We start from the raw sequence: 57,671 nt of genomic DNA on the forward strand, positions 1-57,671 counted from the left end.
GCACGGCGCAGGCTTTGCCGTTGTTGCCCAAGAGGTGCGTAAATTGGCCGAAGAATCCACGTCATCAACAAGGGAAGTATTCAATCTCGTACGGAGCATCGAATCGGACGTGAAACATGCGACCCAGAACATTAAAATTAATGAAGAGGTCGTCAGGCAGCAAACCGAAATGATCCGTGAAGCTGAGCTGGTGTTCATGGAGATTGTAAACAGTGTGCAATATATTTCGGAACAGATCGCCGCTTTCTCCAAGGAGAGCGAATCCATGCTCGAAAGTGCGAAGAACATTTCGTCCGCGATTCAGAATATATCGGCGATTACGCAGCAATCCGCCGCAGGAACGGAGCAGGTGTCGGCATCCATGAATGAAGGCATCTCATCGATCCAGAAGATGGCCGAGGAAGCGGAATCAATGAATAATGCCGTTTTCCGGCTGCAAAAAACGATCAACATTTTCAAATTTTAAGTAAGGTACAGTCTACATAATGTATACGCGCTTTCGAAGCGGCAACGAGCCGAAATGCAAGAAATGGCTGTGCTAGGATAACATCCTGAGCACAGCCATTCTTCATTGGACACATTTTTGAATATAACGAACCGTCCGTTAAGTGGGCAAACCTTCATAGCGGCAGCCCCCTTTTAAATCATGTAGAGTACTCCAGCACTATGGCTCGTTCCATAACCGCGCGATATTCACAAGCTGACCTTCCTCAAACTCGGCTCGGTAAATATCCGGCAGCGTCGTACCCAGCCAGAAATGATAATCGAATCGTTGATCATAATGCTGCAGCATGAGTGTCATAATGTCGCCGTGGGTGCCAATCACGACACGCTTTCCGATATGCATGTTCAGAATTTCCTTTAGCGCCTGGACTGCTCGGCTTTGCGCGCTTTTGCTGGATTCCCCTCCGGGGAAGGAAGTGGTTGGATCCTGAAAAAGGATCTTCTTGGCATCGAGGAAGGAATGGCCCTGATAATCCCCGACCTCCCGTTCCCTTAAATCCTCTTGCTCCGTAATCGGCAATCCCAAAGCGTCCGCCAATGGTTGGACCGTATCCTTGGCTCGTTGATAAGAGCTCGATATGATCGCGTCAATCCCTTCACCCAGGAGCATGTCCTTGACTCGAACCGCAGCGATGGAACCCTCGGCGGACAATCCCCTCGACCTTTCCTTCCCCTCGAGAAATGGAGAGTCCGCATGCCGCACAAAATAGAATGTCGTCATCCTTCAACCTCTGCTTCTTTAGAAGTCTCACCCTTTAATACGGGATCCATCATCATCTCTACAAACGGTGTTAACGGTAACAAGCCCAATGACTCCAGGGGAATCCATTTTGCTCCTAATGAGTCCTGACCGTCTCCGTCCGTTTTAATTACGGCTTCCTCATTCAGCAGCTCGACATCATACATAATACCGATGTGATGCAGCTCTTCCATCCGATTCGCTTCATACTGGTATACGATCGTGTAGGATACAGCCGTCCGGATACTGCCCTTTATTGGAGAAAGCCCGGTTTCCTCTATAAATTCGCGCTGCAGCGTATGTTCCGGCTCTTCTCCGAACTCAATGGAGCCGCCCGGTAAATCCCACTTCCCCTTGTGCGGCCCTCTCGCTTTCTGGATCAACAGGATATGATCATATTGAATCAATACTCCATAAACGCCGAGATGCGTATGTTTCACCACAGTTAACACGCTCCTTTTCTTGCAGTGAAGGTAATCCATTGACTTCGAAAGAGTATGTCTCTCCCATCCTTCACTTCTTGAATATCCTGCTGCACCTGACGCCTCGTTAAGATCTCCCATTCCGAATACAGGTCATCGAGCATGGAAAAGGCTCTGTCTGCTGACAGATTCAACTCGATTAAACCTTCCTCCTCCAGGCCCGTTTCCTGATCGATTTCCTTCACCTCTGTGCTCATCATGATGCAGTGTATGCCCTGGTGCACGGTTCCTGCCTGCATCTGGTCGATCTTGGATACGAAGGCATCCTCGGAGCTCATATGCTCCAGGCATGAGCATGCGATGACGTAATGATAAGTATCCTCGGCAATTTCATAGTGCTCTACGTCTGCCACAATGGCCTCAAGGTTTGAGCTTACGCCATGTAGTGCCGCATACTGCCGCAGCTTCTCGACTGCCGTTGGCAGCAGATCCACGCAGACCACCTGCCCGTTCGCCGCTTGGATTCGCTGCGCAACCGCGATACCGTTACGCCCGACGCCACAGGCCAGATCCAATACCCGCATCTCATGAAACGACAATAATTCCAGATGATCGAGGACCGTCTGCACGGGCTTCGCTAACCAGCTCCCAGGCTGAAACAATACGGCTTCCTCGTACAGTGTTTCATGATACAATATTTCCTTTTGACGTGCGCGGTTGAATATGTCCATTCGATAGCCCCTTGTTCCGGCCGTTATAAGGCCTGCCTATAATTTCAACACGGACAGCCGATTTCCTTGCTCACTGCAACTCCTGCTAGGATATAGGGTATCCTTATCTAATCATCGCTTATCGTTAGCTGCGGCCACTGGTCCTTCCATTGCTTCTTCGCTACCCGTTCCATATAATAGCTCCGCTTATGAAAGTTAGGGCTTCTGCGAACCCGAAGCGCAAATAGATCCTCCAATCCGTAAGGACAGCAAAGCTCAAGCCCTCCTTCGATATTCAGCCTTGCCCCGACCGCGGTCGCCGTCTCCGGCCAACAGGTTAACGCTGCATGGGTCGAGTTATAAGGCTCATCTCCATTCTTCACATGCATTCTGGCCTGATTCTTGACTGACCATTTCGGGTTCGCCGTTGTTGTTCTAAGCAGCTCTTCCAATCGAGTGTCCCGCGCTTCAGACACATCTTCCGGGTCGAAATACACCACATCAATATCCGTATGCCGATCCGTTCCTTCTAACCCATGAAGCAGGTCCCACACATAATTTCGAATGTAGCCAGCAGCAATATAGCATTGCGGCAGTCCTAAGTCGCGAACGCTGCCAAGGTCCGTCATCAATTGCGGATGCTTGCTTATGTATTCCTTTAACCGTTCCTCTAACATCCATCCACCTCCTAACCTGCTGTTATTCCCCGCCTGCTTCTGTATCGTGTAAAAAGCATAGACCGATTCACGAGGAATACGGTCTATGCACGCTCTTTAGTAAAACTATTATATTCCAAATAATCCCTGAACAGCAAGACAGGCAGGGATTATAGGGCGCAGCGGGTGCCACCCGAGCTACATGCCGGATTAGAAACCTGAGCATGCGTTACTAACAGCTGCGACTTGAGCCAGGTTGATTTCGGTATGTTACTGTGAGGGAGCTTTATAAGCCGTATTCGAAGAGTTATGCACATGATGCTCAAGATTATCCCATCGTTCGTGCAAGCAAGGCCGCTGGTGCAACAACTATACAGCCGCGTCCACCCGCTCCTGCGAAGCGCCGTCACAGCGCTTGCACACTTTCAGGGCAGTCCCGTCCGTTTTGGTCCGGGGATACAACAGTTTAGTCCGCGTACTCTTGCACACCGGGCATGTACCGCGGGCGCGAGTTGGTAGGTTCCACAAGGATTTGCCTCTTTTTTGTTTTGCCATGAGCAGATACCCCATTTCATAGATTCATTATCATCACTCTTACATATATGAAAGGGTTCGGCAGAACATGTCGGGCAGCTGCATTTACATCTGACATGACGTCCTTCACAACCCCTGCAGGCTCATCAGATCCGGAATGAATAGCGGATCGCCGTCATTGTACGCCTATAGCGCAAATTCGCAATGCTGGGGGAAAATGACAAAAGCGAGAAGGCATCGAAGACGCACTCTCGCTTTTTGCAATGAATTATTTATTTATAAAATCCATAATCTCTTCCTTGGACGGGATAGAGGCTTGTGCGCCTGGCCGAGTTACCGTCAGTGCAGCCGCTGCAGTTGCAAACTGAAGGGCCTCTTCCGTTTTCAGTCCCTCCGTGCAAGCCGCCGCATAAGCACCGATGAAGGTATCTCCTGCCGCCGTGGTATCCACGGGTGTGACACGAAAAGCCGGAACGGTGAAACGCGCACCTCTGTCATTCCCATAGAAGCAGCCCTGCTCGCCAAGGGTGATGATCACGTTGGAGGTGCCTCTGCCGATAATCGACGCTGCAGCTGCATCGGCTGTAGCAGCGTCCTTCACGTTCAGGCCGCTTACCACTTCCGCTTCGGTCTCGTTCACAATTAATGTATCGATCAGCGGCAGAACGTCATGAGGGACCTCTCGCGCAGGCGCCGGATTCAGCCAGACGCGAACGCCTGCCTTGTTGGCCGATTGGATAACGTAGTGCGTCGTCTGCCACGGAATTTCATTTTGCAGCAGCACAGCATATACACCATCCCATTTCACCTCTGTCGCTACGTCTTCTTCAGTCAACCGCCCATTGGCTCCTTCCGACAGCACAATATAATTCTCGCCTGCCTCGTTAACCGTGATGATCGCCATCCCCGAGGTGCCTGTCTTGGAGAGGACGGAAGTAACGCCAACGCCGCGTTCCTCCAAAGAAGCAACCAGGGTATTCCCAAATGGATCAAGACCAACCGCGCCGACCATGGCACAATCCGCACCTGCCGAGGCTGCCGCCACAGCCTGATTCGCCCCTTTCCCCCCAGGAAAAAAAGATGTGCCCCTGCTATGCATCGTTTCCCCCGGCCGGGGGAATTGCTCTACATTACTCACAACATCCATATTAATGCTGCCAATGACAACCAGCTTGCGCAAAGATAATCCGCTCCTTTCTCTTATACCGGCTTCGGCTCTGATGTACGAACGCGAACATCCTTGATCTCATTCTCGCCGTCATCCAAGCAGCCAAAGCCGAACATGCCATGACCATAGGCGGTTTCCTTGCATTCTAGCACATTCTCACCATTAATATACAAGATGAACCGATCCTTCTCGGACACCAGCTTCAGGCGGTATTCTTGACCCAATGCCCAATCGTACCTTGCCGTAATCAGTCGCTTGATCCCGAAATCCTGTCTGATAAACGATACGGAATTGGAGCCGTCGAACCCGGCCAGATAATGACGCATGACGCCCTGCGCTCTTGTAATCAGACAATGGCTGGTGCCGGATATCGGTTTGATGGTCGCTTCAATCTCCATATCTTCGGCATAGTAATTGCCTGAATAGGACGAGGTATCCCCTACCGAAGTACAATGCAGCGCTCCGTCACGCAGCTCCCATGTTCCTCGATGATGCGAAAATGGCGTGATCGAAGCGAATTCTTTGGCTTGCTTGGCAAAATCGATCGTATAATCCGCAGCTCCCGTAATGCGGAATTGCCCGACGAACAAACTTCCGATGGCACGATTCAATAGCGGCGACGGACTCTCGAGTATCCAACCGATCTCATCAATCATGGCACCTTCCGTATCCGGAATGACGAATTGAACAGCGTTCCACTCTCCGCACATAGGAGTAAACGGAGTCATACGCACGTCCTCCTGCGTATAGGTATTGCGTACATACGGAGTCAAGGTAACCGGTTCGCCTTCCCACTGATCCACATAAATGCAGGCGGATACGGTCTGCCCGCTGTAGGCCAGAGGGGCAAAGGTCGGCTTATATTTCTCATCGTTAAACTCCGCCCGGCGATAGAACGGTTTATAGTAAATCTTGCTGCTGTCCCCTTCCACCAGTCTGTCAAAAACCACTTCAAGCGATCCTCTGCTGTCATAAACATGTTTCGTCGAATGGCGAACGACCGGCGTTTTGAAGGCATGGCTCGTCCGAAAGCCATGCGTAGATCCCGGCAGGTCGAAATCGAAATACACCTCGCCCTGCTTCACCCGACGAGCCAGCTCTTCAGGTGCTTTCTCTCCGTTAAGACGATAGCCAAGCAGCGCAAGCTCTTTGGCGAATGTCGGAAAATCCACCAGATTCAAATAGCCGGACACGCTGGAAGCCACGATGAAGTCATTGATCGGCTTGCGGTAATGATCCGGCATTCCTGACAAGCCGCCGTAAACGCCGAGGATCGTTCCCACGTTGCCTGCGTTGCAATCGGTGTCCCAGCCGCACATCGATGCGATTTCGACCGTACGCGCAAAATCTCCCTCGCCATACAGAAGGGCAAGCACGCACACGCCCGCATTCGGGATAATGTGGCATACGCCCGTATATTTATCGTATCCCCAATGGTCCTCCAAGTACTGGCGGCAAGCGCGGAAATCCGAGGGCTCCTCCAGGTGGAAGTCCATGACGGCGTGGACCACGCGCGCATAGGTGGAATCATCCGGAATCATGCGCAGGCCTTCCGCAATAATCTCATCCATGGACGAAGCATCAAAGGCTTTGGCGATGCAAGCAGCCATGAAGCGGGCACCATAAAGCCCGTTGCCGTCGTGGGAGACGCTGGCCGCTTTTTCCGCGTAATCCGCCGCTTTCTCCGCCTGACCCGGGAACAGCAGGCCCCAGGAATCGATGAAGATCTGGCCGCCGATCTGCTCCGCCATCTCCGTGCCGTTGACCTCGATCGAGCCCGAACGAGGGGCAGGAATGCCTTTGCGCAGATTCACATAGGCGCGGTGCTCGGTGCTGATATCCTCACCGCCCCACCAGAACATGCCGATTCCTTCCCTTGCGTAATTAAGCCATGCTTTGCCCACATCCTCCGGCTCAAGCTCACGGTCTGTCGCATCGTCATACAGCGCGCGGATAAAGAAAACCGGACCGTTGGCGTCATCGTCAGCGGCAAAGGTTGTATACGGCTTCACGTAATCCCGTATATCGCCGTAGACGTCCCGAATGCGTTCATACGTCCAAGCCACCGGTTCGATGGGAGCACCGAGCCTTATGCCAATGTTCATGCCGATGAATCCCGCATATACCGTCTCTACATAATGTTTAGGTATCATTTGCTCTCCCTCCTATTTAATGCATTTTCTCTATCCGTTTGTGGTTCTTATTCTGTAAAAAGCTAACGACTCACTATGGCCTTCCGAGACTCATTGATGCGAATATCCTCCTCAATGATCTTCGAGGCTATGCCGCTGAACCGGTCGGCGATAGCGCACAGGTCCAAGCGGTTCACCTTATTCAGCTGCTTAATATCTTCCTTGAGGATAACCTCGCTGCCATACATGGCGCCCAGGATCACCCCGGCCATGACGCCGATCGAGTCGGTGTCACGGCCGGAGTTAACCCCGTCCAGAATCGAACGATAGTAATCACCGTCATTGAGAACGATAAACGCCAGTGCCATCGGCAGCTCTTCAATTGACCATAGGCGGCTGGGCGTATAATGGTTGCTCGGGATGCCAACCTTGTCGATGCGGCGGCTCACGTCATCGCCCATCGGCGAATATTTAAGCATGATCGCTTGAAACACTTCGATCACTTTGTCCATGTCATCCCGCTCCTGCCGCAGTTCGCGGGCAGCTTGCGTCATCTCTTGAATGGCAGCTTTCGTGCCGTCTTTTGCCAGGCTGATGGCGGTGCGGACGATATCGTCCACACTCACTCCCGGCTCAAACGCCTTCGCCACGCAAGCGGCCAGAACGCCCGCGGCTTCCAGGCCGTAACTGCTCTGGTGACCCATCGCAAACAGGATGGCTTCATCATAAGCCGCCTTTGGATTGCCCGCATTGACGATCCCGATCGGGGCGATGTACATCGCCGCCCCGCAGTTCACCATATTCCCGATGCCGCCTTCTCTCGGATCGCAGTTGGCCAGCACATGGCGCATGAAGATATATTTTTCCGGATAGAACAACCGGTCAATGATCAACGTTTCCTCATTCAGCTCAGGAACAAACGTCTTGCGGAACGCGATCTCCTTCACGAACTCGTTGCCCATATCATAGGCATCCAGATGCCTGCCCTCGGTAAGATACACGTTCATGAGCGCAATGGTCATCAGCGTATCGTCCGTGACAATGCCATCGCCTCTTACACGGCCAAGCCTGACGTCGGGGGGCAGATCCATCTTATGCCATCTTGTCATGAGGGATTCCACGCGTCCGTACTTGGACTTGATCTCCCCGTACGTCAATTTCTCGATTGGAGCTCCCATTGCGTCTCCGAGCGCGGTGGATATCACCACGCCCCTTACCCGGTCACGAAACGTAGTCATAGTGATAGGCTCCTTACTTGATGTTTTCGTTGGCGTATTTCGTTATCTCTGCTCCGCCTGCAGCATTCCAGGCTTCAACGAATTGGTCGAATTGGGACAAGTCCTTCTTGCCTGTAATAAAATCCGTCGAATATTCCTTGTACAGATTGTTCATCGCATCCCAGTTCGCAATGAATTGTTCAGGGATGATGAAATTATTGTCTTCCGTGTAGAAATCGCCAGCCATTTTCAACGATTCGGTTCCAGGCTCACCCAATAGCGGCGTTTTCAAAGGCGTTTCGGATTGGATCTCGGTCGGTTCCCAGAAACGCGCATACCATTCGCTGTAGTATTTCTCGTTCAGCTCAATCTCCCCGTCGACCACCTTGTAATGTTCATCTTCGAAGCCCAGCCGATCCAGCATTTGCCCCTTCGGACTAGCGAGATAATCGAAGACCTTGAACGCTACGTCTTTATGCGGCGACTGCGAAGAGATCGCAAGACCTCTGGATTCCTTCGTAACATCGGTTGCCCCGAAGCCCTGAGCTTCACCCTTGGCGGGAGGCAGCACAATCAGATTAGCGTTATCTCCGCCCAGTTCCTGCATTCTTCCGTCGTACAGATCAATGATTTTGCCGGCTGTGCCCGTAATAACGGCAGCTTCTCCTTTATAGAAGGCATCTTCCTTCGTATCCCATTGCTTCGTAATGAATTGCGGGTCCAGCAGTCCTTCCTTGTAGAGCTTGTTGTAGAACGTCAGCTTTTCTTTTTCCTTCTGAGAAATCTTGGAGTACTCATACGTTCCGTCTTCCTTCTTAAGCCAAGTCGTATCCAAACCGAAAGCCGTATTGAAAATGAAGTTGATCTCAGCGATATCGCCTGCTGCCGTCAGCGCATAACTCGGCTTGCCTTCACCCGGCTTCTTCTCCACCAGTTCCTTGAAGAAGGCATAATAATTGTCGACGGTCGGGTTTTCCATCAAGGCCTTGGAACTCTCCACGGCATTAAACCAATCCGCCCGGATGACCGGCGTTTTCGGTGCAAGCGGTTTGATCCACAGCAGATACGGATAGCTTGCCATCCGCGTTTGGTTATGCGGTTCGATGATATCTTTAATGTAAGTGGATTTTTCAATGTAAGGCGTCAGATCCTCCAGCAGGCCTTGATCGGCAATTTGCTGGTCGCCGCCCTGGAAATAGATGATATCCGGAATGGTTCCGCCTAACAGCAAGAGATTCAGGTTCTCGGCATAACTGCCCTGTGCCAGGTCAACAAGCTCGAATTTCACATTCAATCCTTCGTCTTCGGCCAGGGATTTCTCCAAGGTCTCGAAAAATTTAACCGAAACCGGATTCGCCGTCCCTTCATCCTTATACACGATCTTCAATGTAACGGGATCACCGCTTCCATCCGGCTGGGTAGTCCCGGGTTCGGTTTGGCCCGCTCCCGGCGTGTTTGATTTCGATGTGCATGCCGACATGACCATAACCAGCATGGCAACGATGAGTAAAAGGCTTAATTTTTTCATGTTCATCTTTCTCCCCTTTTTATGAATTTGAACATTCATGCCTTATAAATAAGCTGACTTCGCCTTCCCTCTTAATCCTTCACTCCGCCCTCCAGTTCGCCTTTGGCGTAATATTTCAAAATGAACGGATATAGGAATAACAGCGGCACTATCGCAATCATGATCGTACCCGCCTGCAGGGAAGCAAAATCAAAGTTGATCGAGCTGTCGAACATGTTCTGGTTGCCGATCAGGGACGTATTGTCCTTGCGGACGACGAATTGTCTAAGCACGACCTGCAGCGGCCATTTGGTCGGGTCCGAAATGTAGAGCGTCGCCCGGAAATATTCATTCCAGTGGTACACCCCGTAAAACAAGCCCAAGGTCGCCAGCCCCGGCTTGGACAACGGCAGTATGATTCGGCTGTACAAGCGGAAATGGCCTGCCCCGTCGATTCGGGATGCCTCCAGAATCTCCTCCGGGATGTCCTGAATGAACCGCATGAGAATAAAGAGATAGTACACGTTGACCGCTTTGTACAGAATCAATGATGTTAGCGTATTCATCAGTCCGAGATCCTTCACCAGCAGATACTCGGGAATCATGCCCGGCTCAAACACCATAATGACGATCAGAAAGAACAACACGACCTTTTTACCGATAAATTCGGTTCTGGCCAGCACGTACGCCGCCATGGAGGTCAACAGCAGATTCAGGAAAGTACCCCCTACGGTAATCCATACGGAATTCAGAATACTGCCTGTAATCAAGGGATTGGACAATAACAGTTGGTAATTAATTGTCGAGAATCCCTTCGGAAAGATGTCCAGTCCGCCCATCAGATGGGCTTTGCCGGGATCGGTTAAGGACAGCGCCAGCAGATTCAGGAGAGGAACCAATACCATGAGCGTAAACACAAACAACATGAGATAAATGACGATTTTGGATATTTCCAGCCGTCTCACCCTTAAATCCCTCCTTTACCAGACGCCCTTGCCCGAGAAGCGCTTCGATATGAAATGCGTGCCCAGGATGAGGATGATACCGATCACGCCCTTGAACAGACTCGCTGCAGTTGCGTAAGCAAACTGTCCGTTCCCGATACCGATTCGGTACACATATGTGTCCAGAATATCCACCACACTGATGATGGAATCGTTCATAAAGTTAAACACCTGATCAAAACCAGCATTCATGAAGAAACCCAGATTCAAAATGAAGACGGTTACAACTGTGCTGTATAAATGAGGAAGCGTAATGAACCTCATCTGCTGCAGCCGGGTCGCCCCGTCCATCTTGGCTGCTTCATACAATCCTGGGCTGATCTTCATGATGGCTGCCAGATAAATGATCGAATCCCAGCCGGCACTTCTCCAGATTTCGGAGAATACAAGCACCCAACGGATATGCTCCTTGCTGGTCATGTAATCCACGGATGGCAGTTGAAAGAAATTCGCTATCAGATTGACTCCGCCTTCGGCAGGGTTCAAGAGACTAATCCAGATTCCGGCAATCACGACCCAGGACAGAAAATGTGGCAGATAGACCACGGATTGCACATATTTGCGGTATTTCGTGCTCCGAACTTCATTAATCAGAAGCGACAGCATGATCGGAATCGGGAACACGAATACGATTTTCATCAAGCTGATGATGATGGTATTCTGCAATACGCTTGTGAAGGCGGGCGAGCTGAACAGCGTTTTGAAGTGCTTCCACCCGACCCATTCATGATCCCCGAGAATCCGGTAATCCTGGAAGGCGAGTTTCATGCCGTACAGCGGAATGATGTGAAAGATAAAAAAGTAGAGCAGAGGCAGCGACAGCATCGCGTACAGTACCCAATCCTGCCTCAATCGCCTTAACACCTTCATGGCTTACCCCTCCTCGAAATGTTTGATGGATAGTTTCATGAGGGGAGCATGCTGCTGGGCACCGTATACGTCGCGGTCGCCGACACTGCCCGACGATATGTCCCGCGACATCGTGATTTTGAAACCCAGCGCCTGGTCGAAAAACACCAAATGATGAATCTGCTCCTCCCGTATCTGATACAGCTCGCATATCGTCCGTTTCGTAATGATGCCGGACTGTTTCACTCTGTCATACTGCTCCTTGGAATCAAACAACACGTCTAATGTAATTTCGAAGGGGCCCGAGTTTTTGCTTCGCAGTACCTTCGCTAAATCGCCGAGTTCAGTCATGGTTTGATCCTCCTTATCGATGCTCTATACGAAAAGCATTATTTTTTATTTCCATCAGGTGATAGACGGAGAACTCATAAACAGGACCGAACTCGATATCGCTTGGCGCGAATGGAAATGCCAGATTGCCTGCCGTTGATTTCCGGCCTTCATAGCCATAATGCAGGAAGGTAGAGCGCACCGTCGCGCAGATGCTGTTCGCCAATTCCTGCGTCTTGGCCACCACTTCAAACATGACGCCGACCTCATGTCCGGCGAACGACTCAGGCTCCTTGCTTCCGAGAACGCCATTCTTGCCGTAGTTGTAAAATTGGATCCGATAATCCGACTCCGGAATTTCCCGGTAATATTCCCGCGCCTGGTTGCGAACATATTCCTCAACCTCTTCCAGCTTCCCGATCAGGAGCGGATCCCGGATCCCGGCCACCACGAAGGTACGATAAGCGACGCGCCTAGCGCCTTCCAGCTTAATGAAGTATTTCTCCGCTGGAATGAACCGGCTGCCGGTTACGCGAACGATGCCTTTCTCCTCCTCCTCGAAGCGGCAGTTCTCCAAATCGAGCGTAAAGCCGGGACCGTGCAGAATATACGGATGTTCCTTCTCATAAAAGGTATGTGCCGCAACGCTCGTCGGGCTGCATGTCCGGTTCGGGTTAAGCGACTGAACGGTAAACGAATGGTCGCTGATCGTGCCAAGAATGCTGTCTTTGGTGGTTCCCGGTTCCGCGCACAATGCACCGCATTCCAATATTTTGCCCAGATGATAGGATAGCCCCGGGTCCTTGCCGTGATAGATCCCGATCGCCGCGAAAGGCGAAGGATCATACGCCCGGCCGCAGACGATGATGTCCACACCTTGTTGAAGCGCTTCCACAATAGGCTCGTGTCCCATCTGGGCAACGATGCTGTTGGTGGAGTCAATCAACTCACTGGTGAGTGGCGGAATATTCGGACTTAGTGCCTTAATCCGCCCTTCTTCCTTCGCCTGACGGATTTCCTCCCGGGTGAAGTCGGCCCATATGACGGACACCTTGGCCTGAAGCCCCCGCTCATCCAAAATCTCATCAATGATATCCAGCGTCCAGTTCACATGGGTCCGTGCCCCCGAGCCCCCGGCCGAGCCGATGATGATCGGAATTTTCCGAGGCAAACCGTTTGTAAGCATAATGTCCAGATCCTTCTTGACCGCCCGCTTGCTGACGATCGATACGCCGGCGCCCAGCTTGTGCGGTCCCCCATCCGTTGAGCCCGCATCAACGACGATGCCGTGCAGCTTAAACTCCAGCCCGTTCATAAAGGATTGTTCAGGAAAGCCATATCCCAGCATGCCGCAGGGTGATAGAATTCGAATGTCTGTATTCATCTGCAGTCCCTCTCTACCAACATATTCACCCATGACCATTGGATAATTGGATTATCCAATTTGTGCTAAAAGGGGGCGCGTTTCTCCCCTTCTAAACATGAATGTAGTTTTTCTGTATGTTCTCTTTAACCCTTCTGAGATGGTTCAGCAAAGCCAGCTTCGCTTTTACCGGGTCACGTTCCTTAATGGCTTGCAAAATAAGTAAATGTTCTTCGTAGACCTCGCTCTTGCGACCCGGAATCTGAGCGGTTTTGCTCAGTGTCCGCTGCAGCAAATCCATATGCAATTCAATCATATTGACGAGGACAACGTTATGCGTGGCTTTGGCAATCGACAAGTGGAATGCTTGATCCGGCTTCGATCGATCCTCCGCATTCTGATCGATCTCCCCCCAAGTCGCGAAGGCTGCCTCAATCTCGGCGATATCCTCATCGGTTGCGCGCTTTGCCGCCAGCTCCACAATTCCGGTCTCAAACAATTCGCGCGCCTCTAACAACTCAATGATGGTCGCGCGTTCGATATTATCCAGGATGCGGCTGCGATCCTCGGCAACATCCAGTGCCTTGCTCAAGAAACGCCCGCCTCCGGGTCTGGCTTCGATCAGTCCTTCGCGCTCCAGAATGCGGAAAGCTTCCCGCAATGTCCCGCGGCTAATGCCAAACGATTGGGCCAGCTCCCGCTCTGTGGGAAGAACATCGCCCGGGGTCAGATTTCCTTCCAGAATCAAATTCTTGATCTGTTCGATGACATCCTCGTACACCCGATGATATTTAATCTTCTTAATGGTCATATGACTACCCTCTCTATCCCTACTTGCGCAAACGATAATTGGGTGACCCAATTAACCGCATGTTTAGCATAAACGCATCCGAAAAGGCTGTCAAGCATAAAAATAGCGCTTACAAATCCGTTTAATGGCTTATAAGCACCAAATTTACAGGTGTACCGGGTTATTGGGTGATCCAATTATTTCGGCACTGTCCTCTTTCCAGACAAATAACCCTGGCTTGGACAGGCATCCATGACAGGGTTCTATGCTCACTAGAAAATTCAATGTTAGGATTGCGGTCTTCGTTTTGCCAACAACCATCTAACACTTCCATATATGCAGCCTAATACAAAAAAGCCTCCAATTGCAGCCACGGTGAACCATTCGCTATTCCGCTCAAACATTCCAAATACTGCCTGAGCCGGCAGGGATTCCGTCAGTTCATATTGCCTGCTCAGATCCAGATCCCGCACATATCTCTGTGTTAGCACCATGCCTTGCAGTATCATAAAAACAAAATAGCCTATGTATATCGCTGCCGCGAACAGCACGGATTCCATCACTACACGTTTACGCGTCATTACGATTCTCCCTCTCTCCTTCTGGGGTTCAAGCAACAATCACAGTCCTTATATCCACTTCACAATCTCGCTGATCACATAAGCGGCCGGAATGATCACGAGCTGTGCCAGCATGGTCCCAAAAAACCTTGAAACCATCAGCATCGTATATACTTTGCCAAGCTGATCCCTCGCCTCCTCGTTCCGAGTCGCCTTATCGGTAATCAGTCCAAGCTGGGGATCAATAAATATCGTTAAAATAATGGTCGCGATTCCGTTGATTAACCCGGATGCCTGAGATGCTGTGGTGCTGTACTGGGGAATGAGATGAGCTGCGTACAGGGATGACAGGACACCTACGGTGTAAAAAGCGGTGACCACAATATTTAGGATAATAAACCGCTTAGGTACTCCTAAATAACGAAACTGACTCCATTTCAAGTTAGGCTTTCTTATGTAATGCCTTGTGTTCTTAAGCTGTCCAATGGTCACACTGGATACCAGCTTCGGAATCGATCCGGCGACCTCCAGCTTGCTGATGACTCTGCTGAACAGATTAACAAAGGTGGGAAACCATGCGATTGCGACAATCGTTCCGATCGAGGCGGCTAACAGAATCGCCCTGAAATAGGAGAGCACATCAAATGAAGGATCCACCTTTGCATAATCAACAAACTTGGCTGTCAGCGGAGCTTGAACTAAGTTGGACGTTCGGGAAACCAGCACAATAATCCCCGTCAACGATAATGCAACAGCGATTTTGTTTAGCCTCACCCCGGCATATCTTGCGGAGTACGACAAGGTTTCCGCCGTATGAATCACCATCGTTAGCACAAACACAACAATCAAGCTCTCTAGCATAAAGGGTTCCTCCCCACCTGATAGTTCAGGTCAAACACCGTACCTTATATTGTGGTAATTGGGTATGCATGCTCTGACCACTCTTTATATCTATCCGGTTTTCTACCGGATTAGTACGTGCCCACCCTGCTCTTCCAGCAACAAAGCCGTCCGGCTATAAATCTGGTGCAGCTGCTGTCGGGTTATGAGACTGGCTTTATGTTCAAACGTTACATGAAACTGTGAATTCCGGTCTGCAAGATATCGCAAATAGGCGTAGGCATCTCCGTAATTCACATTATGATCATGCTCCGGCAGGACAGGCAGGTGATGCGTGAACTTGTCCTCATCATAAAGTACGTTACTGTAATGGACCAAATATACCCGGGATGCCATCCGATCCAGAAAATGATACGGGTCAAACCCGTGAAAGGCCCTGCGGGTAATATCAAGTCTGGCCGTATCCAGCACAAACCCGATGTCAGGATAATCGTGAAAGCTATCCATAAACACATCCTCGTAATCACCAAAAAAATCATGTTCCAGCACAATGCGCTGCCCGGAGCGGAGCTGCAGCTCACAAAGAAACTCAAATAACGTTTTGGAAATATCCCGGAATTTTGTTTTGCTCATTTGGTTGTAGCTATAACGATGTCCGGAATCGGGTAGTCTCGGATACGGAGTAAAGGGCTCCTGAAAGACCGGATAGAATGGATAATGGAACAGCATATAATCTGCGCCTACACTGGAGGCTAACTGAACTTCAGTCGAGATTTGTTCAAGTGCTTCCTGGAAAATCCCGGTCTCCGGTGCATTAACTAGAGGCAATCGATAACCAGCGTCGCCCAGTATCGGAGCATGCACACCGAAAGCGATCCGCTGGCTGCAGCAAAATTCGCTGACCTGTAATAAGGCCTCCCGATTCGAAAAGCTGCATATTTCCATCCCGCTGATAAACTTGTCTGCAAGATCATCCCATCGATCTTCGGTAAAATAATCCCACATTCCGATCTGTAAGCGCCTCGGATTCATGCCTCCCCCTCCTTTAACTTTCCTGATGGCCATTTCGAAGCATGGATCCATAAAATGGGAGCATGAACGGTACCGCCAAATCCGGTCCCTATGATTCCTACCGACAATATTTTCATCTTATGGAACCTCCTAACGTACGAGCTACCTGCCTGACGTTATTTTAACATTATTTCCCTCTCGCGTATCCAGTGTCTTTAGTCAAGCCAAACTTTCCAATGGCCTCAGTTCCACTCCTGCATAGTCGTCGATGTAATAAGTTTAAACGGTTGTTGCTTAGATAATAATGGCATTATAGAGACTTACGCTTAAATGGCGCTAATGCTGGCTAACAGGGGGATTAACATGTGGAGAATGGTGCTTTCCTACCTTCCGGATTGGAAGGTCTTTATGCAGGGTTTCCTTGCATTTATGGTTCCATATCTTATCTCAAGATTCTTTAAATGGGTTCATAACTCAAAGGAAAACTGACGAAATGGCGGGGTTCAACAATGAAACAACATGACCATCAAAATAACAAAACATTGGATCCTGCTGAAACCTCAATAAACCGTTTTTCGGGGAACTTCGCCTTGGATCTTGAACTGGTGAGAACAGAGATCGGCCATAACTCGGATGTGCACTTTAGAGAGTTTTACATTGGAGGCACAGGCATTGGTGCTGCCCTCATTTTCGTAGATGGACTATCGGATAAAGAACTCATCGACCAACACATAATGAAATCGCTGATGGTGAACTTCTCCGAAAAAAATAATCAGACTCCATCTCTTGTTCCAGGTGTCTTCCTTAAAGAGTTTATTAAAAATCAAATTCTTACCATAAGTGAAGTAACAGAGGTACTTCATGTTAATGACATGGTCTCCAAGATATTGACAGGTTCGACTGCACTGTTGGTGGATGGAATGCAGCATGTGCTCATTCTCGGTACGACCAAAGGGAAATCGCGCAGTATTGAAGAACCGACTTCAGAACCATTGGTAAGAGGTCCACGGGTAGGTTTCACAGAGTCGTTACGTGATAATACCGCACTTTTACGGCAGCATGGCGACAACAACAACTTATCCATCATGAAGTTTCAAGTAGGGCAAAGTTCGAAAAAAGAACTTGTCATCGCCTATATCAAAGATATGGCTGATCCTGCTTTGGTGGAAGAAGTCCAGAAAAGAATCCAAAAAATAAATATAGATGATGTACCGGAATCAGGCTATGTAGAACAGCTGATCGAGGATAATTACCTCAGTCCTTTTACCCAAGTACAGAATACGGAGCGTCCCGACCGCGTTTACAGTGCCTTGATGGAAGGACGAGTAGCGATCTTGTTAGATGGGACGCCTTTCGCTTTGATCGTTCCGATTTCATTTAGTATGATGCTGCACTCACCAGAGGACTATTATGATCGTTGGTTTCCTACCTTTCTCATCCGCCTGTTGCGTTATTTTGCGGCTTTTATATCGCTTTTTGGTCCCTCCTTGTATATTTCGTTCGTATCGTTTCACCAGGGATTGATCCCAACCAAACTGGCCTTGTCTATTATGGGCACGAGGGAAGGCGTACCGTTTCCCGCACTAATCGAAGCACTGATCATGGAAGTAGCGATCGAGATTTTGCGGGAAGGCGGGCTGCGTTTACCTAAACCCATTGGTCCGGCCATGGGCATCGTCGGTGGTTTGGTCATAGGAGAGGCTGCTGTACAAGCGGGGATTGTGAGTCCAATTATGGTGATCGTGGTGGCTTTAACCGCCATTTCTTCCTTTGCCATCCCTCAATACAGCGCTGGAATTACGTTTCGTATGCTCCGTTTTATAGCCATGTTTTTCGCTGCAGTGTTTGGATTATACGGGGTCGTTCTGTTTTTCCTTTTCCTTTGCAGCCATTTAGTAAGGTTGGAGAGTTTTGGTGTTCCCTTTGTCACCCCGATCGTTCCATATCGAGTAAGTGATTGGAAAGACTTTATGATTCGTATGCCACTTGTGAAGATGAAACGCCGTCGGAAGGCGATACACAGGAAAGACTCCATCCGTAAGGGATAGCTTTCTATGAAAGGAAATCAACCAACATGATAGGAAGTTCAAAGGAACAAATTACGAATTCGCAAGCAGCGGTGATCCTCGTCAACTATATTCTTGCTGCCGGGATTCTAACCCTCCCGCGAACATCTGTGGAGAAAGTGAAAACACCGGATGTATGGATCACCGTGATTTTGGGCGGGATGATCGCAATGATCGTAGGGTTGATCATCGTGAAATTAAATCAGCGATTTCCCGGAAAAACCTTTTATCAATACAACCAGGAAATTGTAGGAAAATGGATGGGCGGGTTCTTCAGTTTAATTGTAATCGGCTATTTTTTTACCATTTCTGCCTATGAAGTCAGAACAATGGCAGAAGTAACCGGCCTTTTTTTGCTGGAAGGCACCCCGACCTGGGCCATCATTCTGCCTTTCATGTGGATCGGTCTCTATCTGATCATAGGCGGAATAAACACGCTCGCCCGTCTGTTTGAAATCATATTCCCTATTACGATCATCATCTTTTTACTGGTTGCCTTCTTGAGCTTAGGCATATTTGAGATCGATAATCTCCGTCCCGTATTAGGATTGGGAATTGGCCCCATGCTAAAAGGAATAAAAACAACCGTTCTTGCATTTTTAGGTTCTGAAATTATGCTGCTCCTTGTAGCGTTTATGCAGCAGCCGGAAAAAGCCGTAAAAGTAGTTCTAATCGGTGTTTCCATCCCTTTACTCTTTTACGTCATCACCGTTGTCATGGTCATCGGTGCCCTATCGATCGATGGAGTGGTCACGAGTACATGGCCTGCACTTGAGCTTATGCGAAGTTTTGAAATCCCCGGATTGATCTTTGAACGATTTGAATCTCTGCTGCTTGTGATATGGATTATGCAAATATTCACCACATTCACCATTACCTACTATGCAGCTGCTTTAGGGATGGCGCAGCTGTTCAAAAAGAAGATTCATCCATTTATTTATGGCTTGATTCCGGTTATTTACATCATTGCCATGGTTCCAAAAAATATCAATGACCTCTTTAAACTCGGGGATATCATTGGCAATGTCGCGTTAATATTATTTGCTGTGCTGCCATTAATCTTACTAATCGTATCGAGACTGAGAGGTGGAAAAGCTTGAAGCACATCACGATACGGATCCTCTTGAGTGCGCTGTTGGTTATTATGTTTCTCCCTCTTACAGGATGTTGGAGCAAGAAAGAGATTGAAGATTTAGGCCTCATTGTAGGCACTTCAATGGATTTGGAAAAACAAGGGGAGTCTCCGGAAGAGTCAGCAGGAGAAGCAGGCGAACCCCCTCGCCGAGATCGAATTACGATAACCAATCAATTTGTCACCGCAGAGACGACAGGAAAAGAAACAAAAACCGGTTCCTCACAACAAAAAGCCTATAACAACGTTTCTGAAACAGGAGAAGCGATCCTGCCGACCTTACGCAATATGGTATTAAGAATCGAAAAGCGCGCATTTGCTGAGCATTCAAAAGTGATTATCATTGGCGAGGATCTTGCACGTACCTTGGATCTGCAAAAGATCCTGGATTTTTTTATTCGGGAACAGGAGATGAGGCCAAGCGGTCTTCTTCTCATCGCTCAGAACCGTGCGAGCAAAACGCTAGAGTCGAAAAAGCCGATGGATATTCCAGCATTTCAACTCGTTGAAATGACACACGGTCACGGAAGAACCACCATGATTTTGCCTCCGACTACACTAACCAAGATAGAGGGGAAGCTGCATTCAGGGGCCAGCTTTCTTTTGCAAAATGTCGTTTCGACGAACGGAGAGATAAAATTCGCCGGAGCTGCTGTCATTGGAGGGAACACTAAAAAACTGCGCGGTTTTTTGAATGAAAAGGAAATTGAGGGTATAACGTGGATATCGGGAAAGGGCAAAGGCGGTTTGGTTAAAAGCGTTGATAAAAAGACTGGCCAGCCAATTATTTACGAGGTGTTGTCCATGAAAAGCAAAATTAAACCTCATGTTAATGGGGACAACATCTCGTTTGTTATAAAAATCGAGTCTGAAGGAAGAATTGCTGAGCATTGGGTGGATTCGGAGAAATCCATTGAAACTGAATTTTTGAAAAGAGTGGAAAAAGCCGTAGAAGCAGAGGTGGAGCGTTTAATTGAGAACGTACTCAATAAACTTCAACATGAATACAAAACGGACGTTGCCGGCTTCGGAAACCAATTGAGAATAAAGTATCCTCGTATATGGGAAACAGCCAAAAAAGATTGGGATCAAACATTTAGTGAGGTTCCGATTAAGTCTGAGATAAAAATAACGATCAAAGATTACGGAACGTCCGATGAATGAGTTCGCTTTATATCCTTCTTCATCCCAATGGTAAATCGCTGAAAACCCAGCTTCTCATAATACGGTTCCAGCCCTTCTTCACACATCAGTTGCGGGAAGACCCGGGACTTCTCGCAATGTTCAACCAATCGATGGAGGATCTGTCGGCCTATCCCCTTGGACTGATAATCCGGATGTACGCCTAATCCGCAAATAACGCCGGTGATCACCCCATCGGAAATCAACCGCCCCATGCCCACCAGTGTTTGTCCTTCATATGCATAGATGGCATGCCAGCTCTGCAAACACATGGTTTTCAATTCGGTGACGGATAGACGAATAGAGTTCCAGCCAAGCGAAGCATACAATGCTTCCAGTTGACGAAAATCCTCAGGCGGCTCTGAGGTATATATTACATCCTGTACCATTCAATCACCCCTTAGGATCGGGTTACCGGATACGCCATGACACTCATCAAGGCATTCTCGGGCTGAGTCGAATCGAGACGGCTGTATTGAACAAATACGGGTGCACTGCTCGTAACTTCCATGGCATAAGGAATACCTGGAGGAATACCGTGCCCGCCGTCCGTTTGAAGCGTGTTCGTTCGTATATGTTTGGTTCTTCTAGCTGGCACAATGGTTTCCATTCCCAACAACGGATCACGATCCTCAAAGTAAGCATGTATCGTAACCACAACGTCCTGCTCGGATAAGTTCAAGACACAGACGGATTCATGACTGGTTAGCTCTCCGCTGCTTACAGGAGGAATATACCCATCCGGGATGATCCATTGTTTTTCACCTTTTGACATGTGTTTCACTCCTCACAACTCATAATTTAAGGAAATTGAATAGATACTAGATTCGCGATCAACGCAGAAATTTCCTTTAATCCGCGTTCCGACCCATCATGCTAGCGGAGAAACAGAGACAATGGCTGAAGTCCAAGCTCCTTCAAACCGCCAACCACCATATCGGCCAATCGGGCCGCACCGCGCTCTTGAAAATGAGTGTTATCCATGACGCCCTGCGGAAACCGAAGAAATTCCCCCGGCCTTCCCCACATAAACACGGATTTGGTCCCTTCCGGACCCAGCTGGTTAAAATACTCGAAACTCAGCGCCGCCAAATCGACCAAGGCAATATACTCCTCCTTCGCCAATTCGCGCACCGCCGTGATATAATCGCCATGCGTGTCCTCCAATAGCCCCTCACTATCAAAATAGCGACGATGAACGGGCGTTACCAGGATCGGCGTCGCCTGTTTCTCCCGGCAAACATCCACGTATTTCTTTAAAAATTCCTTGTATGTCGAAAAAGGCTCCGTATACCTCTCCTCATCCCGCTTTTGGTCGTTATGGCCAAACTGAATCAGCATATAATCATGAGGCTTCATCTTCTCACGCATCTGCTCCAATAATCCCTCCGTAATAAAACTTTTGGAGCTTCGACCGGAACGAGCATAATTGCTCACAGCCGCATCCGCTTTAATATAAGCGGGCAGCATCTGCCCCCACCCGGCATAGGGATAACCGTCCGCAGGCTGGTTCGTTACCGTTGAATCCCCTGCCAAAAACAAGTTGCAAGCATGTGGCGCAGGTACGACTTCCAGTGCATTAATCCGGGGAGCCCGGCCCGAGAAGTTCAGAATGATTCTCCCTTGGACAGCCGGCACCGTAATACTTAATCGCTCAAAGTGACCTGCCGGTATACGTTTCCCGTCCAGCAGCATCTGCCCTTCCGTTCCTCGAATCGAGGTTTCGGTATCAAACCAGGCATCGCCGATCAGCAGATGCAGGGTGTACAGGCCATCGATCACATCGACCTGAAACGCAGCATCCAGTGGGATAACAAAATCTCCCGTTAAGGCCTCTTCCCCTGCCCGATTCAAAGCGGAGACGTTGGATAAGGAATGGAATCCGTAGCCAAGGTCAGGATTATATAAGGTTTCAGCGTTTATTTTGATATGCTCTTGGACCGGCGCTCCCGTTCCAAAATCAAACTTATACATACATTGCAACGTATTTCACCTCTCCCGGTCGAATATCATCTAAATCCATTATGAATTGCGAGCCTCCGAACATAAATTCAAATAACCGTTATCCTTGTTCAAATAACCGACTACATAAGCAAAGCCTCTTTCATTATTCCAGGTACTGGAATAACAGCGCTTGTATTGACAGCGTTTACAGCCCGGTACATAATGTGTACACAATATTTGGGACCAGCGCAAGGAGACGTTGCCGTGCAAAAATGGATAACGATTTATAAAAATATGAAAATCAAAAATAAGCTTTCCCTTCTTATCAGCTTAATTGTTGCAATGGCATTCACGTTCGCCGTCATCGTCCAGCAGTATGCCTTCTCCATCTACGACGAGCAGCTGTACCTCAAATCTTCCCAGGTCCTTCACCTGTCTTCATCCGCGATTGAGGCAGAGCTCGAGCGGATCGAACAGTTATCTTTTAGAATCATTACCGATACCCAGATCCAGAATATATTGCGTTCCATCGCTGGAAGCGAATCCGACTATGACAGGCTCATCCTCCGGCAGCATTTGGTGGACCGCCTCTTAAATTACGTAGGCTCCGAGCCCATGCTCTACTCCATTCATCTTATCGATTCTTATGATCATCAGCAGGACGTCGGCAGCGTTGTCCCGATTGATCCTGCCAAGAAGGAGCTGATTCTTCAGCTTGCCGGGGACGCGGATGGGGAAGAGCGCTGGATATACCCGGACGAAACGGATTCTGCCCTTCTACTTTCCCGGGAAATAAGATCCTATTCCGGGACTTTGTTCGATCTTAACTATTTAGGTACCATCATCATTCGCATCAATATGGACAAAATCGTCCGGAAGCCCCCTGGAGGGGAGAGCGATCTGGTCGTAACTTCAGGTACCGATGTCATATATCCCGCAACGCCTCACTTCGATCCGGTCGTCATTCAATCCTCCCTGTCGTCCGGAAACGGGTACCTGACCCGGGAAATCGATGGCCATACCTACTTTATCGCACATAATCGATCTGGCAACACGGGCTGGACGTATATGAATGTTACACCCTTTAACCAAACCTTCAAGCAAATCATATTCATTAAAGAGCTTGTCATCATCGTATTTACCGTTATTTTCGCGGTTGCGATTCTGCTCGGTATCCGGTTCAGCCGGGGTCTGACACGTCCTATCGAAAGTCTCATCACCCGGATGAAGCTCGCGGAAAAAGGAAACTTTGCGGAAGCCAACGTGCTCCCGCAGGACGCCGCCCCTGTCGCCATGAACGAGCTGGGCCTGCTGCATCGCACATTCCGACTCATGATCGAAAGAATCAATGCCCTCATTACCGAGAATTATTCAACCCGGCTGTTGATCAAAGAAACCGAGTTCAAAGCGCTGCAAGCACAAATCAACCCCCACTTTTTGTATAACACGCTGGAATCCGTGAACTGGCTGGCGAAGATGAACAAGCAAACCCAAATCTCGGACATGGTGCAGGCGTTAGCCTTCCTTCTCCGTAACTCCGTCAGTCTGAAGGAGCCTATTCTGACACTGGGCGAAGAACTGGAGATTGTCCGGAACTACGTCATCATACAGAAGTTCCGTTTTGAAGACCGACTAGAGTTTACGCTGGATGTTAAGGAGCAGGATCTGCATCGCAAAATCCCCAAGCTGTCTCTCCAGCCTCTGCTCGAAAATGCAATTCATTATGCGCTGGAGCCATCGGTTGACCCTTGCCGAATATCGTTGTTCTGCAAGGAGACGCCTTCCGCGTTCTGCGTCATCGTGGAGGATGACGGTCCCGGCATGGCGTCTGACACCTTAACGCGATTGCGAAATGGCGACTTGGCCACCAGCGGCAACGGGATCGGGCTGATAAATATCGATGAACGAGTCAAGCTGGCTTTTGGCGACCAATACGGTTTATCCATCGACAGCGGATCGGGTCTTGGGACCCGTGTAATTCTGTATTTACCCAAATAACGGAGGGATTCGGATGTACAAAGTTCTGCTCGTGGACGATGAACGGATTATTCTGGATGGCATATCTCAGATGGTGGACTGGCAATCATACCGAACCGAGCTGGCGGGTACGGCCCAGAACGGAATTCAAGCGTATGAAAAAATCGTCAAGGAGAGCCCGGATATCGTCGTTTGCGACATTCGCATGCCCGGGCTCGACGGTCTGGAGCTTGTTGCCAAGACCCACGCCTCCCATCCTCATATCAAATTCGTATTGCTGTCCGGCTTTGGCGAATTCGAGTATGCCAACCGCGCCATGCAATACGGCGTGAAGCATTATCTGCTGAAACCGACCGACGAGGTCAAGATCGGAGGTGCGCTGAAAGAGGTCATCGACGAGTTGACCCAGAACCGGAACAAGGAATCGTTTGTCCAGGAGATGAAAGACCGGCTCCGAAAGGTCCTGCCTCATGTCAAAGAACAGGTGCTTAAGGAGTTTGTCACCAATAAAACCTATGGACGACATGACTTGGAGGAGTATCGCAGCCTTTTCCAATATGATTTTGAACAGCCCGTCCGGCTGCTATTGTTCCAGCTGGAGGGCACCGTCGAATACGAGCATCAGTTTGCCGTGAAGAACATTGCGGAGGACCTGTTGGACACAACGCTGCTAAGTACGACGATCGGACAGCATGTACTGGTGCTAATCGAGAACCAACATGATCAGCAGCGGCTCCATGAGCAGCTGCAGCATATCCGGTGTACTTTTAAACAGTATTACAAGATGGACGTCACGATCGCGATCAGCGATCCCGGACCGGTTACCCTGGCGCGGAAGCTGTACCGGGATACGCTGCAGTGCTTAAACTACCGTTTCTATCTGGATGAGAGCGGGATGATCACGACGGAAGACACGCTGCATGCCGGCGGCCTGGAAGGAACGTTCGTCCTGGACGAGGAACGACTGTGCATGCCGGTCCGATCCGGCCACCGCCACGAAGCGGAGCTTGCCTTGGCCGAATTTGTTCAGGAGCTGAAGCATGCGCAGCTTAGCATCGACATGACCAAATCCTATGTCATTCAGCAATATGTATCCCTCATCCGTCTAACCGACCCGGATCAGATGCAAGAACGCTATGCACGGATTCCGGAAATCGTCGAGATGAATACGCTTCAGTCCATCCAATCTTTCTTGGAGAAAACGGTACGGGAAATCACGCTGCGAAACTTCGAGCAGAACAAAGTCAAATATAATGCCATCGTCCGCAAGGTGGTTGAGATTATCGAGGAGCAGCTGGGGAACTCGGAGCTTACCCTCAATCTGGTGGCAAACGACATGCTGTATATGAACGCCGACTATCTCGGCAAGCTGTTCAAGAAGGAGACCGGCGAGAAGTTCTCCAATTACGTGATGAAGCTTCGGATGAAGCGCGCAACCGAAATGATGGCAAGCGATCCCGATATCAAAATTTTTGAAATGGCGGAACGGCTCGGTTTCGGCGATAATCCTCAATATTTTAGCCAAGTGTTCAAGAAACAGATTGGCTGTACACCCTCTGAATACATGAAAAAGAGTGATTAACTTGTACGTACATCTCTGCTTTTTAAACAAATTGCACGGTTTTTTTCCTTACGCTTTCCCCGCAGACACTAGATAATTGGGAATGTAAGCACTAACATTTGGAGCGACATGAAATGGTTGATTAACAAAGGGGAGGAAATGGAATGAAAAAAGTGTTAAACGCGGTTCTGATGTTTTCCCTGATCGGAAGTTTGATCGGCTGTTCGGGCGGCGGCGCCGCAGAACCACCGGCAAACGGCGGAACCGGAACGGAAACGCCGCCGGCGGCAGCAAGCGACAGCAAGGATCCGGTCAAGCTCCGCATTGCGTGGTGGGGCGGTCAGTCCCGGCATGATTATACCTTGAAGGTCATCGAAATGTATGAATCCCAGAATTCGCATGTCACCATTGAACCGGAATATGCTCCATTCGATGACTACTGGAAGAAGCTTGCTCCCCAAGCGGTGGCTGGCGGACTTCCGGACATTATCCAGATGGATATCTCCTACCTGAATCAATATGCAGGCCGGAATCAGCTGGCGGATTTGAAGCCGTTCACCGAGAGCGGCGAGCTGGATGTCGCCGATGTCAGCGAGAATGCGCTGAGCGGCGGCGAGGTCAACGGCAAGCTGGTTGCCATGAACCTCGGCGTGAACGCACTCCAGACCACATTCGACGTGGAGACGATGAAGAAGAACGGCATCGATATTCCGTCCAAGGATTGGACCTGGGACGACATGGACAAAATGGGGGCCCAAGCCAAAGAAAAAGGCCTGCAAATCGGAGGCTTTGCTTACCGGCATGACGTCTTCTTCCCGTACTACCTAAGAACCATCGGGCAGAAAATGTACAGCGCTGACGGCAAAACCATCGGATACAGCGATGACCAGCCTTTTATCGATTACTTTACCCGCTACCAGAAATGGTATGACAACGGATATATCCTCTCCCTGGACAAGGAAGCCCAGAAGAAAGGGGTAGCCGAAGAGGATGAAATTGTCCTTGGCAACTCTATATCAGGCACCGGCTGGTCCAACCAATTCCTCGCCGTGGCCAATCTGGTAACCGATCGCCCATTGGAGCTGAATCCGATGCCGGGACCCGGAACAAAAGAAGGACTTTTCCTCAAACCTTCGATGTATTTCTCGGTCACCGAAACCTCCAAGCATAAAGAAGAAGCCGCCAAATTCATCAGCTTCTTCATCAACGACATTGAGGCCAACAAGCTGATCAAGGGCGAACGCGGCGTTCCCGTATCCGCCAAGGTGAAGGAAGCGCTCAAGCCGCTCCTCTCCGAGAACGAAGCCAAGATTTTCGACTATGTTACTTGGGCTGAGGCCAACAGCACACCAGGCGATCCGCCTAACCCGATCGGCGCGGTGGAGATCGAGAAGCTGCTGCGAGATCTCAGTGAACGCATCCTGTTCAAGAAAATCTCGATCGAAGATGCCGCGGCCGAGTTCCGCAAGGAAGCGAATGCCATCTTGGCCAGATCTCAGCAATAACCAGGACACGGCTAGACAAGGCATCTCCGGCACGTCTTTCCCGTGCAAGAGATGCCTTTTTACATCAGTGACCCCTGCACGGGGCGCAACCAAATCTGAATCGTAGGGGTTGAAATCTATGAAGAGGCTCCGTGAGAACGAGCACATCACCGGTTACGTGTTTTCAGCGCCGTTCGTTCTTGGTTTTCTCATCTTTACCTTATATCCAATTCTGTCGTCCCTGTATTATTCGTTCACCAATTACAATCTGATGGAAGCGCCAAGATGGCTGGGCTTGGGGAATTATGAACGGTTGTTCCTGGAGGACGACAAGATCGGCAAATCGTTCCAGGTCACGTTCACCTATGTATTTGCCAGTGTCCCCCTCCGCCTCATCTTCGCCCTCTTTGTTGCCATGATCCTGAATACCGCAACCAAGGCCGTGGGATTGTACCGCTCCGCCTTCTACCTGCCCTCTCTCATTGGCGGAAGCGTGGCCGTGGCTATCATGTGGCAGCAGATCTTTGGCGACAAGGGACTCGTGAACTCTGCCCTTTCCCTCTTCGGGATCCATTCCACGACCTCTTGGATCGGAAATCCGAGCACGGCGCTATGGACACTGATCGCCTTGTCCATCTGGCAGTTCGGCTCCTCGATGATCATTTTTCTGGCTGGTTTGAAAAATATCCCGAAGGATTACTATGAGGCTGCCAGCGTGGACGGTGCCAATGCGGTCCATCGCTTTTTCAAGATTACGCTGCCTATGCTCAGCCCCATTATTTTGTTTAATTTGACGCTCCAGACGATTTCGGCGTTCCTGACCTTCACTCCGGCCTACATTATTTCGCGCGGAGAAGGCGGGCCACTGGACCAAACGCTGCTCTATTCGCTCTATTTGTACCGCAAGGCGTTCTCGCATTTCGAGATGGGATACGCGTCGGCGCTTGCCTGGATCATGCTCATTATCGTTGGTGTCCTGACCCTGCTCATCTTCAGATCATCTACCCGCTGGGTTCATTACGAGTCGAAAGGAGATTGACGGTTATGACCAAATCCAGACGTGTTCTCTACCATACCCTGGTCGGATTGTTCGCCCTCTGCATGACTTATCCGATTCTGTGGCTGGTCGCCAGCTCGCTGAAGCCCAATCATGAAATATTCACGACGGCTTACAGCCTGATTCCGAGTCGGCTGGAATTCTCGAATTATGCTACAGGCTGGAAGGGTTTTGCCGGGACTACCTTCGGTACCTTCTTTAAAAATTCTTTTATCATTGTCATCATATCCACCATCGGTGCCGTCGCTTCCTCTGCGCTTGTCGCCTTCGGCCTGGCTCGGACCAAGTTCTTCGGTCAGCAATTCTGGTTCGCCTGCATGATGATTACGATGATGCTGCCTCATGATGTCGTGATCGTTCCGCAGTATGTGATGTTCGCCAAATTCGGCTGGCTGTCTTCCTTCAAACCATTAATTGTTCCCCAATTCTTCGGCATTCCGTTCTTCATCTTCCTGATCATGCAATTTATCCGCACCATTCCGAAGGAACTGGATGAAGCCGCCAAGATTGACGGATGCAGCAAATACGGGATATTTTTCCGGATCGTTGTGCCATTGATCGTACCCGCTCTCATTACGTGTTCCATATTCTCCTTCTACTGGAGATGGGATGATTTCATCAATCCGCTCATTTACTTGAACAATCCGGAGAAATACCCGGTGTCACTTGCCTTGAAGCTGTTCCTTGACGGGGAGTCGCTTAATAACTGGGGCGGCATGTTTGCCATGGCTACCTTATCGCTGCTGCCGGTCGTCATCGTCTTCTTTATCTTCCAGAAATATATCGTGGAAGGGATCAGCACGACGGGATTGAAAGGGTAATTCATAAAGATAGAAGCAAATCGAATATGAAGGGAGTTTCTCATCATGCCTGCACTTGTATTTGATGATCAACAGATTGAGCTTGTTATAGACCGTGTGGTCGACCGGACCTTTCGCATGGATTTCAGCTGGGACTGGCCGGGCGGGGTCGCCTTATACGGAGTATGCGAAGCCTATAAGGCCACCGGCAAACAGGAGTATCTGGAACAGCTGAAGGCCTGGGTCGACGAGAATATGGAGGATGGGCTGCCCAAGCTGTCCGTCAACGGCGTCTCCATCGGTCATTCCCTGCTGACCTTATACGAGGTTTATGAAGATGAGCGGTATATTGAAACGGCCATGGAAATGGCCGAGTTTCTCACGCATGATGCGCTGCGTTTCGGCAACGGCATCTTTCAGCATACGGTGAACTCTGAAACGTATAACTTTCCGGAGCAGGCGTGGGTTGATACGATGTTCATGGCAGGCTACTTCCTGCTTCGGATCGGCGTGATGCTGAACCGGGAGGATTACTTCGAGGATGGCCTGAAGCAGTACCATGGCCATGAGGATTGCCTGCAGGATCCAGTTACGAATCTCTATTACCACGGCTGGGACAATATCGCCGGCAACCATATGTCGGGCGTGTTCTGGTGCCGGGGCAATGCCTGGGCCGCCATCACGATGGCCCGTGCGCTGGAGCTCGTGCCGGTTACGCATCCTTCCTTCATGATCATCGAAGGCTCGCTGCGCGACCAGCTCAGCACCCTGGTTCGGCTGCAGCATGAATCCGGCCTGTGGCATACGATCACGACCGATCCGCAGTCTCCGCTTGAAACGTCCGGCTCGGCCGGCATCGCCGCCGCCCTGCTGACCAAGGGACGCATCTACAATAAATACACGCAGAAATCGATTGACGGCATCTTGTCCAAGATTACCGAGGATGGTACCGTAACCGGCGTATCCGCAGGAACGGCCGTCATGAAAGATGCCGCAGGTTACAGAGGCGTACCCGATAAGCGAATTCAGGGCTGGGGTCAAGGCTTGGCTCTGACCTTTCTCGCGGAAGTACTGAAGATCAAGGCCAATCCTTATTAATTAAACGGGATACAAAAAAAAGGCAGGATTGGAGAGGATCAAGTTTGCCTCTACAACCTGCCTATAATGATATGCACTCACAAGCGGATGGTATTGATTAATATTCGATTAACATGAAACGGCTGCACCCGATATACGTTCATCCAATATCATTGGTTTAGTCTCCTGTCTCGTCTTGAGTGCTGTCCTTCTGCTCTTCTGTCTTCTTCGGATGCGGTGTTCCATCAAGTCCGTAGACTTCGTCATAAGCGTCGAATATCTTCCTCGCAATCGGCGCGGCGCTTTGCGAGCCGAAGCCGCCCTCCGGCACAACGACGGCAACTGCCAGCTTCGGATGATCTCGCGGAGCAAAAGCGATGAAGACGCCGTTATCAATCTTTTGCCATCTTCCATTCACCTTAGCTTCCTGCTCGGAGGTTCCCGTTTTGCGGGCAAAATCATATTTAAAATCATCGAATGCGGCCAGCCCCTGCGTATTCATCCCCCGCTTAATGGTCTGCCAGTATGTTTTAGGAAATTCGACCTCGTTCAGGACCTCGCGCCCGAATTCCTTGACCACGTTGCCATCCTGATCCGTGACTTTGCTGACCAGCTGCGGCTTGACCCGCTTGCCTTCATTCGCCAGCATGACGGTGTATTGAGCAAGCTGTAGAGGGGTGTATTTACCCTGCTGACCGAAGGAAGCGTAGGCTAACGCCGCCAGATTGCTTCCCGCTGCTTTGGTATCGGTATAATTTTTCAGTCCTTTATGCTCGTTGGGCAAGCCGCTCCCTGTTACGACGCCAAGACCAAACTTCTCCATATATTCATCCCAGACCGTAACGCCCTTCTCCCCGCCATACTTGCTGACTAGCCTTTTGCCAATCATATCAATCATAAAAGCATTTGAGGATTGCTGAATCGCTAACTGCGGTTTGATGGGTCCGTTTCGATGACCGCTCGAGTTGGAAATTCTCGTTTCGCTTCCTTCCCGACCTATGGTGGCGTACCCTTGATCAGGATAAGTGTCATTAATGCCAAATAACCCCTCATTAAGCCCGATCAGCACCGTCAGCGGTTTAATGACGGAACCGAGAAAAATCATGGATTCAAAGCCGTTTCCCGAGCGACCTGATCCATAGATCGTAATCGTGCCGTTTCCCGACGCGTCTACGACATCCTGCGTAATTTTGCCACCATTTACACGCACATTCGAGTCGTAATCCGGCATGCTCGCCATCGCAACCACATGACCGGTATCCACCTCCATGGCGACCGCGTATCCAGTTAAGGCATCCTTATGTAACTTACCCGATACCGGATGAGTATGAAGATATTGAAGCTGATCCATAATGGCCTGCTCCGTAGCAAGCTGAATGTCTTTATGAATCGTGGTGTGAATATCATGGCCTTTTTCAGGAGCGACCATCGTCGGAACGCCATCCACCATATTCTGCGGATTAATCGGAATGCTGAGATATCCGCTCTTGCCGCGCAGTTCTTCCTGAAACATCCGCTCCAATCCGTCATAGCCAATCCACTCTTCTTCCATATAGATCAATCCTGGATTCTCCTGATCCTTGTTGCTCTGATCGATAGCCTGGTAATCCTTAAGGTCTTTAGAGCCTCTGAATTTCTTTAGAAATCCGATCGTTTGAACTGCCACCGTATCCGGGTCATAGTGTCTAACATTCTCCTCCACGATCTGGATGCCGGGAAACTTGGCACGGTTCTCCATAAAATAAGCGATCTCTTCCTTCGTCAAATCCGTCTTGATGCGTCTCGGTTCATAACCATGCTGCTTAATATATTCCAAATCCAGGTCTTTAATCACTTTCTTCACCGTGATCGGTTCGGCCTCGGGGTCCCCATACTTGTTGAACGCCTGGACAATTCGTTTTGCCATTTCCTCCGCTTCCGGCCTGTTCGCTTTGCCCTTGTCCGTCTTGCTGCTGTAATCTTTCATGAGCGTGATATATAAAGAGTTTGAAGCCGTAGAATAAGCAAGCTTGGTGCCGGACGCATCGATAATGGATCCCCGGATCGGCTGCAGCGGGAAGTGCTTCTGCTCTCCCCCGGTTTCCTGACTCGCAAGCTCGGGTCCCTCAACGAACTGCAAAATGGCCATTCTAACGATAATGACGCAAAAGATAAGAAAAGCACTAAAAAAGAAAATATTGATCCGTCCATTGAATTTGCGTTTCATTTCCACTTCATCCGGTACATCCTTGTAAGGTTTAAAGCCCTTCACATTGTCTACGCTCCTTTGTATATGGATTAATCCAGCCAAGTTGGCAGATGCGGGTTGTTCTCGAATTCGAACATTCGCTGCAATTGCTCCTTCGTATTCCGTTCCTCAGACAGCGGAGGCAGTTCGTCCTGCCGGAAAAAACCGACAGCGGACGTCTCGATCCCAACGTCTGCAGCTCCGCCCGTAATGTCGCACTGAATGAACATTTTGTACACGTGGAAGGCCGAAGGCGGATGGTTATGAAATTTCTTGTCCAATACGGCCAGCAGCCTCCCTGCACGCACGTCGTAACCCGCTTCTTCCTTCACTTCCTTCACAACCACTTCGGCAGGCGATAGACCGATGTCCGCCCATCCTCCCGGCAGTGCCCAAGCCCCGTCGGCCTTTTCCTTCACCAGGAGCAGCTTTCCGTCTTGAAAAATAACGCCACGGACGTCTACCTTCGGCGTTTGGTATCCGGTTTCACTCGCAAACAGCGTACGAATCTTCTCATCGCCTGCTTCGGTATACTCCTGCATGATCTTGATGCTGAGCTCTCTCAGCTGCTCAAATCTTTCCTTGTCATAAACATCTCTCGTATATTCCAGTCCGGCCTGGCTGATCGCCTGAATCTCCTTTGCCCAATCCAACCATTTCAATGTCATAGTTTCATCCCTCTTCGCGATTTCTTCTCATATATATAACGCCTGCAACCCACGATTGGTTTATAATGGAAATCCATGATTTAAAAATTATAACATATTTCCTGGCATAAAAAAGATGACCCCTGACGATTGACGATTTCAGAGGTCATCTGCTGCTAGTTAAGTCCAAAACTATTTTTCTATGAACCCTCCACATATCGGGTCACAGCTCAATCTCCTGGACGTTTCCTATTTTCCATTCGGAGTCACTTAGGTCCTACTCATCCCTTTGATTCGTTCGGATTAAGGCATATGCCAATTGGCCGGCCGTCCCCAGGAATAAACCCGTTCCGACGACAATATACACCATCGTGAATGTTTTACCAAGCGCCGTCTGCGGCACGAATTCCGGATGACCGACCGTGCTTAAAGTCACTACGCAGAAATACAGAGCATCCAGCACCGACAGCCCTTCCTGCCTGGTATAAAACATCGTGCCCGATATGAGCATAATGACGATCAATACAAACAGCGCTACAAAATACCGCTGCTTAAACGCTCGAAACAGACCGCTGAAAAGACGTTTTAACGTTAGTAAAAAAGATATCATCCCGGAAACCGTCCTATTCTATAACTGGAGTATACGTTACATTAATCACATACATATATTATAATCAGCGTTTATGTTCGGCGCCCATCCAGCTAAGGATGAACGGAGAGAATATTCCTTCTTAGCTCTGAAGCGACAGCAGCTCCCGGATTTCCGCCTCGGTCCAGCTTGGAAGCGACTCTTCTCCCGGCTGAACCAGTTCCTCGATCAGATCCTTCTTCTTCTGCTGCAGAGCGACCATTTTATCCTCGATGGTATCCTGAGCCACCAGCCGTATCACCTGTACAACCTTCTTCTGTCCGATGCGATGTGCCCGGTCCGTCGCCTGCTGCTCCACAGCCGGATTCCACCACAAGTCATACAAGATCACCGTATCGGCCCCGGTCAGGTTCAGCCCCGTTCCTCCTGCCTTCAGCGAGATGAGGAACACTTCCCGTTCTCCCTCATTGAAGCGTTCGCACAGCTCCACCCGCTCCGACGCCGGAGTCTGTCCATCCAGGTAGAAAAACGGGATCCCCCGATATCCGAGCTCGCCGGCAATCAGATTCAGCATCCCCGTAAACTGGGAGAATACCAGCATTCTTCTGCCTGCAAGACGACATTCCTCAATGGTTTCCAGGAGCTGCTCAAACTTGGCCGAACTGCCCTCATAGCCTTCCACGAATAGGGCCGGGTGACAGCAGATCTGGCGCAGACGGGTAATGCCCGCCAGGATGCGAATCCGGCTTTTCTGAAATCCATCCTGCGCCAAATGCTTGAGCGTCTCCTGTCTTAACTTCGCAAGATAGGCGGTGTACAGCTTCTTCTGTTCGATCAGCAGGCTCGATGCCTGAACCGTCTCGATCTTCTCCGGCAGCTCCTTGAGCACATCCGATTTCAGCCTGCGAAGCAGGAAGGGACGCACCCGCCTCACCACGGTTTCTTTCGGCAATTCCTGAAACGCTTTTCGGTCTCCAAAGAGTGCCGGGAAAACGGCGTCATATATGGACCACAGCTCCTCCAGCCGGTTCTCGACCGGGGTGCCTGTCAGTGCAAACCGATAACGGGCATGAAGCGTTTTGACAACCTGAGCCGTTTGCGTTGTGTAATTTTTAAAGAATTGGGCTTCATCCAGAATTAACGTTAAGAACGGCAGCTTCGCATACCGCTCAACGTCCCTGCGGAGCAGCGGGTACGAAGTAATGATGACATCTGCGTTCCCCGCATTCTGTATAATCTTCGTCCGCTCGGTCTGCGTGCCATCGGCAATGACGGCCTTGATCTCGGGCGCAAACTTCTGGAGCTCGTTAAACCAGTTATAGAGCAGTGAGGCAGGCGCCACGATAAGTGCAGGTTCGTTACGCTCTCTGATCTCCGGGAGCACCGACAGAATGAAAGCAATGCTCTGAATGGTTTTACCGAGGCCCATGTCATCGGCCAAGATGCCGCCGAAGCGGTAGTGGGCCATCGTCTTCATCCATTGGAAGCCAAACTTCTGATAATCCCGGAGGACCGGTTCGAGGCTCGGCGGCACGGCAAAATCCAAATGATCCGGATTCTTCACGTGCTGCAGCATTCGGCGCAAGGATCGGCCAAGTTGAACCGTGGATCCCGCTTCTTCCCAATCCAGCAGCTGAAGTCCTTGGACTGCCGGCATTTTGAATTCTGTGCCCTCCCCTTCGTATAACCAAGGCCCTACCCGGTTCATTAAGGCAACCATGGCCTGGAACTCGGCGCTCTCCAGCGGAAGCAGCGCTCCGTTTCGCAACCGGTGATACTTGCGTTTTTCTTCAAGCGATTTGACGATTTCCCGGATTTCGGCTTCCCGAATCCCCTCCATGTCAAACTTCAATTCAAGCCAATCCGTCCGTTCGTCGACCTCCACCCGCACCTTGGCTCCCATCGGTTCAGTAAGCACCCGTTCCTTCACGGCTGTCGTTGCATAAACAACCAGCAGCTTCTCCAGCTGCGGAATCGTATGATACAGAAAATCGTATTCGGCATCCTCATCGTTCATGAAGAAACCGCCATCCGTTTTGGCAAAGGAGGCGTTCTCCATAAGCTCAAGTATCCGCTGCTCCTGCTCTCCGTCGCGAACGAGGATTGAGCTGCTGCTGCGTGTTGCTCGATGTCCCTCCAACGGATTAATGGTGATTTCTCCGTATTGAAATTCGAGTCCGGCCAAAAGCCGGCCGCGCACCCGGTCCAGATAGAGCTTCGCTTTCAAAGGTGTTTTGACAATGCGGTCCGATACGGTCTGTGCCACATGGACACTCCCAAGCTTCATCAGCCCCGGAACCACCCGTTCCATCATGGACTCCATCATCTCAGGCTGAATCCGGATATGCGGTTTATTCGAATTCTCAAGCAGCCGTTTCATCTCGGAGAGTCTTCTGCAAGCATCCAATTCAAGCTGAATGAGCTTACCGTCCACAATGACGAGGTCGTAGCCCTCCAGAACGATCATTCGATCCAGTCCCTCGACCTTCATCAGGTAGTGATCATCCCCGGCTTCATCAAACTCGAATTGAAGGGGGATCGGATCTTGAACGAATTCCAGCTTATCCGTGAGAATCCCGTCCAAAGACAACAGGGAATGGTTCGAATGGGATAATCGTTCCCTTACCTGAGGCCAAAAAGTGGGAGGAATCAGCAGCATTCGGTCTCCGCCTCCGTTTTTGCCATGCGGAGCATACATGTCCAGCGACTGTTTAAACATGCTTTCATGCTCATATATACGAATGAGCTCCTGGAGAATATCATCATCCTCCTTCTGAAAGCTGTGTTGCTCCGGATCGTACGTGAAATTCTTCGTGAACATGCAGGTCTCTCCGTGCTTTACACACGCCAGAAACTCTCGGATCCGCTGCACGATGTACAGGCGTTTCTTACCGATTCTCAGCTCAACGCCGAACAGGTATTTCCGGTTTCCGTAAGGATATAACTTAAAAGTAAACTCCATCCCCAGAACTTCCCGGGTGTCAAACCTGGATGCTGCCGTAGCCCTCCGGCCTGCAGAATAAGAGAACAATCCGAGCAGTTGGCTGCTGAGCCGCGCATCCTGCTCTCCTTCGTCCGAGCTTCTTTCATGCTCGGGAGAGTACCGAGGTGTTAATTGCCCGTCTCCGTTATTTCCGCTGCCAGAAGGAAGTAATAATGATGGATAGGGTCGGATTGGAGCTTCCACCATCTGCTCAATATCGCGGATGTTCAGGAGCAGCGCCGCAATATGTCTGCACCGCTTCCTGGAGAATCCATAATCGATACAGCTGCATTCCGTGAAGACATCCCCGTTCGAGTCAATCTCGGCATAGGCGGTACCCGACTCCTGATCTTTTACTTCAGCCTCGTATTTTCGAGCGTCCGGATCTTGTTTCAGCATCGTTACATGTCCATCTCTATATAAAACCCCGCCGCGATCGTAGGAGGTCTTTCCGCATAATAGTTTGATCACCCGTTCGGTCAGCTGGTAACCCATAACCACAATCCCTTCTCTATTTGCTGCTAAAAAACAGTATACCATGTTGGGCGGGAAAGCTAGTAATGCCGACGATTGATATTCGAAAACGTCTATCGACGTCCATTCTCCGAAGACAAAAAAGAACTCGCCTTACGGCAAGTTCTCTTCCGCTGTTTCTCATAAGACCAGTTCAAATTGTCATAAGGGTTGTGTTTTAATCGACGTCCATTTGCGATAGAATCGCTCATCTCGATCCATCCAACCCGTCCGTTTCATGGCTTAGATCCGTTTGTAATACAGCACCGTCCCGTCCAGCTCGCCGTTAGAGGATATGGCATAATCGGGTATGACTCCGGCTTGGATGTAACCCAGAGATTGATAGAGCTTGTTGGAGGGGTCCCCCTCCCGGGTATCTAAGACCAGCAACGTTCGGCCCTCTGCCTTGGCTTTTCGCTCCAGATGCAGCATCAACGCTCTGCCGATGCCTCCGCGACGAGATACAGGATGCACCATCAGTTTTACTGCCTCGGCCCGGTGTCTGCCATTTGCCTTCATGGCGCACTGCAGCTGAACCGTGCCGATCGCCTGCCCATCCTGCAGCGCAACCCACAGGGTAACCCCTGGACCAAGCACATCCGCCCAGTAAGCGGAAGCTTCATCGTAAGACAGCGGCGCTAAGAATCCTACCGATGCCCCATCTTCTACTACCCGAATCAATAATTCCGTTAATTGATGATGCGTTTCGGGTTCTAATTGGTCGACCTCCATAATCGTAAACGCAGAATTCATACAGGAACTCCCTCTTTCAACTAATTAATTTATTCTATCCGTTCCGGTTTCATATGCAATCATTTTTATACAATGCGTAACCCACCACGCGTTTCAACCCACTTATCGCTTCAAGATATCAGCCAGTGCTTTATTCAGCGTATCATATGTAAAATGATATCCTGCCTTGCAGAGTCTGTCCGGAATGACCCATCGGCTCTTCAGCACGAGTTCCGTTTCGGTTTGAATCAGCCGGGCCCCCAGTTCAAGCAGCCATCTGGGTGATGGCAATCCCATTCTGCGATTCAATGCATGCCGGAGCTGCTCCATTAGTTCCTTGTTCGTAACTGGATAGGGGGATGAACAATTGAATATCCCGCTCAGCTCCGCCCTCTCCTGTAAAAACAGGATCATGCGGTACAGATCCTCCACATGAATCCAGCTGAACTTTTGCTTGCCCGTACCTTGAACGCCACCGAGTCCGTATTTTACCAAGTTAGCATAAGGCGTCATGACGCCGCCCCCCGGTCCCAGCACGATGGCAATGCGTAAAGCGATTTGTCTTGTTTGAGGCAGTGAGAACGAGAAGAAAGCGAGCTCCCACTCCTTGGCAACCTCAACGGAGAAACCTGTCCCTATTTCGCCATGTTCCTCCGTCATCGGCTTATCTTCGGCATGGCGATAAATCGTGGCCGTACTGGAATTAAACCATGTGCGCGGAGGAGTGCGGCATACCTCGATAGCCGTGCCGAGTATATTCGTTGTATCTATTCTTGATTTCAGAATCAGCTTCTTATTTTCCTCATCGTACCGGCAATTGACCGATTTACCTGCAAGATTAATGAGCACATCCGCCCCCTCCAGAGCAGCGACGATCGCTTCATGATCGTTCCATGCGATATGTCCCTTCCGCCGGGATATCATGAGTACTTGTGCTTGCTGCTCATTCGTGAATTTTTTCGCAAGGTAAGTTCCGATAAAACCCGTTCCACCAGCCAAAACGATCTTTTTCATAGAATAGAATCAGCTCATTTCTCTATGTTTTATCTACTTTATCAATGTCCATTTTATTCTATTGGTTCTTACAATATATCATTTTTTCAATAAGAATAAAAAGAAAACACCTTCCTTGTAGAAGATGTTCCATTCATATAGCGCTGCCGGATTTGTATGATGATTTCATAAAAACACCAAATTCTCTTTTCTTCCCGGTCCCTTCGGTCTCCCCCAATTTCTCATAACTGTCAAATTGCGTTCCATTAAGCAAAATAGCCTTCTCCTTCTCCGGCTCGGCCCCTGATTCCCAGAAGAGGATCCCTGTTACTCTCTTGTCTAATGACCTCAGAAATGCTTCCCGTACCGGCAGATCGCCCATCAAATGATAGAATACGGTTAATAGCAATCCGATGCCGTATGTTTCCGAAAGAGTTGATCGTTCAAACCGTTCCTCCTTAAGGTCAAAGGAAACTCGTTCGAGAACATTTAGTTGCCTCGCCAGCTCGTAATGCTCAGCCATTGGCTCATAACCGGTAACGATTGCCCCCTGACGAGTAAATTGCCTTGCATAAAATCCAATGTTGCACCCGATATCGACTACCCTTTTCCCTCGCACGGATGCAGAATCCAGATACTCCATAATCAAATCCAAACGGGTAGGATAAGCATAATCCCGTTCACTTTTCAAATGCATGAAGTAAGGATTCAGAATTGGAGTATAAATCAAGGTTCGAAGATGACGGGAGAAGACCTCGGTTACCTGTTTCACGGCCGCCGTATTCTTCCAATACTCATCATCACGAACGGTCATTCGGGCGGGAATCCGTCTAACTCCGCTGCAGTACTGAAAAATGGCCCGATGGTGACCGTCTTTCACATGAAAATATCCGCCTTTCTTGTCGTATACAACCAGAATCGGATCTTTGCTGAAATGATCCGGGTTATTGCCGAATAAGGAAGCCATCGTGTCATATTGTAAGCGCCGCTGTTCCAATAGATCAGAATCCGAGATAGGCACCTTCATATCGCGGGTGGTAAATATGGAGGAATGCCAATCCAGATACAACTTCGGATCCCCCCCTTGATTCATAAAGTAACGGTACAATTGCAAATGGGGTGACAACCGAATAATTGGAAGATTGGCATATCTTGTATGAACTTCATACCACGCTTCCGTGTAGTTTGGAATTTCGGCTTTATGTTCCTCTTCTATGAAATCCGTAAATAACAATTCTATCGGTACTTTAGTGACAATGGTTTGTTCATGTGAATCAGATGACATGGCATAATCCCTCCACTTTACCGTACACTTATTGGCCTGTCATTGAAAACAAATAGGTGGAAAAATCACGATTAATGTAATCCTTGAAATGCCTCTTGTCAGCTACTGGAAACCGATCCAGTTCCTCCGTTGTCCATGCGCTTAAATGGGTCTCGAATTCATTGCCGTACACGGTTCCTTGGGGCCAGTCTGTTCCAATCGGAATATTAAGCAGGACATAGCGGGATTTTTGGATGCAGCTTTGCAGCAGGATAAGTGCACGCTCTTTTGTAAAGTGCTCCAGAACATCACCTAGGATGATCAGATCAAACTGTCCGGGCTGAACTCCTGTTTGGATATGCTCGAATGCATCCACTACATGAATATTGTTATAGAAACAGGAATGATATGCATCGATATTGGCCGGATAAATTTCAATCCCCTCGATTCGCGTGTTCCAAGATGAGCGAAATACGCGCCCTTCCCATACGTCCAAGTATTCTCGGCAGATCATCCCCCAGCGGCCAAAACCGACGCCGACATCCAGGACGGATTTAGGAGATACATATCGGATCAGATCTACACAATAAGATAAATTCTGCCAGTTTGATGTTCCCATGCCCATACCTCCTTTCGATCTCTCTACACCGTATTCATCATCATGTTAATAATCCGGTAATCCGGTATGAAATAATCCTTGGGGAGCCGGCTTACGGTTCGTTCCCATACCACTTGATTTACCATTACAGCAGGATGGGATTGATAGACCAGAAATAAATTACAATACAGATCTCCGGGTACCTCTGTCATGTTCCTTCCCCCCTTTCCCTGGTTATCATCCCTTGTTCATCTCTTGTCGATAGACTTTGAGCACTCCCTTCACCATGGTATCCAGGCCGCGATGGACCAATGCCCAATTACGTGCTTGTTCACCAAGAAGTGCCCTGTACGCTTCATCTTCCAGCAACAGATTCAAATGCGCAGCGAGCATATCGTCATTGCCCGTCAGAAAAAGAAGTCCATTCACCTCATGCTGCACCGCTTCTATTAAACCGCCTGCATCCGAGGAAACGATCGGCAAGCCGGCAAGCTGCGCCTCCATGACAGAATAAGAGAGAGTCTCCATCAGACTCGGCATAACAAAAATATCCGCCAACCCCAGCAATGCGGGAACATCGTCACGCGAGCCCCAAAATCGGACCGCCTCCCTTATTCCGAGCTGACGAACACGCTCTTCGTACAAGGAACGCTGATCACCGTCTCCAACAAGCCAGCACTCCCAGTCCTGACGGAGAGCATGGAGTTTGCCCAGAGCTTCCAGCAGCACGTGAACGCCCTTTTCATAACTGAGTCTGGAGGTGCTAATAATCACTTTTTTGTCCACTGGCCGGGTCAGGGCATGCTTCTTCTTCAAGCTTTTCTCGAAGCTTGGAATATCCATCGCATAGGGGATCAATGAGATACGGGATTCCGGCAAATTGAACTTCGATACCATGACATCCCGGAGCCATGACGAAGCTAACAGCACCCGATCACTGGATGTACCCCCGATGTTCTCAATCGATTTATAATAATTCCAGACGAGGGGAGGACTGGAGGGTTTAACTCCTTGATCCGTCTGAAGCATATCCAATATGGTAAGTGCCACAGAGGCATGGATGCTGGTTACCAAGGGAACGCCCGCGGGTTTCACACGGCTGACTGCCGCCGCAGCCAGCACATCCTGGGCATGGATCACATCGTATGGCTCCAAGCCCAAATAGGAAAGGGTCAGCTCCAAGCATAATCGCTCGGACTCTGCATACTTGATCCAAAGATCTGAGAAAATAGGCGATGTAACAGGGAGATTATTCTCCAGCATCGGCTTATAATGACTCTTAGGCACCTTTCGGTTGTCATCTCCATGCACGTAAAAGCAATCAATTCCGTCACCGATCATGTCGACCTCATGCCCAAGAGCCTCAAGACCCTGCTTCAACTGCAGCATATACTTCCATAATCCTCCGACATGAGGAATCTGGAATATCGTAACGAGCAATACCCTCAAGTCCCTCACCCTTTCTATCGTCATAACCAGCTTCCCGAACGTAATTACAGGATCGGCTCCCCTATCCGCAGTTATTAAACTCTTCTCTCGTTAAATGAAGGTCTCTGCCGTTCACAAGAAAGAGTGTCAACAAGTATCATCATGGATCTGATCCCGAAATCCCCATATATGCTCACCGGCATACCGGTCTCCATTCGCTCGAGTTCAGACTCATCCGATACTGCGATGCCTTCAGCGTTATTGACTATTCCGGCCCTTCAACTTAACCTAGTCCATTATATTCTTGGCCAATCATTCTGGACTCGTCAGTTATCTATTCCGCTTCACACATTTCTCTCATAAAAAAAGATCCCCGTAGGGATCTATCGATTTAATAGAGATATAATTTTGTCTTTCATAAACTGATAGCTGTGCGGATCATCCTTCTTCGCATAGAAACGGAGTCCGTCCAGCGCTTTGAACAGTTGATAGCCTAACAATCTCTCCTCAAAATATGGAATACTTACCCAAAGAACCCACTAGCATTTTGGTTACCTTAGGATATATCTGTATTTCTTCTTGTTCCTGCATGCATCGTACTCCTTGTTTGAATTAACTTATGCCGGTGATTCTATCATTCGATGGTCTTCCATTAATAGCTAACCTGAATTCCTTGACAAACACGGCCGTACCAGAAATATAGACATCCATGGTCTCTTTACGTCGGTTTACATGAACAACCACTCTACCGTCCTTTCCCATTTCCTGGCCCTGTTCAATACTAAATCGAGCAGAGGATAACTCAGGGTTCAGGTACGTCAAATAATAAGCTCCCATTACCCCCGATGCAGTTCCAGTTACCGGGTCTTCAATCGTGCCAGAATACGGCGATGAGAAGTGTCTCGCGTGCATGAACGAAGACGCATCCATCGTTTCCAGGCAAAAAGGATGCAGTGAGGCCTTGGGGTTTTCGGTTAAAATGTCCGGAAACACTGCGTTATCAGGCACCATCCGGTCAAAATGGTCTAATCCTTTTATCGGGACCAACAATGTCCAAATCCCCGTGCTTCCATAGACGATGGGCATACTTAAGTCCAAATCATCACGTTTCAGTCCTATGGATGATGCCAAGCAGTCAACATCTCCCTCGAAGGATATGAATTGAGGGTGATCCTGCTTCATCTTCATGGTTAATGGGCCTTCGGCATTTTGAAATTCTATAGGCAAATTGCCCACCTTGGTCTCAATCCACACGGTTTCTTTTTCCGGCAGCAATCCCCTGGTTTTTAAAGCATACATGGAGGCCATGGTGGCATGGCCGCATAAATTCATTTCATGGCCGGGTGTAAAATACCTCAATCTAATATCCGCTTGCTCGGATCGTAAGATAAAGGTGGTTTCATTGAATCCAACGCTGCAAGCGATGGATTGCATCTCTTCCTCCGTCAGATCATCTGCATTCAAAACCACACCAGCAGGATTCCCCTTGTTAGGCTGCGCGGAGAATGCATCATAATGAAGCACGTTTATGGATTTCATGTTCCTCTGCCCCTTCTTTCTGCACCGTCTATGATTTGCTATCCAAATTAGTGAAGATTTTACCATTAGGGATAGGTTAAATCCAGACCAAATTACAAACAGCTTCCTGCATAAGGTTCATTTCGTAAGCTAAGGAAACGGGCAAGCCTCTTTTGAATCCTCCCTCAGATCCCTGCATTATGCGCCACCGCGGTCCGAATTCTGCTGCCGCATTGGTTACCATTTTTTCTTAAAAAACAACTACGATACAGCCATTTACTGGTATAAACTGGCCACCGAGCTTGAGCTGCCTCCGGGTTACATGGGATTTCACACCCCCTCCTTCTCCACCTGGCTGCCTCACCTGCAATTGGCCGTTTGTTACGACCTAGGAGCCCATGCTCTTGCCAATCAGCATAATGAGCAGGCGCTCGTCTATCGCCCAGGCGATGAGACGATACTGGCGAACCGGAAGTATTTTCAAAACAAGCTGCAGGAGCTTCAAAATGACCAAGAACGGCCCAGTCCATAGAAAAGACAGCAGCCCGGCTTCTAAAAAGCCGGGCTGCTGCCAATGTGTGGTCCTATTTGACAGAGACGGTAATGGATACGGTCTTTGAATTGTACTGCCCTTTAATGCGGGCGGTTCCCTTCGCGATTGCTTCAATTCGCCCGTTCGTTACTTTGGCAACGCTGGAGTTGCTGGTTGTCCAAACGGCGGTGTCTTCAACATTTGTTTTCGCGCCTGTATCGAATTCGGCCGTAACCGTAACGGTTTTGACGTCACCGGGCTTCAAGTTCAGTTTCTTCTCGCTGACGATCAATTTCGTCATTTTCGGAACCACGTTTACCTTAACGGTAACTTCTTTGCCTTGGTATGAACCCGTAATCGTTGCCTTACCCTCGGCAACCGCCTTAATGGAGGTTCTGGATACCGTCACAATCGCAGTGTCTGAAGAACTCCAATTCATCTTGGATGAGAGCGAAACCGTTTTGCCGTTGCTGTAATAACCTGTAACTTTAATCGATTTGGATTTCTTGATGTTAAGATCAATATTCTCCGGCTCTACAACAATCTTCACTACTTCCTGTTCAACCACCACCGGAATCTTGACTTCTTTATTCAGATAAGTGCCTTTCAGCGTGGTCGAGCCTTTCGTTAATCCCTTGATCGTACCGTCTTTAATGACAGCGGCAGAGCCCGTCAGTGACCACTCAACGGAGGAGGTCACATCGCTCTCCGCGCCATCTTCAAATACAGCATTTATTTTCGGGAGCGCAATGCTTCTTCCCATAACCAGCTGATACTCTTCTACATCCGGCAGCAGCACCAGCACTTTTTCATTGACGGTAACCGGCACCGTCGCTACTAATCTGGAACCGATCTTACCGGTAATCGTTGCTGTACCGGCGTCAACGGCTTTGATTTTGCCCTCTTCGGTCGTTACCACTTTCTCATCGCTGGAAGTCCAGTTAACCGCGCTGCTGAAGTCCTCTTTCTCGTCGTCCAGAAGCGTTCCCGTCACTTTAGGGAAGGACTTGGATTCGCCTTTCAGCACATCCACTTCCGTATCTGCAGCCTCAAACTTGGTTACTGTCGGATATACTTTTACCGTAAATTCTTTACTGATTCCCAAGTAACTGACTTTAATGGTAGAGGTTCCCGAAGCTCTCGCTGTAATCACGCCACCATTAACGGAAACGGCCAGCGGGTTGGATGAGGTCCATTCCCCGGGCACGTCGATGGATTGCGAAGCCGCGTTGCGAACTTTGGCTTGTACCGTAATCGAATCATTCATGAACAGAACCGGATTCTTGACGAAATCCGTCTGATCCAGAATCAAAGCTTCATAAGGATTGCGCACATACACATCCAGTTTGGCCGTTGAACCCAGATAGCTCACGCTGATCGTAGATTTACCCAACGCAACCGGCTTTAGCTTGCCATCCTCAATCGTAGCTACGGAAGAATTGGACGATTTCAGCTCTATCTTATCCGTCACGTCCATACCTGTATCGGTCTCCGACTGCTTAGCGAATACCTTCAGCTCAACCGGCGCATCGCCAACCAAGAGCTCCAGATCTTCGCCCGGAACGATCGCAAGCTTTTGGTAAGGTGCAATGACTTTGACCGTGAAGGAAGCTTTAAGTCCTTTGTATTCCGCAGTCACGGTTGCGCTTCCCAAACCTACAAGGGTCAGTTCGCCTTTGCTCACTTTAACAACGCTGTCATCGGAAGTGGTCCACTTCGCTTCCGTGGTTACATCGTTCGTTCCGTCAGCCAACGCTTTAACGGTTAGACCTTCCGTTCCAAGCTTATGCTCCACTTTATCGGGCTGATCCAGTTTAAACTCGTCAATGGCAAATTTAACGTCGACGTCAATCGTCTTGATCGCGCCTTTGTATTTTGCCGTAATTCGCGCTGTGCCTTTCTCCAGTGGAATGATAAGTCCACCGTCAACCTTTACGATTCTCGTGTTGGACGAAGTCCACGTCGACTCATTGGTTACATCCTTCTTCGTAGAAGAGCCTTCAATGTTAGCCAATACTCGAAGTTGTTCCGAAGTTTCATTAACGGTTAAGTAAATTTTGCTCTCGTTCGTATCAAATTCAATCGACGTTACGTCCCCGGAGGCGGCGAATACGCTGGTTGGAAAAACCATCGCCAACATCATCACAACGACAAGAAACATCTTCGTTGTCTTTCTGTTTAAGCTCATTTATTTCTCTCCTTTGTACCTTCTGTCTCTCAGGCTTTTTTTCAGTCTATCTCTATATCGTCAGTTCCGGATGAAATCGTTACCTTCTGACGCCAAAATAGGCACAAAGTAGGATGTATTCCCAGCACCAGATTCCGAAACATATCCGTCGTGATAAAAATGGACAGCTGTCCCTATTCGTCAGCGGGGATAACGCTCATCCTGCTTAGATCAGTTCAATTTTATGAGTTTATAATTGTTCAACAGATAATGGACGCCCGAATATATCGTCAAGGCTACTGCTGCAAGCATGAGAACTTCATCCACTTGAATCATAGTGACGAGCTGAAACGGATAATTATCCAGCAATACCGCTGCAATGGCTATCACCTGAAGCACCATTTTCAATTTGCCGAGACTGTCAGCGGACAATGCGATTCCCTGCTCGGATGCAACCATCCTAAGCCCTGTGATCACAAATTCCCGCGCAATGATAGCAACGGCTATCCATGTCGCAACCATCCCGGATTGAACCATCATGATTAATGCAACCGATATGAGCAGTTTATCTGCGAGCGGATCCAGTAGTTTTCCGAGATTCGTGATTTGATTGTATTTTCTCGCGATGTAACCGTCCAGCTTGTCCGTAGCCGAAGCAAGAATGAACAGGCCAAGCGCGATACAGGTTCCATAAAGATGAATAAATCCGAAGAAGCGGCTTTTCTCGGTGAGCCATAGCGGATATTCAGCAAAAAAAAGAATAAATAATGGAATCAACAATATTCTGGCTATCGTTATTTTGTTGGCAAGGTTCATCGGCTCATCTCCTCGATCTGCATTGGGAATCGCTTGTTCCCCTAACTATTCGACATCGTAAAAGGTCATATGCTCCTTATCCGCGCGGTAATAATCCAGCCTGTCATTTAAACAGCCCGTATGAAACTCGAACATATGCCCATCCGGGTCCAGGAAGTAGATCGACTTCTTATCCTTCTCGTCCCTTGCCCTTCCCGGTAAAATCTCCACCTGGAGCGCTTGGAGACGAAGCAGCGTTGTTTCATACTCCTTCTCTTCCATAGTAAAGGCAATATGCGTATATGTTCTATTCGCGGTGCCTCTGTCGACATCTTCTTCATTTAAAGCAATCCACAGTCCGTTCAGATCAAAATAAGCCAGCTTTCTCCCTTTAACCAGCAGTTTGGCTTCAAACACGTCCCTATAAAAAGCGATGGACCGTTCCAATTCCGAAACAGAAAAACAAATATGGTTAATGGCCTGCAGTTTCATCGTTTAGCGACTCCTTTTTAATAGAAAATTCGATAAGATCCAGCACTTGCAGCGGTTGATGGATCTTCTCATGCTCGCTCTCAATGAACGTGTTGAACCAATAGGCGTGATACGGCCTAAGACCGGCATTGCCGGCTCCTCGCAGCTCATCTGAACCGCCATCCCCGATAAACAGAGATTCCTGTGGTGTTACGCACAATCGCTCACAAGCCATTCGATAGATTTCCGGGTTCGGTTTGGCTACCCCAACCTCATATGAGAAAATAACATCGTCGAAGTAAGGAGCCAATCCGCTCTGACCAAAGGAAATCACCTCTTCTTCCGAGCAGTTGCTGATCAAGCCTACCTTCAGACCCCTTTCACGCAAAAGCTCCAGCATCCTGCAGATCTCATTCGATATCGTATTGAAAGGGATTTTCTTCTCGCCGACTCTCGACTGAAAGAGAAACTCTACGTGTTCCTGATGATAGGGTAAACCCCGGGCATCAAGGATATCCCGGATCGCCGCGTGATAGTTGGGAAAATGACCATTCATTCTTTGCTCAAACCGGATGCTCCACTCCCGTTTAAACTCCGCTTCGGATAGCCCGATTCTGTTCATATAATCATAGGACCTCTTGGACACCCGCTTGCCGTTTGCGAATTCCGTAATTAACGTCTCGAATAAATCGAAGAACACCGCTCTGACCATCATGAACACCGCTCCCTTCGTTAATCAACGATACCTGACGCCTGGGGCGATTTCGCCGGATACCGCTTGACCGTTTCATCCAGAACAAGCCCTGTCTTCTCGTCCCAAATCTCGCTTAATTCAAACGTACCTTCTTCAAAAAACAACGGAAACCGGCGTTTAAACCAATCCTGCATGGGCAGCTTTAATGCCTCTTCCCGGTCCACCCATAACAGCTCTCCCTCAGGTGGATGCTCCAGCAATTCCCCTTCAAAGGAAGTGGCCAAATAATTAAACACCATATACCGTAGACCTGTATTCGGCTCACACGATTCCTCAAGTCCCTTATAGACGATGTCCTTTACAATCAAGCCGGTTTCTTCCCGCACCTCCCGAATGGCTCCGTTTACAATGCTTTCCGGAAAATCCACTTTGCCGCCGGGCGCAATATATCCGGGAAATCCTTTGGCATCCGGTCTGTTCATCAGCAGAACGCTGCTTCCGTCTTGTATCATGCACATGGTGTACAACTTCACTTCGGTCTGCAACCTAACCCCTCACTCCTAACGGTTCTACTTGGTTTATAGTATACAGCCGAAAGCGCTGAATGACGATATGATGAACGGAGATTCATGCTGTCATTTTCAAATTCAAGATTATGAATCTGCATCAAAAAAAGGCCCGAGCAATCTCTGCTCCGGCCTCCCGTTAAGTGTATGATCAACCTGCTCGAATCTTCGCTTTACGCGGCCATTCTCATGTCGGACGAATATCCGCCGTACATCATATAACTTGCGCTCGGGGTTTTAACCTGCAACGGAACCATGCAACCGATGGCTGATGCTTCACTGCTATTCCATTGAATAAGTCTTACGACCTCTTCGACATCCCCGGATTGGTATGCCGCTGCCAATGCCTGAAGATTCAGGGTCATCTCCTCGTCTTCCGGCATAGCCAATTCAAATTCCTCTTCCTCCGGTTCCAGCGATTGCAGCACTTTGTGAGCACGATGAAGGGCCGCTTTCACCGCTCCCTCCGTCGTTTTCAGTTTCATCGCGGTTTCCGAAACAGAATATTCGAACACATCACGGAGCACCAGCACCGTTCGCTGCAGGGGCGACAAGTGTTCCAGCAGCCATTGAAAAGCGAACTCGATGTTCAGGTTGCCGTCCTCGTTCGACGCGTCTTCCCTAGGCAAAACATGTTCCAGCTTCTCATCCAGAATCCGTCTATAGGTCTGATCCCGGCGAACCCGGTCAATCCATGTATTCTTGGCAATCCGCAGCAGCAGCGCTTCGGGATTGACATGGGTCCGCTGCTTCATATGCTCCAGGGCCTTGATCCAAGTGTCCTGCACCAGATCCTCGGAATCCCATGAGGAGTTTGTGAGCGACAGACAATATCTGTGCAGGGCAGCATTCATTTCCTCATAGCTCAGATCAGCCGGAGGGTGGTTAACGCTCGGTCGAAATATCGTCATCGGAAGCCAACTCCTTTCTAATCTCGATAAAGATATCTTATATGTAAACGAATGAAGTGATCTTTTCGTTACTTTGATTTTCGAACAATTTATTTCGTGGTTTCTCCGTATCTTTTGCGGCTGCCTCTTCGTTTACTTGCTGAAACGTGAAAACCTAACGAATATGGAGGATGAAACCATGAATGTTGTTCCTTATGTTGTAGAACAAACCAACCGGGGCGAACGATCATACGATATTTATTCCCGATTGCTGAAGGATCGGATCGTGTTTGTGGGTGCAGCCATCGATGACGCCATCGCCAACAGTATTATCGCACAGCTGTTGTTTCTGGCGGCTGAGGATCCTGAGAAGGATATCCACATGTATATCAATAGTCCGGGCGGTTCGGTATCCGCGGGCTTTGGCATTTACGATACCATGCAGATCATCAAACCTCAAGTCAACACCATCTGCACCGGTTTTGCCGCTTCTTACGGCGCGATCCTGCTGCTGGCCGGGGCCAAAGGCAAACGGCTTGCGCTGCCGAACAGCGAGATCATGATCCATCAGCCGCTGGGCGGTGTACAGGGGCAGGCTACCGATATTGCCATTACGGCAAAACGAATCCTGAAAACCCGTGAGAAGCTGGCACAAATAATATCCGAGCGGACAGGTCAATCCGTCGAACGCGTCGAAAAGGATATGGAGCGGGATTATTTCATGTCGGCGGAAGAAGCGAAGGAATACGGCATCATTGACGATATCGTCACGAAACTGTGACGCTAATCGAAAAAATGGCATGATCCGTTAGATTCGATACTCTAATTTATTCACAAGGAGTGGACCGTATATGCTGAAAAGTTTGCTGAATCAGGAAGTGAGCATTTATTTTACGGATGGAAGCTATGTGCGGAACGGCACGCTGGAGGAAGTAGGCGATCAATTTATCCGGTACCAGGACGAATATGAGATGCTGTATGTACCGTTAACCGCAATCCGCTACGTTTCCGTGAATACCAAGGAACGAGACAAACCAAGAGTGGGATTTGCACCAACCTCCCGATAAGATAACAAGAACCGCATGGGCTCCTTAAGCTCATGCGGTTCTGTTTGCATCGCGGTTGATTTTCTCTAGTAGAAATGAGAGCATTCGCTGTTTGCAGACATCGTTGTGCTCCTTTTTATGAAAGCCGATAAACTGCAGGGCATGAATAACGGAGTAGAAATCAATCAGCGCCCGCTGTTCTTGCTTCACTCCCCAATGCCTGCATAACGCCTCCACGTAGGGCATCCCCTGATCTCCAATATCGGAAACCACCGCCGTCTGGGTGAGGGCGATCATGTACAGCGGATCCCCGTAGCAGACCCAATCAAAATCAACGATACCCTGAAGCTTGCCTTCGGCCACAATTACATTCTTGATCGTAAGATCATCAAGGAAACAGATGGGCTCCACTTGGTCAAAATAAGGCGTGTAACGCTGCTTCATTTGTTGCAATTGGACGATCGTCTCCGGAGTAACATCATCGATTATGTGATCGATATGCTGGCGGATATCCCGCTCGATGATCTGAGTCCAGGATGAGAAGGGCCCCTGCTCCCCGATTGGAACCCATCCGAATCCGGTGCCTCGGGGAAGCTCTGACACGCTGCATTGGTATGAAATGATCTGCTGGGCAAGTTCAGTCATTTGTTCATGCGTCATTCCCTCAAGCTCATATCGGAGGTCCCGTCCGGGAAAGTGCTCCAGTATCATATAAGCAAAGGGGACCTGCTCCATGGATACATCCGTTCGGATCACCCTCGGTACCGGCAATCCTAATGAAGAGAGAATTGCAATATTGTCCGCCGTATGCTCCAGGATGCCGGGCTTGTCATTGGTTCTGAGGATGATTTGCTCATCGGATAATGTCACACTATATACCTGATTGGTATGGCCAAATGACATGGGCTCGATCTTCAGCGGCGGACTGCCGTAGACCTCTTTTATAACATCCTCCAGGCTCATCTCCAGCACCTGCCTTAACAGTCACTTTATGTATACATCTTCAAAATGTTCAACGACGGGGAATGGATCATAAAAGTGATGCAGCAATTCTTTCCATACCTGATATTCGGCGGATCCCCTAAAACCTATCGTATGATCCTCCAGCGTCTCCCATTTCACCAATAGAACGTATTTGTGCGAGTCCTCCAGGCACCGCTTCAGCTCATGATGGATATAACCCTCCATCTTGGATATGATTTCTGAGGCGATTTGGAAATTGCGTTCAAAATCTGACGTAAGTCCTGGTTTCACTTGCAGCATGGCCACTTCGAGTATCATTGCGTTTCCTCCTGGGTATCAAGTTAATATTCATATCACGGTCTATCCACTATATTCAAGCTCGGTAGAAGGCTGAAACGCAAATTCCCCCTCGTCATCCGGCTCAAGACGATACACCTTATGGACCGCATTCAAGTTCAGCCCTCCATAAATATGCGGGTACAGCTGGTTCAGCTCATACAGATCCTCATAGACAATCTCCGCTTCCACCTGATCTTCTTGAATACCCAGAACAAATAGATCCGTTCTTCCTGCGTAAAGGATGTTGGCAACTCCGCTGACTTGTTCCTCTGTTGAACAGTGAATGAATTGGTCCGTATGTAAGCTCGGCGGCTCGTACACGCCATTCTCTTGCGCTTCCATCCATGCTGGCTTAGAAATAATATGATAGATCATCCCGTCTGTTCCCCCAGTCGCTTATTTTTTCGTACTATCTTGACACACTTGAGCTAAAAAAACCATGCTTTTCTTATTTTTGTCATATGGCATCCTTCCTGCTTGGCATAAAAAGAAAACATCCTTTAGGATGTCTTCTTTACAATCGTATATTGATCCAGATCATCATCCTCGAAGCTGACTTCATGAACGGATTCGCCCAAAGCATAAGCCAGCTCCCCATTGATAAATACGGCACAAGCCTGCTCATCGATGCCGATCCCCCGCTTCACCTTCCTAGTTCTCATACCCTCCAGCAGATTGGACTGGTCGCTCCACTCCGTATAATGGACGCTGATCAATACACTTGAAAGCAACCCTACCCCTTGCTTAAACAGCATTACGCTTTGTTCATTATCCAGTGGGGATATGAGGCAGGTCTCCGGAAGAATCAAGGCGCCTGCCGAATTTCCCGCAATGGGAACGCCGTTCTCGTAACCGTTGATCAGCAGCTCTTTAAAACGGCCGGTCGCGTAATAGTGATGATAATTTTCCGTGTTGCCCCCGCCAATAAATATCCCCGTGGCCTGAGACAACGCCTGTTCAGCCTGTTCCATGTCCAGATTTCCATCCTCATCAGGAACAATCACCTGCATGTCTTGGGCACCTGATTCTGCCCACATCTGCTGAAACAGGGGAACATACTCCTCCCAGCCCGGTCTGTTCATAATGCATAAAACGATTTTGGCGTTGGAACCGCCCGCTTGCTCGATAAATTGTCTATTTGTCACTGCTTGAAAAGAATTTCCTCCAAGCAAAAATAAATATCGATCCTTCAAGGTAATGCCCCCTTATCTCTTCTTTTTCGGATATCGTTTGTAAACATAGAACAGCAGCACGGATATAAAATATATCGGAAGCAGAATAATGCCAATCACAGCGCTCAGCAGGACGATGGAGAGCTGGCCGCGGTCTGCCATCGAATCGTAATTCACATACCCGTACACAATCCAAACCAGCCATACTAATGTAACGGCATATCCTATTTTATAAGGTAATCTCACAGCATGGTTCACATCCTAGAAGTTGTTTGCGTGACACATTCATAAACATTTCGAATACAACAATTCAGTAAACTCGTGCTGCTGTCGTTCCATCCATTCTCTTCTGATCCGAAGTTGCTTCAACATCAGGTGAAAATAGGTGGTGATGTTCCTTCCGGCGAAATGCTGCCCGATATAGATACTTAATAAAGAAACATAATATAACTGCATGATATAGGGAATCCACTGGATCTCTGCACGAGTTAACCTCATATATTTTCAACGCGTTCCCTCATGCACAACTCATGGTTCATCGTTAGTTAGTTGAATCGAACGGTCTTCTTGACGTATGGCAAAAGCCAGCTTGTACAGTTCTGCAATATCTTGCCTGCCCGTCTCCTCCAATCGCTTCACGGCTTCCGCCAAATCAACGGCCTCTACCGCGATGACCTGCTCCCCATCCTCTGGATTCAGCGGCTCCCCAACGATGCGCACATCCCCGTATCCAACCAATCTGACAAAATGAGGATGGGGAATATGCGGCCGATAAGGTGTCTTGCTGCTGGATACGCAACGGAACTGGCCGAAGACCCGGAACGACTCGAGTTCTGCGCCAAGCTCCTCTCTAACTTCCCGTCTAAGTCCTTCCATATAAGACTCGCCGGGTTCCAGGGTTCCTCCGGGAAGCTCCCAGCTTCCGTCCGCTACCTGAAAAATAATGCAGCGATCCCCGGCAAACGGAAGAATCGTGACATTGCTGACCTTCGATTCTTCGATTTCATCTCCGAACGCAAACCGGGCTCGGACTACGCCCCACTGGATATCTTTCGAGAGGGCCGGGTACTGGCTCATATCCGTGTTTTTTCTCATGCACGCAATTCCTTTCGAACTATACGAATTCATTCAACCTATCTAGCGCTGTACTCATGAACCATAAGCACCTGCTCCATCGAGCTCGTATATCCAAGCTCCTGCAGCACGTTCACCAGTTCCTTATGCGAAGCCCGGATGTTGAATGCGGACCGCTTGCAGGCATAACCGGGTTGTATCATCTCCAGCACCGCCGTCTTCATCACGGCTTCTGCATCCGGATGTCCTGGGACGGCCTCACAGCGAAACAGCGTAATGGCTGCCAAACTACCTGAGGCATCAAACAACCGCTTAAACAAACCAAAGCCCACCTGTTCTTCTCCATCATATACAATAACGCATTCGCCGTCCTTGATACTGGAAGCGTCTGTCTGCCAGACTTCACCGGATCGATAGAAGGCTACCGATGCAGCCTCCGCTGCTAGGCCTCTGACCAGCGTATACGGTGAACGGAGATTCTCCGCACCTTGCTGCTCCGGAGTCTGTTCATTCGTCATGATGAGCAGCCGGTCGATGATATGATATCCAACGCTTTCGTAGAGACGAATCGCTGGCGCATTTGTGCTGATCGCCTCTAAATAGGCACGACGGACGCCTTGTTCTACGTACAGCTCTTCGTTTTTCTCCATCATGTTTTTGCCGATTCCCTTCCCCCGGAAATCGGGAGCTATCGCTGTCCCGCCGTTACGTGCAATCTTAACGCCATCTTCCTCCCGAAAGCTGTTCATGACAATGCCGGCCGGTACGCCATCCATGTAACAAGCGAGTGATCTCTCCATGCACAGACCATCGCTTCCGATACGGGCAATGAAGCGGTCCAGCGGCATCGAGGCATTCACCACGTATCCTTCAAAAGAGTGATTCCACAACTCCGATACTTCCCGAATCGGAAGCTCGCTTAACGGTTTATATGTAATCATAGTCATAATCCTCCTAATTTATGGGCAATAAGCGGGTGCTATGAAAAATGCTTTCTATTAAAAACATGCAGGAAGAACACCTGAGTCTTTACCCACTCATGTTCTCCTGCATGTCTTAGCCATGCTATTTACGATTTAAAGAGCCGCATCGTCTACGCTGTCCAGCCAAGCTTCGATGCTGCCAATGACGGAAGTGACACAGCCATCCTCGAATGGGGAGATCAAACCTGCCACCTTCACCAGTTCGGTGAAGGACTTGCTTCCACCTTGACGGCACAGGTTCAGATAATCTGCCCATGCAGCGGATTGATCCTCATGCATCTTCTTCCAGAATTGGAATGCGCAGATTTGAGCCAACGTATAGTCGATATAATAGAACGGCGTGCTAAAAATATGACCCTGTTTATGCCAGAAGCCGCCTTGCTCCAGATACGCATTGTCATCATAGTTTCGGTGCGGCAGATATTTGCGCTCAATTTCGCGCCATGCCTGTTTCCGTTCAGCCGGCGTAGCATCCGGATTCTCATAAACAAAGTGCTGGAATTCGTCAACCGTTACGCCGTAAGGGATGAAGATAAGTCCGCTTGCGAGATGGTCGAAGCGGTATTTATCGGCCTCATCCTCGAAGAAGCGGTCCATCCACGGCCATGTGAAGAATTCCATGCTCATGGAATGGATTTCGCACGCCTCATAGGTTGGGAACCCATACTCCGGTACCTCGAAACCTCTGCTCTCATATACTTGGAACGCATGACCGGCTTCGTGCGTCAGCACATCAATATCACCGGAAGTCCCGTTAAAGTTGGAGAAAATAAACGGTGCGCCATACTCGCTGATATAGGTACAGTATCCGCCGCTCTGCTTGCCTTTTTTGGCAACCAGATCCATAAGGCCGTTCTCCTGCATGAAGGTAAAGAACTCATGGGTTTCCGGAGATAATTCTTCATACATCTTCGCGCCATGGTTGACGATCCAATCCGGGTCACCCTTCGGTGTTGCGTTCCCCGATTTGAATGAGAAGTTCTCATCGTAGTACAGCAGCTGGTCCACATCGATTCGTTTCTGCTGACGTTCTTTCAGCTTGCTTGCAACCGGAACGATATGCTCCAGCACCTGGTTACGGAAGTTAGCCACCATCTCCGCGTTATAGTCCGTGCGGGCCATGCGGGCATAACCAAGCTCTACGTAATGGTTAAATCCTAGTTTCTTGGCAATCGTGGTTCTCACTTTAACCAGATCGTCATAGATACGGTCGAAGTTAGCTTCGTTCTCAGCCATGAAGCCGCTGGACGCCTCCATTGCACGTTTACGCATATTGCGGTCCGTCGATTGCTGGAAAGGAATTAATTGCGACAGGGTACGCTCTTCGCCTTCGAACTGAATTTTGGCGGAAGCGATCAGCTTCGAATATTCCGTCGTCAGTTTATTCTCCTGCTGCAAGTCCTCGATGATCTCAGGACTGAAGGTTTTGAGGGAAAGCTCTGCCAATTGGAACAGCTGACGCCCCCATTTGTCTTCCAGCTGAGCTCTGAATTTCGAATCCACGAGAGCCCGATAATAATCCGTTATGTATTCCTGGATGACCGGTCCGTTCTCGTCAAAGAAATCCTGCTCTGCCTTATAGAACTCGTCGTTCGTATCAATCGAGTGCCGGATATACACCAGTTGGCTCAGGGTATCCATCTCACTGCGCAGTTTGTTAATGCGGGTCATCGCCTCATCCTGTTCCTCATACGTGCTGGCGGAGGTGAAGGCGTTAAGCTGCTCTTTAAACTTTTGCTCAAAAGCTTTTACATCGGGGCGTTCATAGCGATACTCGCTGAATTTCATAAGATACACCTGTCCTTTCCCATATAGAAAATGCATCCTGGCGTCTGATCGCATGGATTCAAAACACCAAACTATATCTAAAT

At 49.2% G+C, this 57,671-nt stretch carries 58 protein-coding genes (1 of these 58 only partly in view); 13 read left to right on the forward strand and 45 right to left on the reverse strand.

What is annotated here, in order from left to right; genetic code table 11:
* Window positions 1-466, forward strand: partial view of a methyl-accepting chemotaxis protein gene (locus tag DP091_RS04980; protein WP_113057323.1) — the end only. 785 nt of this gene lie to the left of the window's left edge; only the last 466 of its 1,251 coding nucleotides appear in the window; its start codon lies off the left edge, out of view; the stop codon is at window positions 464-466.
* A 198-nt stretch (window positions 467-664) separates the two neighbouring features.
* On the opposite strand, the gene DP091_RS04985 is transcribed toward DP091_RS04980, so the two are convergent.
* From DP091_RS04985 to DP091_RS05065, 17 genes are all read right to left on the reverse strand, one after another.
* Window positions 665-1,225, reverse strand: coding sequence for a histidine phosphatase family protein (locus DP091_RS04985; RefSeq protein ID WP_113057324.1), 561 nt, complete (start codon window positions 1,223-1,225; stop codon window positions 665-667).
* Complete coding sequence (locus tag DP091_RS04990) at window positions 1,222-1,686, reverse strand: NUDIX hydrolase (RefSeq protein WP_113057325.1); 465 nt, start codon at window positions 1,684-1,686, stop codon at window positions 1,222-1,224. The genes DP091_RS04985 and DP091_RS04990 overlap by 4 nt, the downstream gene beginning before the upstream one ends.
* Window positions 1,687-1,688: 2 nt before the next feature.
* The gene (locus DP091_RS04995; protein WP_113057326.1) at window positions 1,689-2,396 is read right to left on the reverse strand and encodes a class I SAM-dependent methyltransferase; all 708 of its coding nucleotides are present in this window, start codon (window positions 2,394-2,396) and stop codon (window positions 1,689-1,691) included.
* Between the two features lie 107 nt (window positions 2,397-2,503).
* Window positions 2,504-3,052, reverse strand: a complete 549-nt coding sequence (locus DP091_RS05000) for a nucleotidyltransferase family protein (RefSeq protein ID WP_113057327.1) — start codon at window positions 3,050-3,052, stop codon at window positions 2,504-2,506.
* 348 nt (window positions 3,053-3,400) lie between these two features.
* On the reverse strand, window positions 3,401-3,586 hold the full coding sequence (locus tag DP091_RS05005; protein WP_113057328.1) for a hypothetical protein: 186 nt from the start codon (window positions 3,584-3,586) through the stop codon (window positions 3,401-3,403).
* Window positions 3,587-3,833: 247 nt separating this feature from the next.
* Entirely contained in the window at window positions 3,834-4,745 is a 912-nt protein-coding gene (gene rbsK / locus DP091_RS05010) for a ribokinase (protein ID WP_113057329.1), read from the reverse strand.
* A gap of 20 nt (window positions 4,746-4,765) precedes the next feature.
* Window positions 4,766-6,886 (reverse strand): ADP-ribosylglycohydrolase family protein, encoded by a 2,121-nt coding sequence (locus tag DP091_RS05015; RefSeq protein ID WP_113057330.1) that lies wholly within the window; start codon window positions 6,884-6,886, stop codon window positions 4,766-4,768.
* Window positions 6,887-6,948: 62 nt separating this feature from the next.
* Window positions 6,949-8,103, reverse strand: a complete 1,155-nt coding sequence (locus DP091_RS05020; protein WP_113057331.1) for an ADP-ribosylglycohydrolase family protein — start codon at window positions 8,101-8,103, stop codon at window positions 6,949-6,951.
* A gap of 13 nt (window positions 8,104-8,116) precedes the next feature.
* Window positions 8,117-9,610, reverse strand: a complete 1,494-nt coding sequence (locus DP091_RS05025; RefSeq protein WP_113057400.1) for an extracellular solute-binding protein — start codon at window positions 9,608-9,610, stop codon at window positions 8,117-8,119.
* Between the two features lie 71 nt (window positions 9,611-9,681).
* On the reverse strand, window positions 9,682-10,554 hold the full coding sequence (locus DP091_RS05030) for a carbohydrate ABC transporter permease (protein WP_113057332.1): 873 nt from the start codon (window positions 10,552-10,554) through the stop codon (window positions 9,682-9,684).
* Between the two features lie 15 nt (window positions 10,555-10,569).
* Window positions 10,570-11,463 (reverse strand): ABC transporter permease, encoded by an 894-nt coding sequence (locus tag DP091_RS05035; RefSeq protein ID WP_113057333.1) that lies wholly within the window; start codon window positions 11,461-11,463, stop codon window positions 10,570-10,572.
* A gap of 3 nt (window positions 11,464-11,466) precedes the next feature.
* On the reverse strand, window positions 11,467-11,793 hold the full coding sequence (locus DP091_RS05040; protein ID WP_113057334.1) for a DUF4387 domain-containing protein: 327 nt from the start codon (window positions 11,791-11,793) through the stop codon (window positions 11,467-11,469).
* A 13-nt stretch (window positions 11,794-11,806) separates the two neighbouring features.
* Complete coding sequence (locus DP091_RS05045) at window positions 11,807-13,156, reverse strand: acyclic terpene utilization AtuA family protein (RefSeq protein WP_258394407.1); 1,350 nt, start codon at window positions 13,154-13,156, stop codon at window positions 11,807-11,809.
* A gap of 91 nt (window positions 13,157-13,247) precedes the next feature.
* Entirely contained in the window at window positions 13,248-13,946 is a 699-nt protein-coding gene (locus DP091_RS05050; protein WP_113057336.1) for a FadR/GntR family transcriptional regulator, read from the reverse strand.
* 266 nt (window positions 13,947-14,212) lie between these two features.
* Window positions 14,213-14,506 (reverse strand): hypothetical protein, encoded by a 294-nt coding sequence (locus DP091_RS05055; RefSeq protein ID WP_113057337.1) that lies wholly within the window; start codon window positions 14,504-14,506, stop codon window positions 14,213-14,215.
* A gap of 48 nt (window positions 14,507-14,554) precedes the next feature.
* Window positions 14,555-15,346 carry a lipid II flippase Amj family protein gene (locus tag DP091_RS05060; RefSeq protein ID WP_113057338.1) on the reverse strand — a complete coding sequence of 264 codons (792 nt, stop codon included), beginning with the start codon at window positions 15,344-15,346 and terminating at the stop codon, window positions 14,555-14,557.
* 102 nt (window positions 15,347-15,448) lie between these two features.
* A complete protein-coding gene (locus DP091_RS05065; protein ID WP_113057339.1) occupies window positions 15,449-16,357 on the reverse strand; it encodes a sugar phosphate isomerase/epimerase in 909 nt (302 codons plus the stop codon).
* 488 nt (window positions 16,358-16,845) lie between these two features.
* Here DP091_RS05065 and DP091_RS05070 point away from each other — a divergent pair, with 488 nt between their 5' ends.
* The 3 genes from DP091_RS05070 to DP091_RS05080 are packed head-to-tail and all read left to right on the forward strand — an operon-like array spanning window position 16,846 to window position 20,698.
* On the forward strand, window positions 16,846-18,384 hold the full coding sequence (locus DP091_RS05070) for a spore germination protein (RefSeq protein ID WP_113057340.1): 1,539 nt from the start codon (window positions 16,846-16,848) through the stop codon (window positions 18,382-18,384).
* 26 nt (window positions 18,385-18,410) lie between these two features.
* Window positions 18,411-19,502: a spore germination protein gene (locus DP091_RS05075; protein ID WP_113057341.1), complete on the forward strand. Its 1,092-nt coding sequence runs from the start codon at window positions 18,411-18,413 to the stop codon at window positions 19,500-19,502.
* Window positions 19,499-20,698 (forward strand): Ger(x)C family spore germination protein, encoded by a 1,200-nt coding sequence (locus DP091_RS05080; RefSeq protein WP_181469729.1) that lies wholly within the window; start codon window positions 19,499-19,501, stop codon window positions 20,696-20,698. The genes DP091_RS05075 and DP091_RS05080 overlap by 4 nt, the downstream gene beginning before the upstream one ends.
* Here the strand turns inward: DP091_RS05080 and DP091_RS05085 are convergent.
* The 3 genes from DP091_RS05085 to DP091_RS05095 all read right to left on the reverse strand — a co-directional run bounded on the left by DP091_RS05085 (window position 20,677) and on the right by DP091_RS05095 (window position 22,690).
* Entirely contained in the window at window positions 20,677-21,105 is a 429-nt protein-coding gene (locus DP091_RS05085; protein WP_113057342.1) for a GNAT family N-acetyltransferase, read from the reverse strand. The two genes, DP091_RS05080 and DP091_RS05085, sit on opposite strands and share 22 nt — an antisense overlap.
* 11 nt (window positions 21,106-21,116) lie before the next feature.
* Window positions 21,117-21,491 (reverse strand): sensory rhodopsin transducer, encoded by a 375-nt coding sequence (locus tag DP091_RS05090; protein WP_113057343.1) that lies wholly within the window; start codon window positions 21,489-21,491, stop codon window positions 21,117-21,119.
* Window positions 21,492-21,592: 101 nt separating this feature from the next.
* Window positions 21,593-22,690, reverse strand: a complete 1,098-nt coding sequence (locus DP091_RS05095) for a rhamnogalacturonan acetylesterase (RefSeq protein WP_181469733.1) — start codon at window positions 22,688-22,690, stop codon at window positions 21,593-21,595.
* Window positions 22,691-22,924: 234 nt separating this feature from the next.
* On the opposite strand from DP091_RS05095, the gene DP091_RS05100 reads away from it, so the two are divergent.
* From DP091_RS05100 to DP091_RS05125, 6 genes are all read left to right on the forward strand, one after another.
* Window positions 22,925-24,658 (forward strand): cache domain-containing sensor histidine kinase, encoded by a 1,734-nt coding sequence (locus DP091_RS05100; RefSeq protein ID WP_113057345.1) that lies wholly within the window; start codon window positions 22,925-22,927, stop codon window positions 24,656-24,658.
* A gap of 13 nt (window positions 24,659-24,671) precedes the next feature.
* Entirely contained in the window at window positions 24,672-26,219 is a 1,548-nt protein-coding gene (locus DP091_RS05105) for a response regulator (protein ID WP_113057346.1), read from the forward strand.
* Window positions 26,220-26,362: 143 nt separating this feature from the next.
* Window positions 26,363-27,703, forward strand: a complete 1,341-nt coding sequence (locus DP091_RS05110; RefSeq protein WP_113057347.1) for an ABC transporter substrate-binding protein — start codon at window positions 26,363-26,365, stop codon at window positions 27,701-27,703.
* Window positions 27,704-27,821: 118 nt separating this feature from the next.
* A complete protein-coding gene (locus DP091_RS05115) occupies window positions 27,822-28,721 on the forward strand; it encodes a carbohydrate ABC transporter permease (protein WP_009589786.1) in 900 nt (299 codons plus the stop codon).
* Window positions 28,722-28,783: 62 nt separating this feature from the next.
* A complete protein-coding gene (locus DP091_RS05120; protein ID WP_373456890.1) occupies window positions 28,784-29,560 on the forward strand; it encodes a carbohydrate ABC transporter permease in 777 nt (258 codons plus the stop codon).
* 45 nt (window positions 29,561-29,605) lie between these two features.
* The gene (locus DP091_RS05125) at window positions 29,606-30,637 is read left to right on the forward strand and encodes a glycoside hydrolase family 88/105 protein (protein ID WP_113057349.1); all 1,032 of its coding nucleotides are present in this window, start codon (window positions 29,606-29,608) and stop codon (window positions 30,635-30,637) included.
* A 157-nt stretch (window positions 30,638-30,794) separates the two neighbouring features.
* Here the strand turns inward: DP091_RS05125 and DP091_RS05130 are convergent, their stop codons facing one another.
* From DP091_RS05130 to DP091_RS05180, 11 genes are all read right to left on the reverse strand, one after another.
* Window positions 30,795-32,867, reverse strand: a complete 2,073-nt coding sequence (locus DP091_RS05130; protein ID WP_113057350.1) for a peptidoglycan D,D-transpeptidase FtsI family protein — start codon at window positions 32,865-32,867, stop codon at window positions 30,795-30,797.
* A 26-nt stretch (window positions 32,868-32,893) separates the two neighbouring features.
* Window positions 32,894-33,511: an NUDIX hydrolase gene (locus tag DP091_RS05135; protein ID WP_113057351.1), complete on the reverse strand. Its 618-nt coding sequence runs from the start codon at window positions 33,509-33,511 to the stop codon at window positions 32,894-32,896.
* Window positions 33,512-33,767: 256 nt separating this feature from the next.
* Complete coding sequence (locus DP091_RS05140) at window positions 33,768-34,100, reverse strand: potassium channel family protein (protein ID WP_113057352.1); 333 nt, start codon at window positions 34,098-34,100, stop codon at window positions 33,768-33,770.
* A 121-nt stretch (window positions 34,101-34,221) separates the two neighbouring features.
* Window positions 34,222-37,557: a DEAD/DEAH box helicase gene (locus tag DP091_RS05145; RefSeq protein WP_113057353.1), complete on the reverse strand. Its 3,336-nt coding sequence runs from the start codon at window positions 37,555-37,557 to the stop codon at window positions 34,222-34,224.
* 261 nt (window positions 37,558-37,818) lie between these two features.
* Window positions 37,819-38,328 carry a GNAT family N-acetyltransferase gene (locus DP091_RS05150; RefSeq protein WP_113057354.1) on the reverse strand — a complete coding sequence of 170 codons (510 nt, stop codon included), beginning with the start codon at window positions 38,326-38,328 and terminating at the stop codon, window positions 37,819-37,821.
* A 102-nt stretch (window positions 38,329-38,430) separates the two neighbouring features.
* The gene (locus DP091_RS05155) at window positions 38,431-39,321 is read right to left on the reverse strand and encodes a TIGR01777 family oxidoreductase (RefSeq protein ID WP_113057355.1); all 891 of its coding nucleotides are present in this window, start codon (window positions 39,319-39,321) and stop codon (window positions 38,431-38,433) included.
* Between the two features lie 133 nt (window positions 39,322-39,454).
* Window positions 39,455-40,585 carry a class I SAM-dependent methyltransferase gene (locus tag DP091_RS05160; RefSeq protein WP_113057356.1) on the reverse strand — a complete coding sequence of 377 codons (1,131 nt, stop codon included), beginning with the start codon at window positions 40,583-40,585 and terminating at the stop codon, window positions 39,455-39,457.
* A gap of 28 nt (window positions 40,586-40,613) precedes the next feature.
* Window positions 40,614-41,183 (reverse strand): methyltransferase domain-containing protein, encoded by a 570-nt coding sequence (locus DP091_RS05165; protein WP_113057357.1) that lies wholly within the window; start codon window positions 41,181-41,183, stop codon window positions 40,614-40,616.
* A 23-nt stretch (window positions 41,184-41,206) separates the two neighbouring features.
* Window positions 41,207-41,374 (reverse strand): hypothetical protein, encoded by a 168-nt coding sequence (locus DP091_RS31240; RefSeq protein WP_181469730.1) that lies wholly within the window; start codon window positions 41,372-41,374, stop codon window positions 41,207-41,209.
* Between the two features lie 25 nt (window positions 41,375-41,399).
* A complete protein-coding gene (locus DP091_RS05170) occupies window positions 41,400-42,635 on the reverse strand; it encodes a glycosyltransferase family 4 protein (RefSeq protein ID WP_113057358.1) in 1,236 nt (411 codons plus the stop codon).
* A gap of 567 nt (window positions 42,636-43,202) precedes the next feature.
* Window positions 43,203-44,129, reverse strand: coding sequence for a PhzF family phenazine biosynthesis isomerase (locus tag DP091_RS05180; protein WP_113057359.1), 927 nt, complete (start codon window positions 44,127-44,129; stop codon window positions 43,203-43,205).
* 301 nt (window positions 44,130-44,430) lie between these two features.
* Here DP091_RS05180 and DP091_RS31690 point away from each other — a divergent pair, with 301 nt between their 5' ends.
* Window positions 44,431-44,640 carry a hypothetical protein gene (locus tag DP091_RS31690; RefSeq protein ID WP_258394408.1) on the forward strand — a complete coding sequence of 70 codons (210 nt, stop codon included), beginning with the start codon at window positions 44,431-44,433 and terminating at the stop codon, window positions 44,638-44,640.
* Window positions 44,641-44,692: 52 nt separating this feature from the next.
* On the opposite strand, the gene DP091_RS05190 is transcribed toward DP091_RS31690, so the two are convergent.
* The 6 genes from DP091_RS05190 to DP091_RS05215 form a co-directional block, all read right to left on the reverse strand.
* On the reverse strand, window positions 44,693-46,828 hold the full coding sequence (locus DP091_RS05190; RefSeq protein ID WP_113057360.1) for an Ig-like domain-containing protein: 2,136 nt from the start codon (window positions 46,826-46,828) through the stop codon (window positions 44,693-44,695).
* Window positions 46,829-47,038: 210 nt separating this feature from the next.
* Complete coding sequence (gene pgsA / locus DP091_RS05195; protein ID WP_113057361.1) at window positions 47,039-47,623, reverse strand: CDP-diacylglycerol--glycerol-3-phosphate 3-phosphatidyltransferase; 585 nt, start codon at window positions 47,621-47,623, stop codon at window positions 47,039-47,041.
* A gap of 45 nt (window positions 47,624-47,668) precedes the next feature.
* Window positions 47,669-48,094 carry a metallothiol transferase FosB gene (gene fosB, locus DP091_RS05200; protein ID WP_113057362.1) on the reverse strand — a complete coding sequence of 142 codons (426 nt, stop codon included), beginning with the start codon at window positions 48,092-48,094 and terminating at the stop codon, window positions 47,669-47,671.
* Complete coding sequence (locus DP091_RS05205; protein WP_113057363.1) at window positions 48,075-48,788, reverse strand: HAD family hydrolase; 714 nt, start codon at window positions 48,786-48,788, stop codon at window positions 48,075-48,077. The genes fosB and DP091_RS05205 overlap by 20 nt, the downstream gene beginning before the upstream one ends.
* Before the next feature lie 17 nt (window positions 48,789-48,805).
* Window positions 48,806-49,285 carry an 8-oxo-dGTP diphosphatase gene (locus DP091_RS05210; RefSeq protein WP_113057402.1) on the reverse strand — a complete coding sequence of 160 codons (480 nt, stop codon included), beginning with the start codon at window positions 49,283-49,285 and terminating at the stop codon, window positions 48,806-48,808.
* Between the two features lie 221 nt (window positions 49,286-49,506).
* A complete protein-coding gene (locus DP091_RS05215; protein ID WP_113057364.1) occupies window positions 49,507-50,244 on the reverse strand; it encodes an RNA polymerase sigma factor in 738 nt (245 codons plus the stop codon).
* 163 nt (window positions 50,245-50,407) lie between these two features.
* On the opposite strand from DP091_RS05215, the gene clpP reads away from it, so the two are divergent.
* Together clpP and DP091_RS05225 are read left to right on the forward strand one after the other, a co-directional pair.
* Entirely contained in the window at window positions 50,408-51,004 is a 597-nt protein-coding gene (gene clpP / locus DP091_RS05220; RefSeq protein WP_074961827.1) for an ATP-dependent Clp endopeptidase proteolytic subunit ClpP, read from the forward strand.
* 70 nt (window positions 51,005-51,074) lie between these two features.
* Window positions 51,075-51,290 (forward strand): hypothetical protein, encoded by a 216-nt coding sequence (locus DP091_RS05225; RefSeq protein WP_071219928.1) that lies wholly within the window; start codon window positions 51,075-51,077, stop codon window positions 51,288-51,290.
* 30 nt (window positions 51,291-51,320) lie between these two features.
* Here DP091_RS05225 and DP091_RS05230 read toward each other — a convergent pair whose 3' ends face one another.
* From DP091_RS05230 to DP091_RS05270, 8 genes are all read right to left on the reverse strand, one after another.
* The gene (locus DP091_RS05230; protein WP_113057365.1) at window positions 51,321-52,232 is read right to left on the reverse strand and encodes a phosphotransferase family protein; all 912 of its coding nucleotides are present in this window, start codon (window positions 52,230-52,232) and stop codon (window positions 51,321-51,323) included.
* Window positions 52,233-52,253: 21 nt separating this feature from the next.
* Window positions 52,254-52,550 carry an antibiotic biosynthesis monooxygenase family protein gene (locus DP091_RS05235; RefSeq protein WP_113057366.1) on the reverse strand — a complete coding sequence of 99 codons (297 nt, stop codon included), beginning with the start codon at window positions 52,548-52,550 and terminating at the stop codon, window positions 52,254-52,256.
* A gap of 42 nt (window positions 52,551-52,592) precedes the next feature.
* A complete protein-coding gene (locus tag DP091_RS05240) occupies window positions 52,593-52,946 on the reverse strand; it encodes a DUF952 domain-containing protein (protein WP_113057367.1) in 354 nt (117 codons plus the stop codon).
* 125 nt (window positions 52,947-53,071) lie between these two features.
* Window positions 53,072-53,764 carry a Type 1 glutamine amidotransferase-like domain-containing protein gene (locus DP091_RS05245; protein WP_113057368.1) on the reverse strand — a complete coding sequence of 231 codons (693 nt, stop codon included), beginning with the start codon at window positions 53,762-53,764 and terminating at the stop codon, window positions 53,072-53,074.
* Window positions 53,765-53,776: 12 nt separating this feature from the next.
* A complete protein-coding gene (locus DP091_RS05250; protein ID WP_113057369.1) occupies window positions 53,777-53,989 on the reverse strand; it encodes a hypothetical protein in 213 nt (70 codons plus the stop codon).
* 282 nt (window positions 53,990-54,271) lie between these two features.
* Complete coding sequence (locus tag DP091_RS05260; RefSeq protein WP_113057370.1) at window positions 54,272-54,838, reverse strand: NUDIX hydrolase; 567 nt, start codon at window positions 54,836-54,838, stop codon at window positions 54,272-54,274.
* A 38-nt stretch (window positions 54,839-54,876) separates the two neighbouring features.
* Window positions 54,877-55,758, reverse strand: a complete 882-nt coding sequence (locus tag DP091_RS05265; RefSeq protein ID WP_113057371.1) for a GNAT family N-acetyltransferase — start codon at window positions 55,756-55,758, stop codon at window positions 54,877-54,879.
* 135 nt (window positions 55,759-55,893) lie between these two features.
* Window positions 55,894-57,588 carry a M3 family oligoendopeptidase gene (locus DP091_RS05270; RefSeq protein ID WP_113057403.1) on the reverse strand — a complete coding sequence of 565 codons (1,695 nt, stop codon included), beginning with the start codon at window positions 57,586-57,588 and terminating at the stop codon, window positions 55,894-55,896.
* Window positions 57,589-57,671 lie beyond the last annotated feature (83 nt).

The organism is Paenibacillus sp. MDMC362, from assembly GCF_003269305.1.
In the GTDB taxonomy this organism is placed as follows: domain Bacteria; phylum Bacillota; class Bacilli; order Paenibacillales; family Paenibacillaceae; genus Paenibacillus_AQ.

What these genes read in the sequence shown, in the direction of transcription:
- DP091_RS05085 (WP_113057342.1), bottom strand. Translation starts at nt 21,105, where the DNA reads ATGGTACAGGATGTAATATATACCTCAGAGCCGCCTGAGGATTTTCGT.
- DP091_RS05105 (WP_113057346.1), top strand. Translation starts at nt 24,672, where the DNA reads ATGTACAAAGTTCTGCTCGTGGACGATGAACGGATTATTCTGGATGGC.
- DP091_RS05240 (WP_113057367.1), bottom strand. Translation starts at nt 52,946, where the DNA reads ATGATCTATCATATTATTTCTAAGCCAGCATGGATGGAAGCGCAAGAG.
- DP091_RS05125 (WP_113057349.1), top strand. Translation starts at nt 29,606, where the DNA reads ATGCCTGCACTTGTATTTGATGATCAACAGATTGAGCTTGTTATAGAC.
- DP091_RS05165 (WP_113057357.1), bottom strand. Translation starts at nt 41,183, where the DNA reads ATGGGAACATCAAACTGGCAGAATTTATCTTATTGTGTAGATCTGATC.
- DP091_RS05215 (WP_113057364.1), bottom strand. Translation starts at nt 50,244, where the DNA reads ATGACGATATTTCGACCGAGCGTTAACCACCCTCCGGCTGATCTGAGC.
- DP091_RS05020 (WP_113057331.1), bottom strand. Translation starts at nt 8,103, where the DNA reads ATGACTACGTTTCGTGACCGGGTAAGGGGCGTGGTGATATCCACCGCG.
- DP091_RS31690 (WP_258394408.1), top strand. Translation starts at nt 44,431, where the DNA reads ATGGGATTTCACACCCCCTCCTTCTCCACCTGGCTGCCTCACCTGCAA.
- DP091_RS05205 (WP_113057363.1), bottom strand. Translation starts at nt 48,788, where the DNA reads ATGATGGTCAGAGCGGTGTTCTTCGATTTATTCGAGACGTTAATTACG.
- DP091_RS05190 (WP_113057360.1), bottom strand. Translation starts at nt 46,828, where the DNA reads ATGAGCTTAAACAGAAAGACAACGAAGATGTTTCTTGTCGTTGTGATG.
- DP091_RS05115 (WP_009589786.1), top strand. Translation starts at nt 27,822, where the DNA reads ATGAAGAGGCTCCGTGAGAACGAGCACATCACCGGTTACGTGTTTTCA.
- DP091_RS05180 (WP_113057359.1), bottom strand. Translation starts at nt 44,129, where the DNA reads ATGAAATCCATAAACGTGCTTCATTATGATGCATTCTCCGCGCAGCCT.
- DP091_RS05160 (WP_113057356.1), bottom strand. Translation starts at nt 40,585, where the DNA reads ATGTCATCTGATTCACATGAACAAACCATTGTCACTAAAGTACCGATA.
- DP091_RS05065 (WP_113057339.1), bottom strand. Translation starts at nt 16,357, where the DNA reads ATGAATCCGAGGCGCTTACAGATCGGAATGTGGGATTATTTTACCGAA.
- DP091_RS05060 (WP_113057338.1), bottom strand. Translation starts at nt 15,346, where the DNA reads ATGCTAGAGAGCTTGATTGTTGTGTTTGTGCTAACGATGGTGATTCAT.
- DP091_RS05050 (WP_113057336.1), bottom strand. Translation starts at nt 13,946, where the DNA reads ATGACCATTAAGAAGATTAAATATCATCGGGTGTACGAGGATGTCATC.
- DP091_RS05000 (WP_113057327.1), bottom strand. Translation starts at nt 3,052, where the DNA reads ATGTTAGAGGAACGGTTAAAGGAATACATAAGCAAGCATCCGCAATTG.
- DP091_RS05035 (WP_113057333.1), bottom strand. Translation starts at nt 11,463, where the DNA reads ATGAAGGTGTTAAGGCGATTGAGGCAGGATTGGGTACTGTACGCGATG.
- DP091_RS05110 (WP_113057347.1), top strand. Translation starts at nt 26,363, where the DNA reads ATGAAAAAAGTGTTAAACGCGGTTCTGATGTTTTCCCTGATCGGAAGT.
- DP091_RS05015 (WP_113057330.1), bottom strand. Translation starts at nt 6,886, where the DNA reads ATGATACCTAAACATTATGTAGAGACGGTATATGCGGGATTCATCGGC.
- DP091_RS05140 (WP_113057352.1), bottom strand. Translation starts at nt 34,100, where the DNA reads ATGATATCTTTTTTACTAACGTTAAAACGTCTTTTCAGCGGTCTGTTT.
- DP091_RS05260 (WP_113057370.1), bottom strand. Translation starts at nt 54,838, where the DNA reads ATGAGAAAAAACACGGATATGAGCCAGTACCCGGCCCTCTCGAAAGAT.
- DP091_RS05135 (WP_113057351.1), bottom strand. Translation starts at nt 33,511, where the DNA reads ATGACATTGAAATGGTTGGATTGGGCAAAGGAGATTCAGGCGATCAGC.
- DP091_RS05040 (WP_113057334.1), bottom strand. Translation starts at nt 11,793, where the DNA reads ATGACTGAACTCGGCGATTTAGCGAAGGTACTGCGAAGCAAAAACTCG.
- DP091_RS05170 (WP_113057358.1), bottom strand. Translation starts at nt 42,635, where the DNA reads ATGACGATAGAAAGGGTGAGGGACTTGAGGGTATTGCTCGTTACGATA.
- DP091_RS05265 (WP_113057371.1), bottom strand. Translation starts at nt 55,758, where the DNA reads ATGATTACATATAAACCGTTAAGCGAGCTTCCGATTCGGGAAGTATCG.
- DP091_RS05075 (WP_113057341.1), top strand. Translation starts at nt 18,411, where the DNA reads ATGATAGGAAGTTCAAAGGAACAAATTACGAATTCGCAAGCAGCGGTG.
- DP091_RS04985 (WP_113057324.1), bottom strand. Translation starts at nt 1,225, where the DNA reads ATGACGACATTCTATTTTGTGCGGCATGCGGACTCTCCATTTCTCGAG.
- DP091_RS05155 (WP_113057355.1), bottom strand. Translation starts at nt 39,321, where the DNA reads ATGAAAAAGATCGTTTTGGCTGGTGGAACGGGTTTTATCGGAACTTAC.
- DP091_RS05235 (WP_113057366.1), bottom strand. Translation starts at nt 52,550, where the DNA reads ATGATACTCGAAGTGGCCATGCTGCAAGTGAAACCAGGACTTACGTCA.
- DP091_RS05095 (WP_181469733.1), bottom strand. Translation starts at nt 22,690, where the DNA reads ATGTATAAGTTTGATTTTGGAACGGGAGCGCCGGTCCAAGAGCATATC.
- pgsA (WP_113057361.1), bottom strand. Translation starts at nt 47,623, where the DNA reads ATGAACCTTGCCAACAAAATAACGATAGCCAGAATATTGTTGATTCCA.
- DP091_RS05150 (WP_113057354.1), bottom strand. Translation starts at nt 38,328, where the DNA reads ATGAATTCTGCGTTTACGATTATGGAGGTCGACCAATTAGAACCCGAA.
- DP091_RS05045 (WP_258394407.1), bottom strand. Translation starts at nt 13,156, where the DNA reads ATGAATACAGACATTCGAATTCTATCACCCTGCGGCATGCTGGGATAT.
- DP091_RS05025 (WP_113057400.1), bottom strand. Translation starts at nt 9,610, where the DNA reads ATGAAAAAATTAAGCCTTTTACTCATCGTTGCCATGCTGGTTATGGTC.
- DP091_RS05145 (WP_113057353.1), bottom strand. Translation starts at nt 37,557, where the DNA reads ATGGGTTACCAGCTGACCGAACGGGTGATCAAACTATTATGCGGAAAG.
- DP091_RS05005 (WP_113057328.1), bottom strand. Translation starts at nt 3,586, where the DNA reads ATGGCAAAACAAAAAAGAGGCAAATCCTTGTGGAACCTACCAACTCGC.
- DP091_RS05120 (WP_373456890.1), top strand. Translation starts at nt 28,784, where the DNA reads ATGACTTATCCGATTCTGTGGCTGGTCGCCAGCTCGCTGAAGCCCAAT.
- DP091_RS05090 (WP_113057343.1), bottom strand. Translation starts at nt 21,491, where the DNA reads ATGTCAAAAGGTGAAAAACAATGGATCATCCCGGATGGGTATATTCCT.
- fosB (WP_113057362.1), bottom strand. Translation starts at nt 48,094, where the DNA reads ATGAAACTGCAGGCCATTAACCATATTTGTTTTTCTGTTTCGGAATTG.
- DP091_RS05230 (WP_113057365.1), bottom strand. Translation starts at nt 52,232, where the DNA reads ATGAGCCTGGAGGATGTTATAAAAGAGGTCTACGGCAGTCCGCCGCTG.
- DP091_RS05270 (WP_113057403.1), bottom strand. Translation starts at nt 57,588, where the DNA reads ATGAAATTCAGCGAGTATCGCTATGAACGCCCCGATGTAAAAGCTTTT.
- DP091_RS05210 (WP_113057402.1), bottom strand. Translation starts at nt 49,285, where the DNA reads ATGTGCATGATACAAGACGGAAGCAGCGTTCTGCTGATGAACAGACCG.
- DP091_RS31240 (WP_181469730.1), bottom strand. Translation starts at nt 41,374, where the DNA reads ATGACAGAGGTACCCGGAGATCTGTATTGTAATTTATTTCTGGTCTAT.
- DP091_RS04995 (WP_113057326.1), bottom strand. Translation starts at nt 2,396, where the DNA reads ATGGACATATTCAACCGCGCACGTCAAAAGGAAATATTGTATCATGAA.
- clpP (WP_074961827.1), top strand. Translation starts at nt 50,408, where the DNA reads ATGGAGGATGAAACCATGAATGTTGTTCCTTATGTTGTAGAACAAACC.
- DP091_RS05055 (WP_113057337.1), bottom strand. Translation starts at nt 14,506, where the DNA reads ATGACGCGTAAACGTGTAGTGATGGAATCCGTGCTGTTCGCGGCAGCG.
- DP091_RS05070 (WP_113057340.1), top strand. Translation starts at nt 16,846, where the DNA reads ATGAAACAACATGACCATCAAAATAACAAAACATTGGATCCTGCTGAA.
- DP091_RS05225 (WP_071219928.1), top strand. Translation starts at nt 51,075, where the DNA reads ATGCTGAAAAGTTTGCTGAATCAGGAAGTGAGCATTTATTTTACGGAT.